General features: G+C 72.1%; 48 protein-coding genes and 1 pseudogene (2 of these 49 only partly in view). 23 read left to right on the forward strand and 26 right to left on the reverse strand.

The features are described from left to right. Window positions 1-365: the 5' end (the start) of a hypothetical protein gene (locus N5I75_RS25900; protein WP_476681106.1), read on the reverse strand. The gene continues 493 nt to the left of window position 1, outside the view; the window shows 365 of its 858 coding nt (coding positions 1-365); it begins with the start codon at window positions 363-365; its stop codon lies off the left edge, out of view. 58 nt (window positions 366-423) lie between these two features. Here N5I75_RS25900 and N5I75_RS25905 point away from each other — a divergent pair, with 58 nt between their 5' ends. The 6 genes from N5I75_RS25905 (at window position 424) to N5I75_RS25930 (ending at window position 7,998) form a co-directional block, all read left to right on the forward strand. Beyond that, window positions 424-1,773 (forward strand): 6-phospho-beta-glucosidase, encoded by a 1,350-nt coding sequence (locus N5I75_RS25905; RefSeq protein WP_476681107.1) that lies wholly within the window; start codon window positions 424-426, stop codon window positions 1,771-1,773. 208 nt (window positions 1,774-1,981) lie between these two features. Beyond that, entirely contained in the window at window positions 1,982-2,173 is a 192-nt protein-coding gene (tgmA, locus tag N5I75_RS25910) for a putative ATP-grasp-modified RiPP (RefSeq protein ID WP_361077307.1), read from the forward strand. A gap of 13 nt (window positions 2,174-2,186) precedes the next feature. Beyond that, window positions 2,187-3,215 carry an ATP-grasp ribosomal peptide maturase gene (gene tgmB / locus N5I75_RS25915; protein ID WP_476681108.1) on the forward strand — a complete coding sequence of 343 codons (1,029 nt, stop codon included), beginning with the start codon at window positions 2,187-2,189 and terminating at the stop codon, window positions 3,213-3,215. Window positions 3,216-3,431: 216 nt separating this feature from the next. Continuing rightward, on the forward strand, window positions 3,432-4,883 hold the full coding sequence (locus tag N5I75_RS25920) for a carboxylesterase/lipase family protein (RefSeq protein WP_476681110.1): 1,452 nt from the start codon (window positions 3,432-3,434) through the stop codon (window positions 4,881-4,883). Between the two features lie 157 nt (window positions 4,884-5,040). After that, complete coding sequence (locus tag N5I75_RS25925) at window positions 5,041-7,098, forward strand: phosphocholine-specific phospholipase C (RefSeq protein ID WP_476681112.1); 2,058 nt, start codon at window positions 5,041-5,043, stop codon at window positions 7,096-7,098. 63 nt (window positions 7,099-7,161) lie between these two features. After that, window positions 7,162-7,998 (forward strand): LURP-one-related family protein, encoded by an 837-nt coding sequence (locus N5I75_RS25930; RefSeq protein ID WP_476681114.1) that lies wholly within the window; start codon window positions 7,162-7,164, stop codon window positions 7,996-7,998. A 558-nt stretch (window positions 7,999-8,556) separates the two neighbouring features. Here the strand turns inward: N5I75_RS25930 and N5I75_RS25935 are convergent. Further along, window positions 8,557-9,481, reverse strand: a pseudogene (locus N5I75_RS25935) (DMT family transporter). Beyond that, window positions 9,478-10,467, reverse strand: coding sequence for a phosphatase PAP2 family protein (locus N5I75_RS25940; protein ID WP_476681116.1), 990 nt, complete (start codon window positions 10,465-10,467; stop codon window positions 9,478-9,480). The pseudogene N5I75_RS25935 and the gene N5I75_RS25940 overlap by 4 nt, the downstream one beginning before the upstream one ends. Window positions 10,468-10,719: 252 nt before the next feature. Between N5I75_RS25940 and N5I75_RS25945 the strand changes: the two genes are divergently transcribed. Further along, on the forward strand, window positions 10,720-11,355 hold the full coding sequence (locus tag N5I75_RS25945; RefSeq protein ID WP_476681118.1) for a TetR/AcrR family transcriptional regulator: 636 nt from the start codon (window positions 10,720-10,722) through the stop codon (window positions 11,353-11,355). Window positions 11,356-11,600: 245 nt separating this feature from the next. On the opposite strand, the gene N5I75_RS25950 is transcribed toward N5I75_RS25945, so the two are convergent. Then, window positions 11,601-12,689 carry a DUF2510 domain-containing protein gene (locus tag N5I75_RS25950; protein WP_476681120.1) on the reverse strand — a complete coding sequence of 363 codons (1,089 nt, stop codon included), beginning with the start codon at window positions 12,687-12,689 and terminating at the stop codon, window positions 11,601-11,603. Between the two features lie 233 nt (window positions 12,690-12,922). Between N5I75_RS25950 and N5I75_RS25955 the strand changes: the two genes are divergently transcribed. After that, window positions 12,923-15,598 carry an ATP-binding protein gene (locus N5I75_RS25955; RefSeq protein WP_476681122.1) on the forward strand — a complete coding sequence of 892 codons (2,676 nt, stop codon included), beginning with the start codon at window positions 12,923-12,925 and terminating at the stop codon, window positions 15,596-15,598. Here N5I75_RS25955 and pcaDC read toward each other — a convergent pair. From pcaDC to N5I75_RS25985, 6 genes are all read right to left on the reverse strand, one after another. Next, complete coding sequence (gene pcaDC, locus N5I75_RS25960) at window positions 15,595-16,725, reverse strand: bifunctional 3-oxoadipate enol-lactonase/4-carboxymuconolactone decarboxylase PcaDC (RefSeq protein ID WP_476681124.1); 1,131 nt, start codon at window positions 16,723-16,725, stop codon at window positions 15,595-15,597. The genes N5I75_RS25955 and pcaDC overlap by 4 nt on opposite strands. Window positions 16,726-17,202: 477 nt before the next feature. Further along, window positions 17,203-18,519 (reverse strand): 3-carboxy-cis,cis-muconate cycloisomerase, encoded by a 1,317-nt coding sequence (gene pcaB, locus N5I75_RS25965; RefSeq protein ID WP_476681126.1) that lies wholly within the window; start codon window positions 18,517-18,519, stop codon window positions 17,203-17,205. Then, entirely contained in the window at window positions 18,516-19,121 is a 606-nt protein-coding gene (pcaG, locus tag N5I75_RS25970; RefSeq protein WP_476681128.1) for a protocatechuate 3,4-dioxygenase subunit alpha, read from the reverse strand. The genes pcaB and pcaG overlap by 4 nt, the downstream gene beginning before the upstream one ends. A 6-nt stretch (window positions 19,122-19,127) precedes the next feature. After that, on the reverse strand, window positions 19,128-19,901 hold the full coding sequence (pcaH, locus tag N5I75_RS25975; protein ID WP_476681130.1) for a protocatechuate 3,4-dioxygenase subunit beta: 774 nt from the start codon (window positions 19,899-19,901) through the stop codon (window positions 19,128-19,130). 6 nt (window positions 19,902-19,907) lie between these two features. Next, window positions 19,908-20,558, reverse strand: a complete 651-nt coding sequence (locus N5I75_RS25980) for a CoA transferase subunit B (RefSeq protein ID WP_476681132.1) — start codon at window positions 20,556-20,558, stop codon at window positions 19,908-19,910. 2 nt (window positions 20,559-20,560) lie between these two features. Continuing rightward, window positions 20,561-21,316 carry a CoA transferase subunit A gene (locus N5I75_RS25985; protein WP_476681134.1) on the reverse strand — a complete coding sequence of 252 codons (756 nt, stop codon included), beginning with the start codon at window positions 21,314-21,316 and terminating at the stop codon, window positions 20,561-20,563. Window positions 21,317-21,463: 147 nt separating this feature from the next. Between N5I75_RS25985 and N5I75_RS25990 the strand changes: the two genes are divergently transcribed. After that, complete coding sequence (locus tag N5I75_RS25990; protein WP_476681136.1) at window positions 21,464-21,919, forward strand: MarR family winged helix-turn-helix transcriptional regulator; 456 nt, start codon at window positions 21,464-21,466, stop codon at window positions 21,917-21,919. Between the two features lie 3 nt (window positions 21,920-21,922). On the opposite strand, the gene N5I75_RS25995 is transcribed toward N5I75_RS25990, so the two are convergent. Together N5I75_RS25995 and N5I75_RS26000 are read right to left on the reverse strand one after the other, a co-directional pair. Then, on the reverse strand, window positions 21,923-22,852 hold the full coding sequence (locus N5I75_RS25995) for a DUF3048 domain-containing protein (protein WP_476681138.1): 930 nt from the start codon (window positions 22,850-22,852) through the stop codon (window positions 21,923-21,925). 65 nt (window positions 22,853-22,917) lie between these two features. Next, window positions 22,918-23,979: an ATP-dependent DNA ligase gene (locus N5I75_RS26000; protein WP_476681140.1), complete on the reverse strand. Its 1,062-nt coding sequence runs from the start codon at window positions 23,977-23,979 to the stop codon at window positions 22,918-22,920. Between the two features lie 74 nt (window positions 23,980-24,053). On the opposite strand from N5I75_RS26000, the gene ligD reads away from it, so the two are divergent. After that, window positions 24,054-25,085: a non-homologous end-joining DNA ligase gene (gene ligD / locus N5I75_RS26005; RefSeq protein ID WP_476681142.1), complete on the forward strand. Its 1,032-nt coding sequence runs from the start codon at window positions 24,054-24,056 to the stop codon at window positions 25,083-25,085. Window positions 25,086-25,112: 27 nt separating this feature from the next. Here ligD and N5I75_RS26010 read toward each other — a convergent pair whose 3' ends face one another. Together N5I75_RS26010 and N5I75_RS26015 are read right to left on the reverse strand one after the other, a co-directional pair. Continuing rightward, the gene (locus tag N5I75_RS26010) at window positions 25,113-27,335 is read right to left on the reverse strand and encodes an OmpL47-type beta-barrel domain-containing protein (protein WP_476681143.1); all 2,223 of its coding nucleotides are present in this window, start codon (window positions 27,333-27,335) and stop codon (window positions 25,113-25,115) included. A 5-nt stretch (window positions 27,336-27,340) separates the two neighbouring features. Then, window positions 27,341-29,854, reverse strand: coding sequence for a ThuA domain-containing protein (locus tag N5I75_RS26015; protein WP_476681144.1), 2,514 nt, complete (start codon window positions 29,852-29,854; stop codon window positions 27,341-27,343). Between the two features lie 294 nt (window positions 29,855-30,148). Between N5I75_RS26015 and N5I75_RS26020 the strand changes: the two genes are divergently transcribed. Then, the gene (locus tag N5I75_RS26020; RefSeq protein ID WP_476681298.1) at window positions 30,149-31,093 is read left to right on the forward strand and encodes a multicopper oxidase domain-containing protein; all 945 of its coding nucleotides are present in this window, start codon (window positions 30,149-30,151) and stop codon (window positions 31,091-31,093) included. Between the two features lie 97 nt (window positions 31,094-31,190). Further along, on the forward strand, window positions 31,191-32,783 hold the full coding sequence (locus N5I75_RS26025; RefSeq protein ID WP_476681146.1) for a GMC family oxidoreductase: 1,593 nt from the start codon (window positions 31,191-31,193) through the stop codon (window positions 32,781-32,783). A gap of 6 nt (window positions 32,784-32,789) precedes the next feature. Here the strand turns inward: N5I75_RS26025 and N5I75_RS26030 are convergent, their stop codons facing one another. Further along, window positions 32,790-34,010 (reverse strand): glycoside hydrolase family 64 protein, encoded by a 1,221-nt coding sequence (locus tag N5I75_RS26030; RefSeq protein WP_476681148.1) that lies wholly within the window; start codon window positions 34,008-34,010, stop codon window positions 32,790-32,792. Window positions 34,011-34,274: 264 nt separating this feature from the next. Here N5I75_RS26030 and N5I75_RS26035 point away from each other — a divergent pair, with 264 nt between their 5' ends. Both N5I75_RS26035 and N5I75_RS26040 read left to right on the forward strand, forming a co-directional pair. Continuing rightward, on the forward strand, window positions 34,275-35,066 hold the full coding sequence (locus N5I75_RS26035) for a VOC family protein (protein ID WP_476681150.1): 792 nt from the start codon (window positions 34,275-34,277) through the stop codon (window positions 35,064-35,066). Window positions 35,067-35,165: 99 nt separating this feature from the next. After that, window positions 35,166-35,420: a WhiB family transcriptional regulator gene (locus N5I75_RS26040; RefSeq protein WP_476681152.1), complete on the forward strand. Its 255-nt coding sequence runs from the start codon at window positions 35,166-35,168 to the stop codon at window positions 35,418-35,420. Window positions 35,421-35,454: 34 nt separating this feature from the next. Here N5I75_RS26040 and N5I75_RS26045 read toward each other — a convergent pair whose 3' ends face one another. Continuing rightward, a complete protein-coding gene (locus tag N5I75_RS26045) occupies window positions 35,455-37,932 on the reverse strand; it encodes a hypothetical protein (RefSeq protein ID WP_476681154.1) in 2,478 nt (825 codons plus the stop codon). Between the two features lie 131 nt (window positions 37,933-38,063). Between N5I75_RS26045 and N5I75_RS26050 the strand changes: the two genes are divergently transcribed. The 3 genes from N5I75_RS26050 to N5I75_RS26060 are packed head-to-tail and all read left to right on the forward strand — an operon-like array spanning window position 38,064 to window position 40,512. Then, complete coding sequence (locus tag N5I75_RS26050; RefSeq protein ID WP_476681156.1) at window positions 38,064-38,612, forward strand: hypothetical protein; 549 nt, start codon at window positions 38,064-38,066, stop codon at window positions 38,610-38,612. A gap of 2 nt (window positions 38,613-38,614) precedes the next feature. Next, entirely contained in the window at window positions 38,615-39,826 is a 1,212-nt protein-coding gene (locus tag N5I75_RS26055; protein ID WP_476681158.1) for a sensor histidine kinase, read from the forward strand. Between the two features lie 11 nt (window positions 39,827-39,837). Continuing rightward, the gene (locus N5I75_RS26060; RefSeq protein WP_476681160.1) at window positions 39,838-40,512 is read left to right on the forward strand and encodes a response regulator transcription factor; all 675 of its coding nucleotides are present in this window, start codon (window positions 39,838-39,840) and stop codon (window positions 40,510-40,512) included. Window positions 40,513-40,530: 18 nt separating this feature from the next. Here the strand turns inward: N5I75_RS26060 and N5I75_RS26065 are convergent, their stop codons facing one another. The 9 genes from N5I75_RS26065 to ssgD all read right to left on the reverse strand — a co-directional run bounded on the left by N5I75_RS26065 (window position 40,531) and on the right by ssgD (window position 49,686). Continuing rightward, on the reverse strand, window positions 40,531-41,157 hold the full coding sequence (locus tag N5I75_RS26065) for a TetR/AcrR family transcriptional regulator (protein WP_476681162.1): 627 nt from the start codon (window positions 41,155-41,157) through the stop codon (window positions 40,531-40,533). Between the two features lie 141 nt (window positions 41,158-41,298). Beyond that, window positions 41,299-42,276 (reverse strand): acyl-ACP desaturase, encoded by a 978-nt coding sequence (locus N5I75_RS26070; RefSeq protein ID WP_476681164.1) that lies wholly within the window; start codon window positions 42,274-42,276, stop codon window positions 41,299-41,301. A 188-nt stretch (window positions 42,277-42,464) separates the two neighbouring features. Next, entirely contained in the window at window positions 42,465-44,126 is a 1,662-nt protein-coding gene (locus N5I75_RS26075; RefSeq protein ID WP_476681166.1) for an ABC-F family ATP-binding cassette domain-containing protein, read from the reverse strand. A gap of 484 nt (window positions 44,127-44,610) precedes the next feature. Then, entirely contained in the window at window positions 44,611-45,180 is a 570-nt protein-coding gene (locus N5I75_RS26080; RefSeq protein ID WP_476681168.1) for a hypothetical protein, read from the reverse strand. After that, window positions 45,180-46,526 carry a DUF58 domain-containing protein gene (locus tag N5I75_RS26085; protein WP_476681170.1) on the reverse strand — a complete coding sequence of 449 codons (1,347 nt, stop codon included), beginning with the start codon at window positions 46,524-46,526 and terminating at the stop codon, window positions 45,180-45,182. Before N5I75_RS26085 ends, N5I75_RS26080 begins: the two co-directional genes overlap by 1 nt. After that, window positions 46,523-47,521, reverse strand: a complete 999-nt coding sequence (locus N5I75_RS26090; RefSeq protein ID WP_476681172.1) for an AAA family ATPase — start codon at window positions 47,519-47,521, stop codon at window positions 46,523-46,525. The genes N5I75_RS26085 and N5I75_RS26090 overlap by 4 nt, the downstream gene beginning before the upstream one ends. An 85-nt stretch (window positions 47,522-47,606) precedes the next feature. Beyond that, the gene (locus tag N5I75_RS26095) at window positions 47,607-48,170 is read right to left on the reverse strand and encodes a hypothetical protein (protein WP_476681174.1); all 564 of its coding nucleotides are present in this window, start codon (window positions 48,168-48,170) and stop codon (window positions 47,607-47,609) included. Beyond that, a complete protein-coding gene (locus tag N5I75_RS26100) occupies window positions 48,167-49,069 on the reverse strand; it encodes a DUF4129 domain-containing protein (protein WP_476681176.1) in 903 nt (300 codons plus the stop codon). The genes N5I75_RS26095 and N5I75_RS26100 overlap by 4 nt, the downstream gene beginning before the upstream one ends. 203 nt (window positions 49,070-49,272) lie before the next feature. Continuing rightward, the gene (ssgD, locus tag N5I75_RS26105; RefSeq protein ID WP_476681178.1) at window positions 49,273-49,686 is read right to left on the reverse strand and encodes a spore wall synthesis regulator SsgD; all 414 of its coding nucleotides are present in this window, start codon (window positions 49,684-49,686) and stop codon (window positions 49,273-49,275) included. 178 nt (window positions 49,687-49,864) lie between these two features. Between ssgD and N5I75_RS26110 the strand changes: the two genes are divergently transcribed. The 6 genes from N5I75_RS26110 (at window position 49,865) to N5I75_RS26135 (ending at window position 56,280) form a co-directional block, all read left to right on the forward strand. Further along, a complete protein-coding gene (locus N5I75_RS26110) occupies window positions 49,865-51,004 on the forward strand; it encodes a WD40/YVTN/BNR-like repeat-containing protein (RefSeq protein ID WP_476681180.1) in 1,140 nt (379 codons plus the stop codon). Between the two features lie 53 nt (window positions 51,005-51,057). Beyond that, entirely contained in the window at window positions 51,058-52,101 is a 1,044-nt protein-coding gene (locus tag N5I75_RS26115) for an ABC transporter ATP-binding protein (RefSeq protein WP_476681182.1), read from the forward strand. A gap of 40 nt (window positions 52,102-52,141) precedes the next feature. Next, the gene (locus N5I75_RS26120; protein WP_476681184.1) at window positions 52,142-53,347 is read left to right on the forward strand and encodes an ABC transporter substrate-binding protein; all 1,206 of its coding nucleotides are present in this window, start codon (window positions 52,142-52,144) and stop codon (window positions 53,345-53,347) included. Window positions 53,348-53,354: 7 nt separating this feature from the next. Continuing rightward, complete coding sequence (locus N5I75_RS26125; RefSeq protein WP_476681186.1) at window positions 53,355-54,209, forward strand: ABC transporter permease; 855 nt, start codon at window positions 53,355-53,357, stop codon at window positions 54,207-54,209. Between the two features lie 17 nt (window positions 54,210-54,226). Then, window positions 54,227-55,042, forward strand: coding sequence for an ABC transporter permease (locus N5I75_RS26130; protein ID WP_476681188.1), 816 nt, complete (start codon window positions 54,227-54,229; stop codon window positions 55,040-55,042). A 77-nt stretch (window positions 55,043-55,119) separates the two neighbouring features. After that, entirely contained in the window at window positions 55,120-56,280 is a 1,161-nt protein-coding gene (locus N5I75_RS26135; RefSeq protein WP_476677332.1) for an IS4 family transposase, read from the forward strand. A gap of 253 nt (window positions 56,281-56,533) precedes the next feature. Here N5I75_RS26135 and N5I75_RS26140 read toward each other — a convergent pair whose 3' ends face one another. Beyond that, window positions 56,534-57,417, reverse strand: partial view of an iron-siderophore ABC transporter substrate-binding protein gene (locus N5I75_RS26140; RefSeq protein ID WP_476681190.1) — the 3' portion only. Its footprint extends 133 nt past the window's final position; 884 of the gene's 1,017 nt are visible here — the last part of the coding sequence; its start codon lies beyond the right edge, outside the window; the stop codon is at window positions 56,534-56,536.

Genomic DNA, 57,417 nt, shown 5'->3' on the forward strand with positions numbered 1-57,417 from the left:
GTGCGCTTCCCGTCGGGGCCGGTCGCGGCGAACATCTTCTTCGTCGCGTCGTCACCGCCCTGGTAGGCGTCGAAGGTGTAGCCGCCCGCCACGTCCGGGTCCCCGACGTGCGACCAGCCGGCTATGCGCAGGGCGAGCGGTATCGAGGCGAGCCCGCGGGTCACGAGGGAGCCGTCGGCGCGGGTGGCGAGGCCCTGGCTGCCGGTGAGGGAGTTGACGGACGACGTGCCGGTCTCGGTCCAGGAGGGCGCGGCCACGGCGGACGCGGCGCTCGCGCCGAGGGTGAGCGCACCGGTCAGCGCGGCCAGGGCGGTGAGTCGGCGTCTCGTGCGCCGCGGCGCGGGGAGCTGCGTGGGGGGTGTCATGGGGGTCCTCCGCCGGTCGAAGATCAGGTCGGGGACAAGGCTGCCCTACGATCGCGCCATGAGGCTGACGATTCTCGGCGGTGGCGGATTCCGGGTGCCCCTCGTGTACGGCGCGCTCCTCGCCGACCACGCGCCAGGCAGGGTCACCCAGGTCACGCTGCACGACGTCGACCAGGACCGGCTGCACGCCATCACCGGAGTACTGCGAGAACAAGCCACCGGCGTGCCGGACGCGCCCGCCGTGCGCGCGAGCACCGACCTCGACGAGGCGCTGCGCGGCGCCGACTTCGTCTTCTCCGCGATCCGCGTCGGGGGCCTCGAAGGCCGCGCCGCCGACGAACGGGTGGCGCTCGCCGAGGGCGTCCTCGGGCAGGAGACGGTCGGCGCGGGCGGCATCGCGTACGGGCTGCGGACAGTGCCGGTGGCGACGCACATCGCGCGCCGCGTGAAGGAAGTGGCCCCCGACGCCTGGGTCATCAACTTCACCAACCCGGCGGGCCTGGTCACCGAGGCCATGTCCCGGATTCTGGGCGACCGCGTCATCGGCATCTGCGACTCGCCCGTCGGCCTCGCCCGCCGCGTCGCCCGCGTGCTCGGCGCCGACCCGGCCGACGCGTGGGCCGACTACGTGGGCCTCAACCACCTCGGCTGGCTGCGCGGCCTGCGCGTCGGCGGCCGGGACCAGCTGTCGCGCCTGCTCGCGGACGAGAAACTGCTCGGCTCGTTCGAGGAGGGCCGCCTCTTCGGCACGGACTGGCTCCGCTCGATCGGCGCGATCCCCAACGAGTACCTGCATTACTACTACTTCAACCGGGAGACGGTCCGCACCTACCGGGAGGCCGAGCGCACGCGCGGCGCGTTCCTCGCCGACCAGCAGTCCGCGTTCTACGCCGATCCGTCCTACGAGGCCTGGGACCGCACCCGCGCCGAGCGCGAAGCCACGTACATGGCGCACAACCGGGAGGCTTCGGGCGCGGGGGAACGGGACGCCGCGGATCTGGAGGAGTCCGGCGGATACGAGAAAGTCGCCCTTGCCCTGATGCGTGCCATCGCCCGCGACGAACGCGCCACGCTCATCCTCAACGTCCGCAACCGCCGCACCCTCGCCGCGCTCGACGCGGACGCCGTCATCGAGGTGCCCTGCCTCGTCGACGCCAACGGCGCCCACCCCGTCGCCGTCGACCCGCTGCCCGCGCACGCCGCAGGCCTGGTCACCACGGTCAAGGCCGTGGAGCGCGAAGTGCTCGCCGCGGCCGAGTCCGGGTCCCGCGCGACGGCCGTCAAGGCGTTCGCCCTGCATCCTCTTGTGGACTCAGTGACAGTGGCGAACCGCCTGGTCGACGGCTACCTCGCGGCCCACACCGGGCTCGCCTACCTCTCTGGTGGAGAACGCCGAAAGGACGTGTAAAGGCTTGTAAAGGCGGTAGTCGGAAGGGGCGGCCTAAAGGCCGCCCCTTTTGCGTGCCCGGGACCGCGCCCCCCTCCCTCTCCGGTGGAAGCAACTCCTCCGCGGGTGTGATGCGTTCTACACAGAGAATCTGAGAAATTGCTCAGGAGTGTGACGCCGGAGAGTCACCATGCGCTTGACTTGGTGCGCCCCCCAACTAGGAGTACTGATGCGACCGTTCGCCCTGAACTACGCTCGCCCCACGCGAGAGACCGAGGTCAGCGCGGTGTACACGTACGACTCCGCACTGCAGTTGAATGTGCTGCCCGACGGCGGAGTGGCCGCACGCGACTACGCAGTGTTGCGAGAATGCGCCGCCACCACCTCCACCGCGGGATCCAAAACCCATTTCGACGACTGAACGGCCGCGCGGAATGACGGTGCTCATCCTGACGAGTGAAGAGGATGTGACGGCCGACCTGGCGGTCGTCGAATTGAACGGACGGGGAATCCCGGTCCTGCGGCTCGACCCCGCCGAACTGTCCGGCGGGGCCGACGTCTCGGGGGAGTACGCGCACGGCGTGTTCCACGGCCACCTGTCCGTCGCCGGACGCGTCGTCAGCATGGGTGGCCTGCGCTCCATCTGGGTGCGCAGACCCGGCGTACCGGCCGCGCGGGCTGCCGCCGCGTCGGCCTGGCTCACCGAGGAGGCGTCCCAGGCGCTGTACGGGATGCTGCGCTGCACCGACGCGCGCTGGATGAACCATCCCGACGCCGCGAGCCAGGCCCGTCACAAGCCCTGGCAGCTGTGGCTCGCGCGGGAGTGCGGACTGCCGGTGCCGGCGACGCTGATCACGACGTTCCCGCGGGTCGCCCGGGAGTTCGCCGAGCGCTTCCCCGACCTCGTCGTGAAGCCGGTCTCCGGCGCGCACCCCGGCGACGGGGCGTTCGCCGTGCCGACGACCCGGGTGCGGCCCGACGAGGACTTCAGCGCCGTGGCGCACGGGCCGACGCTGCTGCAGCGCCGGGTGCGCAAGGTCGCGGACATCCGCCTGACGTGCGTCGGGGACCGGCTGTTCGCGGCGCGGGCGGCGGCGACCGGGGACGCCGGGAACGCCGGGGACGCCGTGGTGGACGTCAGGTTCGACCCCGGCGCCGGGCCGTGGCAGCCGGTGAGCGTGCCGCGACGCGTGGCCGAGGCGGTGCACGCGTACCTCAAGCGCGCCCAACTCGCTTACGGGGCTTTCGACTTCGCTGAGGACGCGGACGGGATCTGGTGGTTCCTGGAGTGCAACCAGTCCGGCCAGTTCGGCTTCGTGGAGATCGAGACGGGCCAGCCCATCGGCCGGGCCGTGGCGGAGTGGCTGGCGGGGGAGCCACTGGGCCGGACAGCGGCGCCGGTGACGGTGGTGGAGACCGGTGCGGGCGACCCGCCGCGGGAGGCGGGCCCGACGCTGCCGTGACCCCGGGCTGCCGGTCCGCCGGGGCGGGGGGCGGTGATCTTCACGCGGCAGGGGGTGGCAAGGTACGGAAGGAGGGCTGCCGTACCCCGCGCCACCCGTAGCCGTCCTTCTGCAATCCGTGCCACCCGTAGCCGTCCTGTTGCAATCCGTGCCACCCGTAGCCGTCCTCCTGTAATCCGTGCCACCCGTAGCCGTCCTCTGTGAGGGAGTCCGCCCATGACCGACGCGTCACCCGAGTGCACCACCCGGCAGGGCACCGTGCGCGGCCGCACCGACGACGGCGTCGCCGCCTTCCTCGGCGTGCCCTACGCCGCCGCGCCGTTCGGCCCGCGCCGCTTCGCCGCGCCCGCGCCCGCCGAGCCCTGGACCGGCGTCCGCGACGCCACCGCGTACGGCCCGACCGCGCCGAAGGCCCCGTACGCGCCGCCCTTCGACGCGCTCATCCCGGACACGTCGATGCCGGGCGAGGAGTGCCTCAACCTCAACATCTGGACCCCGGAGCCGGGCCCCGGCGCGCGGCTGCCCGTCATGGTGTGGCTGCACGGCGGCGCCTTCTCCAACGGCTCGGCGAACGCCTCCGGCTACCGGGGCCACACCTTCGCCCGGGACGGCATCGTCTTCGTGGGCGTCAACTACCGCCTGGGCACGGACGGCTTCCTGCACCTGCCGGGCGCCCCGGACAACCGCGGCCTGCTGGACCAGATCGCGGCGCTCGAGTGGGTCAGGGACAACATCGCGGGGTTCGGCGGCGACCCGGACCGCGTCACCGTCTTCGGCGAGTCGGCGGGCGGCGTGGCGATCGGCCAGCTCCTCGCGGAACCGAGGGCCCGGGGCCTGTTCCGCCGGGCGGCCCTGCAGAGCGGGGCGTGCCACCACTTCATCGGCGAGGACACGGCGCGCCGCATCGGCGAACGCATGGCGTCCCTGCTGGGCGTCCCGCACACGGCGGAGGCGTTCGCGGCGGTGCCGATGCCCGAACTGATCGACACGCAGGCGCGGTTGCGGGCGGAGTTCGCGAGCCGCCCCGACCCGGCGGTGTGGGGCGACGCGGCGCTCAACGGCATGGTCTTCGAGCCGATGGCGCCCGGCCTCCGCCTCCCGGGCCCCGATCTCGGCGTCGACCTCCTGGTCGGCTCCAACCGGGAGGAGAACCGCCTGTACATGGCACCGACAGGCCGCTTCGACACGATCTCGGAGAGCCGGGTCGAACGCTCAGCGGCTGCCTACGACGTGAACCTGGCCGCCTACCGCGAGATCCGCGCCGACGCGACCCCCGGCGAACTCCTCGACGGACTGATCACCGACTGGTTCTGGCGCATCCCGGCGATCCGCCTGGCGGAGTCCGTCCCCGGCACCCACCTCTACGAGTTCGCCTGGCGCTCCCCGCAGTACGACGGCGCCCTGGGCGCCTGCCACGCCCTGGAGCTCCCCTTCGTCTTCGACCTCCCCGACGACCCCGACTACGCGGCGCTGACCGGCGAGAAGGCCCCGCACGACCTGGCCCGCACGATGCACGCGGCATGGGTGTCCTTCGCGGCGACGGGCGACCCGGGCTGGCCCGCGTACGACCCGGAGGGCGACCGCACGACGATGATCTTCGACACGAGTTCCCACCCGGAAGAGGACCCCCGCCGGGCGGAACGGGAACTCTGGAGGAACGTCCGCTGACACGACGCGGGGGCTGCTGCTCGGCTGTCGGGGGTCTACATTTTGCGCGACCGTCACTTCGGCCCCCTTTCCCTCACCCCCGTTCATTGTGAACACTCCCCGTTGCCCCTCATCGCGAACGGACCCCACTTCCGAGGCAACGGAGACCCCCACCCCCATGACCGAACTGAATCGGCGCCGCTTCCTGCAGATCGCCGGCGGCACGGCCGCCTTCACGGCGCTGTCCGGCTCCATCGACCGGGCCGCCGCCATCCCGGCGGCGCGCCGCACCGGCACCGTCGAGGACATCGAGCACATCGTCGTGCTGATGCAGGAGAACCGCTCCTTCGACCACTACTTCGGGACGATGAAGGGCGTCCGCGGCTTCGGCGACCCGCGCCCGGTGACGCTGCCCAGCGGCAAGCCGGTGTGGCACCAGTCGAGCGCGGGCAAGGAGACGCTCCCGTACCACCCGGACGCCGACGACCTGGGCATGCAGTTCATCGCGGGCCTGGACCACGACTGGGCGGGCGGCCACAGCGCCTTCAACAACGGCAAGTACGACAACTGGATAGCGGCCAAGGGCACGGGCACGATGGCCCATCTGACCCGCCAGGACATCCCGTTCCACTACGCCCTCGCCGACAAGTTCACGGTCTGCGACGCCTACCACTGCTCGTTCATGGGCGCGACCGACCCGAACCGCTACTACATGCTCACCGGACACGTCGGCAACGACGGCACTGGCGGCGGCCCGGTCCTCGGCAACGAGGAAGCGGGCTACGGCTGGACCACGTACGCCGAACGCCTGGAGAAGGCAGGCGTCTCCTGGAAGGTGTACCAGGACATCGGCGACGGTCTGGACGCGGCGGGCGGCTGGGGCTGGATCAACGACGCCTACCGCGGCAACTACGGCGACAACTCGCTCCTGTACTTCAACACCTACCGCAACGCCAAGCCCGGCACCCCCCTGTACGAGAAGGCCCGCACCGGCACCGATGCCAAGCGGGGCGACGGCTACTTCGACATCCTCCGCGCCGACGTGAAGTCCGGCAAACTGCCGAAAATCTCCTGGATCGCGGCACCGGAGGCGTTCTCCGAACACCCGAACTGGCCGGCGAACTACGGTGCCTGGTACATCTCCCAGGTCCTGGACGCCCTGACGTCCAACCCGGCGGTGTGGAGCAAGACGGCCCTGTTCATCACGTACGACGAGAACGACGGCTACTTCGACCACGTGGTGCCGCCCTACCCGCCGGCCTCGGCGAACCAGGGCCTGTCGACCGTCGACACGACACTGGACCACTACCCGGGCGGCGGCACCCGCGCCGCGGGCCCGTACGGCCTGGGCCAGCGCGTGCCGATGCTGGTCGTCTCACCGTGGTCGACGGGCGGCTACGTCTGCTCGGAGACGTTCGACCACACGTCGATCATCCGCTTCATGGAGAGGCGCTTCGGGGTACGGGAGACGAACATCTCACCGTGGCGCCGCGCCATCTGCGGCGACCTGACGTCGGCCTTCGACTTCTCCCTCACGGTCACCGACCCGGCGGACCTGCCCGACACGTCCGCCTACGAGCCGCCGGACAGGAACCGCCACAGCAGCTACGTGCCGAAGCCACCGGCGCAGGGCGCGGTCCCCAGGCAGGAGAAGGGTTCGAGGCCGAGCCGCCCCCTCGCGTACGCGCCCTGGGTGGACGGCGCGCAGGACCTGTCGACGGGCAAGTACAAGCTGACGTTCAGCGGCGGCGGCAAGAAGGGCGCGGCGTTCCACGTCCGCTCCCAGAGCCGCGGCGACGGCCCGTGGACGTACACCACGGAGGCCGCGAAGTCGCTCTCGGACAGCTGGAACAGCCTCTACTCGGGCGGCAGGTACGACCTGACGGTGCACGGCCCGAACGGCTTCCTGCGCTCCTTCCAGGGCAACAACAAGGCGGCTGAGCCGGAGATCACAGCACGCCACGAGGACACGACCGGCAACCTCGCACTCACCCTCCGTAACCCGACGACCACCGACGCCCACCTCACGGTGACGAACGCCTACGGCGGCCAGCCGCAGACGTACACGGTGCGGGCGGGCGCGACGGTGCGCCAGACGGTCGACCTGCGAGCGACCAAGCGCTGGTACGACCTGAACATAGTGATCGAGGGCAACGCCGGTTACCTGCGGCGGATGGCCGGACACGTCGAGAACGGCCAGCCGGGCGTGAGCGACCCGCGCATCGCGACGGCCTGAGTACGGGTCTCCCTGTGCCCCTCGTCACCGCGGGGGCACAGGGGCGCGCGATAGTCTGCGCCGGTGACGACGCAATCGAACACCCCTGCAGGCTGGTACCCGGACCCGCAGGGCGCTCCCCAGTCGCTGCGCTGGTGGGACGGTTCCCAGTGGACCGAGCACACGCACGCCCAGCCCCGGACCCAGCAACCGCAGGCGCCCGTGGCGGTGCAGCCCCCGGTCCCGCCGCAGCAGCAGCCCCAGGCGGTCCAGCGCCAGGTGCAGCAGCAGGCCGGGGTGGCACCGACGGCGCAGGGCGGCGGCTCGCTGTTCACGGAGCCGGTCCTGGTCGTGAACCAGAAGGCCAAGCTCATCGAGCTGACCAACGAGTACAGCGTCATGGACCAGAACGGCAACGTCCTCGGCTCCGTCACCGAGATCGGCCAGAGCAGCCTGAAGAAGGCGCTGCGCTTCGTCTCCAGCGTCGACCAGTTCATGACGCACAAGCTGGAGATCCGGGACGCGTACGGCCAGCCGCAGCTTGTGCTGACGCGTCCGGCGAAGTTCATGAAGTCGCGCGTCGTGGTGGAGCGGCCGGACGGTTCGCCCGTGGGCGAGATCGTGCAGCAGAACATGATCGGCAAGATCAACTTCGCGATGAACGTGAACGGGCAGCAAGTCGGCGCGATCAAGGCGGAGAACTGGCGGGCCTGGAACTTCGCGATCGTCGACCACGCGGAGCAGGAGGTCGCCCGCATCACGAAGACGTGGGAGGGCCTGGCCAAGACGATGTTCACGACGGCGGACAACTATGTCCTGCAGATCCACTTCCAGCTTCCCGAGCCTCTGCTCAGCCTTGTAGTGGCGACGGCGCTGACGGTGGACACGGCGCTGAAGCAGGACTCCCGCGGTTTCGGCTGACCCGGTTTTCTTGCGCGGCCTTGCTGGCATGGTGCCCCGGCACTCGGCTGACGCCTCGGGGTTCTTGCTCGGGCCTTCACGCGCGGTGCCCCGGCGCTGGGGTGCCGCCTTGCCCACCCTGCCGCCCCAGGCGGCCGATTGCCCAAGGCGGCGCTTGCTGCGACGGGGCGGGGCGGCGGGGCGTGACCTGGGTCGGGCTGGACGGCGGGGCGCGTCCTGTGCTGGGAGGTGCTGGCAGGGCGCACCCTGCGTTCGGAGGAGCCGACGGGGCGGGGTCTTCGGCAGGAGGGGCCGACGGGTCGCTGTCTGCGTCGGGAGGGGTCGACGGGGCGGGGGGGCTGCGGCGGGAGGGGGTGCCGGGTTGTGGTTGTGGCGGATGGGGCACTGGCGGGATGGTCGCGTTGAGGCGTGAGGGGGTGTGTCGGGGTGCCCCCGCAGGACTCCGCTGGGATTCAGCGCCGGACGACCCGCCTATGGCGGTCAGCGGGGGAGGGGACCGATCCGGCCGAGGAGGCACCCCGGCGCACCCCCGCCCCCCGTCACGGGGAAAGCGCCACGTCAGGATGCCCGCAGACCAAGCGACTCCGGCTCGTGCTGAGCGGGCACACCGGGCAAGGTCACCACGGAAGCACCGCCCCCGCCAACAGAGGGCTCCCGCGCAGGAGTGCGGGTCAGCAACACAACCCCCCGAGCCGCAAGCACCGCCCCGGCCCCCGCCAGCACAAACCCCGCCACCCCACCTTGCAGCCGCTCCCCGAGCAACGAGAGCCCGATGACGGCGGCGGCCACAGGATTCGCCAGCGTCACCATGGCGAGAGGCGCACCGAGACCACCCCGGTAAGCGGTCTGCGACAGCAACAGACCCCAGCGGCAAAGGCCGCGACGAGCAGCGCGACCACGACGACCTGCGGGGCGAGCAACGGCCCGCTACGGTCCGTCGCCGCGACGGTCACGGTCTGGGTCAGCGCGGACGCCACCCCCGAGGCGACCCCGGACGCGGTGGCGTGCCGCAGCCCGGGCTTGGCACCGCGCCGCGAAAGAGCACCGATGAGCGCGGCGGTGGCCCCGGCCACGATAAGCGCCTCGGGCAGCGAGAGCGTGTCGTCGGGCGCGGGCCCGGACGCGGTGACGAGCAGCGCGCCGAGCCCGGCCAGGGTCAGCGCCGTCCCCCGCCACTCGACAGCCGTGACGTGCCGCCCGGCGATCCGCGCCCCCAACGGCACGGCCGCGACGAGCGTGAGCGCGCCGAGCGGCTGCACAAGAGTGAGCGGCCCGTACTTGAGCGCGGCGACGTGCAGCAGCGCGGCCCCGGCGTTGAGAACAACCGTCCACCACCAGGCCCCGCTACGAAGAAGCCGCCACAACCCGCCCCCGACCCCGCGGAAGCGGTACGCGCGGCGAGCCGTTCCTGGGCGACCGCCGCGGCGGCGTAGGCCACGGCGGAGACGAGGGAGAGCGCGACCGCGAGCAGGGTGGCGGTCATCGCCCGGCCCCGATGGCGACGGGCTCCGGGGCGGTGCCCGCCGAGGTCGAACCGGGCGTGGGGGAGACCTTGAGCGGTATCCGGATCGGCATGTGCGCGAGGACGTCGGAGGCGGACAGCGAGTCCGGCGGCGTACGGAAGGCGGCAGAGGCCGCCCACGGAGCGGGCTCGGAAACGCCGCCGGCCCGCACCGGAACCGGCGTCGCGGAGGCGGCGGGCGCGGGCAGCAGGTGGCGCCGGATGGCGGCGGGCCCGCCGACGGTGTGCGGCATGCGGATCACCGCGAGGGCGACGCCGAGCAGCCCGGCGGCGACGACGGCGTCGAGCCAGTAGTGATTGGCGGTGCCGACGACGACGAGCAGCGTCAGCAGCGGATGTGCCAGCCAGAGCCACCGCCACCGCGACCTGGTGGCGACGATCAGGCTGATGGCGACCATGAGCGCCCAGCCGAAGTGCAGCGAGGGCATGGCGGCGAACTGGTTGGCCAGCGTGTCGGTGGACGGCTTGGCGGCGTACACGGAGGGCCCGTAGACCTGGGCGGTGTCGACGAGGTGCGCCGCGTGCAGCATCCGCGGCGGCGCCAGCGGGAAGCCGAGATGCAGGACGAGGGCCGCGGCCGTGAGGGCGGCGAGCACCCGCCGGGTCCACACGTAGTGGCGCGGCCGACGCAGATACAGGAAGACGAGAAGGGCCACGGTGGCCGGAAAGTGCACGGTCGCGTAGTAGGTGTTGGCGACGTGCACAAGAAGATCACCGTGCAGCAGGGCACCCTGCACGGCCCCCTCGCCGGGCAGTCGCACGGCCCGCTCGAAGCTCCACACGTCACCGGCGTTGCGGAACGCCTCGGCGGTGTGACCGTTGGCCAGACCTCGGCCGAACTTGTAGACGAGGAAAAGTCCTACGACGAGTAGGAGCTCGCGGACCAGGGGCGGTCGGGCAGATCGGCTGTCCGGCTCCGGTTCGACAGGCTCGGTAAGGGATTCCATCCCCCGGCCCCTTTGCTGACGACTGCGTGGTGCGGGTGGTGCTTGTGGCTCTCTGGGTGCGCCTGTGACGTACGGGTAAACGCGAAGCGCCGCACCTCATCGATACGCCACTGTACCGATACGCCACTGTACCGAAACGACTTGGTACCGATACGCCAGTGTACCGAAACGCACGCGTACCGGTACACTGGCGTATCGATAGCAAGTGTGATCTCATCGACTTCAGTACCGCAGAGCCAGAGGTGGGGAGCCATGACGGAGCGAGACCCGGCCACCGCGACAGTGCCGACCGCCTCGCGCCGATCGAAGATCACCCCCGAGCGGGCGCAGGAGTTCTACGACGCGGTCCTCGACCAGTTGCGCAGGAACGGCTACGACGCGTTGACGATGGAGGGCGTGGCGGCCCAGGCTTGCTGCAGCAAATCGACGCTGTACCGTCAGTGGAGGACGAAGCCGCAGCTCGTGGCCGCGGCGCTGCGCGCGGGACGCTGTACGAAGTTCTCCGCGTCGGACACGGGCAGCCTCGCGGGCGATTTGGTGTCCGCGGCGCGCAACGCGGCGGCGCAGTCACTGCCGGACACGGCGCTGCTGCAGGCCCTGGGGCACGCGGTGCGCCAGGACGGCGAGCTGAAGGGCGCGCTGCGGGAGGCGCTGGTCGAGCCGGAGCTGGCCTCGATCGACGCGATGGTCGAGCGGGCCGTGGCGCGGGGCGAGATCGCGGCGGACCACCCCGCACTGCCGTACGTGGCGGCGCAGCTCTTCGGGGTCATGCGCAGCCGCCCCTTCCTGGAGGGGCGCGACGCGGACGCCGACTACCTGGTCGGCTTCGTCGAGAACGTGCTGATTCCAGGGCTCGGCCTGACCGCTCCGGCGGATCGGGCCACCTAAGACGGGAGATCGCCGGTCGCAGGGATGACCGACCGGCGGTCTGCCCGCGCCGCACCGTGGGGACGGGGGCGGCGCGCACCCCCGGGCCGGGCGGTTTCCTCCATGAGCGGAGAGGAACCCGCCCGGCCCCAGGTCACACCGGACCTCGACGGGACCGGGGTCTCGACGGGACCGGGGTCTCGACGGGACCGCGGCCCCAACGGGACCGGGGTCTCGACGTGACCGGACTGGATCCTGGGACGGACTCAGACGTCCTCCCCGTTCCCCCCGCCCACCGCGCCCCCGCCGGTGATCTCGCTCTTCTTGATGCCCTTGACGAGCTTGTCGATCGAGGTGTTGTCCGGCCCGGCGGCCTCCTCCTTCTTCGTGCGCGGCATGTCGACACCTATGCGCACGACGAGCAGCGTCCCGGAGTCGGAGGGCGAGGGGAAGACGACCGACTCCACCCAGGCGTCGATGCTCGACTTGGTGTCCACGTTCCAGCGGACCCGGTAGCCCTGCTGCCCGGCGACGGTCACCTTCTCGGAGAGCAGTTCGTCGTGCTGGACGATGCCGCCGTAGACGTCGCCGCCGTAGGACGCCTTGGAGTTCTTGAGGATGTCCTCCTTGGCCGCGGCCTCCGCCGTCGCCCCGTCGAGCTTGAGGCTCTTGGCGGACGAGACGGAGGCGCCGCCCTTCACGCAGGTCTGCTCCACGTCGTCCGGGCACTTGTAGGGGCCGGTCTGCACCCCGGCCGCGCCCGCGCCGTCGCTGCCGGTCCACCCGTCGAGGACCGGCAGCGCGACCCCGTTGAGGACGTCGGTGGCGTAGCCCTTGTCGAGCGGCGGCTGCGTGGAGCCGGGCGCCTCGGGCGACGCGTCGTCACCACCCCCGTTGCCACCACCCGGACCGTCCTCGCGGCCCTTCGGATCGCGCGGCTGCTCGGAGGCGGCGACCGAGCCGCTCTTCCCGCCGCCGTCGTCCGAGGTGAGCGCGTAGACCCCGCCGACGACGCCGGCGAGCACGACGACGGCGACACCGGCCGCGACGGCGACGCGCGCCCGGTTGCGCGGCTTCGGCGGCAACTGCTGCGGATAGCCGGGATAGTTGCCGTACGCCGGAAACGTCCCAGGGCCGGGACCGGGACCGGGAGCCGGAGCAGGACCGGAAGCGGAAGCGGGACCGGCGACGGAAGCGGGACCGGCGACGGGAGCGCCCTGGGGCAGCGGCGGCGGGGCCGTGGCGGGCCGGGTCTGGTCCGTCCAGCGGCCGCCGTCCCACCAGCGTTCGGTGCGCGGGCCGTCCGGGACCTGGCCGGGGTCGGGGTACCAGCCTGCGGGAGTCTGCGACGTCATGAACGGAACAGTATGAGGCGTGCCTGAAAAGGACATGAGAGGGTCCGCGATGCGGTCGGAACTGTTGCCGAATCTGTTACCGACCGAAATCTGTCAACCCCGCGGATGCGCCAGGTCCGGCCAAATCCCGCCGGGCTCCCCGACCCCCCACCACGGCGCGGCGTCGCGCATTACTCTCGTGACCAGCACATCGGTCGATCGACCGGCATGCACGACACCAGGAGGGTGCGGGGATGACTCAGGGACGGCACACCGGCGCCGCCTCCGCCGGCCCGCCGCTGTGGGAGCGGGAGTCCGAACTCGGCGTGGCGCTCGGGGCGTTGGACGACCTGTGCGCGGACGCCGCGTCCTCGGGCAGCCTCGTCGTCTACCGGGGCGAGGCCGGTATCGGAAAGACCGCGCTGCTCGGCCGGGTCCGCGAGATAGCGGAGGGCCGCGCGACCGTCTGGTCCGCCCGGGGCGGCGAGACGGTGACCTCCGTCCCGTTCAACGTCGTACGCCAACTCCTGCAGCCCGCGCTGCTCGCGCTCTCCGACGAGGAGACCCGCGAGTACTTCGGCGACTGGTACGACATCGCGGGCCCCGCCCTCGGCATAGCCGAACCCACCGGCCGCCAGGCCGACCCGCAGGGCGTGCGCGACGGCCTCGTCGCCGCCGTCTCCCGCCTCGCGCGGCTGCACTGGCCGCTGGTCATCCTGATCGACGACGCGCACTGGGCCGACCTGGAGACCCTGGAGTGGCTGGCCGCGTTCGCCGAGCGCCTCGACGACCTGCCGGTCCTCCTCGTCGTCGCCCAGCGCGACCCGGAGAACGACGCCGCGGCCGTCTGCCTGGACGCGGTCGCCGACGCCGCCCGCCCCGGCACCGCCCGGCTGCGCGCCCTCACCCCCGACGCCACCGCGGGCCTCACCCGCGCCACGCTCGGCGACCACGCCGACGACCCGTTCTGCCGCGAGGTGTGGGCCGTCACCGGCGGAAACCCGTACGAGACGGTCGAGTTGCTCGCCAAGGTGCAGGACAGTGATCTGAGCCCCGAGGAGGACTCGGCGGGGCAGCTGCGCGCGCTCAACAAGTCGGCGCGCGGCCGCGGCCTCGTCGCCCGCCTCGAAGGGCTCGGCAGCGAGGCGACCAGGTTCGCCTGGGCCGCCGCCATCCTCGGCACCCGTATCGACCCCGGGCTCGCCGCGCTGCTTGCCGGACTCAACCCCGAGCAGGCCGGCCGCTGCGCCGAGCGGCTGCGCGCCGCCCGCATCCTGACCGACTCGGCCTACGACACCGAGAACGTGCTCGAGTTCGTCCACCCGCTCATCGCCACCGCCGTCTACGACGCGATCCCGCCCGCCACCCGCACCGCCATGCACGGCCAGGCCGCCTGGGCCGTCACCGCGTCCGGGCACGGGCCCGCGGCGGCCTCCCGGCATCTGCTCGAAGTCCACCCGGACGACGACCCGGAGCTCGTCGAGCAGATGCGTGCCGCGGCCCGCGAACACCTCGCGGTCGGCGCGCCCGACGCCGCGCGACGCTGCCTGGAGCGCGCCCTCCTGGAGCCGCCGCTGCCCGAGATCCGCCCGCACCTCCACTACGAGCTGGGCTGCGCCACGCTGCTCACGTCGCCCGTGACCACCATCCGGCACCTGGACGCCGCGCTCGACACGACGCCGGGGCTCGTCGGCGACCAGCGCGTCGACGCGGTCTGCCGCCTCTCCCAGGCCCTGGTCCACAACGACCAGCTGGAAGAGGCGCTGCGCGTCATCGACGCCGAGGCCGACCTCCTCGAACCGGGCCCCGCGCGCCTGCGCCTGCAAGCCGTCCACTTCATGTGGGAAGGCATCCACGCGGGCGAGGAGGACTCCCCGGGCCGCTCCCGCAGCCTGGCCGCGCTCGCGGACCAGCTCCCGGGCCGGGACAACGCGGAGCGCGTCCTGCTCATCCTGCGCGCCTTCGACGCCATGACCCGCGGGGAGAACGCGGAGGAGGTCATCGAGCGCTGCGACCGCGCCCTGGTCAACCGGCGGCTCGCGCCCGGGCTCGGCTGGCTCGACTCCGAGTGGGGCTTCGAGGTCCTCACCATGCTCGGCAGCGCCTACCTCTTCGCGGACCGGCTCGACCGCGCCGAGTCCCTGTTCACCGGCGCCGTCCGCGAGTACGAGTCGGCCGGCTGGAGCGGCGGCCACCTCTCCCTCGCGCACGCCTTCGTCGGCTATGTGCACCGCAGGCGCGGCCGGCTCACCGACGCGGAGGCGTTCCTGCGCGAGTCGCTGCGCCTCGCCGACCGGGTCGGGCGCGGCCTGCCCATGCACTGGGACGCCGCGTGCATGCTCATCGAGACGCTGCTCGCCCGCGGCAAGGCGGACGAGGCGCAGGCGATCGCCGAGCGCTACTCGTTCGGGCCGCCGTACCCGTCCACGATCGTGCTGCCCGACGCGCACTCGGTCCGCGGCCGGCTCCTGCTCGCGACCGGCCGCGTCGAGGAGGGCATCAACGAGCTGGAGGCCGCCGCAAAGGCCGCCATCGCGCGCGGCGGACACAACACGATCATGGCGCCGTGGGCCTGCGACCTGGCCCGCGCCCTCGCCCCCACCGACCCGCACCGCGCCGCCGAACTCGTCAAGGAGGCCCGCGTCCAGGCCGAGCGGTTCGGCACGGACACGGCGATAGGGGAGGCGCTGCGCTGCGCGGCCGCCCTGGAGACGGGCCAGCGCCAGCTCACCCTGTACGCGAAGGCGGTCACCTACCTCGAAGCGTCGCCGTGCGCGTACGAGCACGCCCTCGCCCGGGTCGAGTACCGCATGGCGGCGCGCTCGCTGTCGGAGCTCAACCGCGGCCTGACGCTGGCGCGTTCGTGCGGGGCGGACGGGCTCGCGGCGCGGGCGAGGGAGGTACTGGAGACGGGAAGGGGCCTGCGCTAGCGGCTCGCGTTGTCGTCCTCCTCCAGTACCCGCTGGGCGACGGCGAAGGCGGCGTTGGCGGCGGGCACCCCCACGTACACGGCGCACTGCTGCAGCACGGCGCCGATCTCGTCGGGGGTGAGGCCGTTGCGGCGGGCCGCCCGTACGTGCATGGCCAGTTCGTCGAGGTGCCCGTGGGCGACGAGCGCGGTGAGGGTCACCATGCTGCGCTCGCGCCGCGACAGGGTCGGGTCGGTCCAGATCTCGCCCCACGCGTACCGGGAGATGAAGTCCTGGAACCGCGCGGTGAACGGCGACTGCTTCGCCTGGGCCCGGTCGACGTGCGCGTCCCCGAGCACCTCCCGCCGCACCTCCATCCCGCGCGTGGCGTGCTGCCCGAGGTGGGTGCGGAGCAGCCCCACCACGGCCTCCGGCCGCTCGGCGACGGCCAGGTGCGAGGCCCCGGCCAGCTCGACGAGTCCGGCGCCGGGCACGGCGTCGGCGATCTCGCGGGCGTGCGCGGGCGGGGTCGCGGGGTCCTCCCGCCCGGCGACGACCAGCGTCGGCGCGGAGATGTCCGCGAGCCGGTCCCGCAGATCGAACGCGGCGAGCGCGTCACAGCACGCGGCGTACGCGACCGGCTCGGCCTCCCGGTTGTCCCGCACGAGCCGCTCGACGCGGAACCCGGGCGTGAACCAGCGTGCCGGGGCCGACTCCGCGACCCCGCCGACCCCCTGCTCCCGCACCAGAGCGGCCCGCTCCCGCCACATCCCGGCGCCACCGAAGTGGGCGGAGGAACACAGCACGGCGAGGCTGCCGACCCGCTCCGGGTGGTGCACCGCGAGCCACATCCCGACGGCGCCGCCGAGCGACACCCCCGCGTACGCGAACCGCTCGACGCCGAGCGAATCGGCGAGCGCGAGCACGAGCCCGGCGATGTCCCCGACGGTGGCCCCGGCCCGGATCAGCCCGGGGTCGGACCCGCCGTGCCCCGGCAGATCCCACCGCACGACGCGATACGCACTCGACAGCTCGGGCGCGACTTGGTCCCAGACCGCGAGGGAGGTCCCGAGGGACGGGCCGAGGAGAAGCGGGGGAGCGGAGGGCGAGCCCTCGGCGCGATGGTGGAGGAGGGGGGAGTGGGACATGACGTGGCTCCAGGGTCGAACAGGTTCGGGGTGGGGTTGTGGTGAGCGGGGGCGTGGCGCGGGTCCGTCCGTGGGAGCGGCCGGAGCGAGAAGCGCCCGCGTTCTGCGGGTCCGGCTTCGGGCCGGGCGCGGAGCCCGGCGGGCTCCGACTGAGCGGGGGCGCGGCACGGGTCCATCGGTGGGAGCGCCCGGGGCCGCCGGGTCCGGCTGCCCGCGGGACTGGCGTCTGCCTTCGGGCCGGGCGCGGAGTCCGGCAGGTTCCGGAAGCCCGGTGCCGGTGTCCGGGCCCGGCGCGATGCCCGGCACCAGTGCCGGTGTCCGGGCCCGGCGCGGTGCCCGGCCGACTGCGGGCTCGCCGTCTGCAACCAGCCCCTCGCCGGACCGCTGCCAGACCCTCGCCGGATCCCTGCCGGCCCCTCGCCCGATCCCTGCCGGCCCCTCGCCGGACCCGGCGCCGCAGGCACCCGGCGTCGGTGTTCAGCCGCGTTTCAGCGCCCTGTCCACCAGTTCCGGTGCCGCCCCGGCATAGCGCTCCGGGTCCGTGAGCGCGGCCAGGTCCATCGTCTTCAGGGCCGGGTCCGGGTCCTCGGACAGGAGCTCCGCGAGGGGACGGTTCTCCTTCGTGGCGCGGCGCGTCGCGTCGCCCAGCAACTCCTTGGCGCGGGCCCGGCCCAGTACCGCCGCCAGCTCCGCCGACAAGCGCTCGGAGACGATCGCGCCGCCCGTCAGGGCCAGATGCTCGCGCATCACGTCGGCGCGGACCACCAGACCCGCCGTCAGTTCGGCCGCGTCCCGGGCCGCCCCGCCGACCAGCCGCACGAGGTCCCGCAGGGTCGACCACTCGGCGTGCCAGGCCCCGGCGGGGCGTTCGTCCTCCGCCGCCATCGATCCGTACAGGGTCGCCGCGAGCGCGGGCGCGCGGCGGGCCGCCGCGGTGATCAGCGTGGACCGGACCGGGTTGGCCTTGTGCGGCATGGCGGACGATCCGCCGCCCGCGCCCTCGGCCAGTTCGCCGATCTCGGTGCGGGAGAGGGTCGCGACGTCGACGGCCAGTTTGCCCAGCGCGCCCGCCGTGAACGCCAGCGCGCCCGCAAGGTCCGCCACGGGCGTGCGCAGGACGTGCCACGGCAACGCGGGGGCCGCGAGCCCGAGTTCCGTCGCGTAAGCCGGCACCAGGTCCAGCGGGGCGCTCGCGCCGTACGTCTCGAACGCCGCCAACGTGCCCGCCGCGCCGCCGAGTTGCACCGGCAGCCCCGATTCCACCGTCCGGAGCCTGTCCCGGGCGTCGAGGACCAGGGACCGCCAGCCGGCCGCCTTCAGACCGAACGTCGTCGGCACGGCGTGCTGCGTGAGGGTGCGTCCCGGCATGACGGTGTCCCGGTGCGCGGCGGCGTGGCGGGTCAGCGCGGCGGCGGCGCGGTCGAGCTCGGCCAGGATCTCGCGCAGGCTGCGCGCCGCGACCAGCATCAGCGCCGAGTCGAGGACGTCCTGGCTCGTCGCACCCCGGTGCACGTAAGGACCGTGCTCCGCAGGGACGGCCGCCGTGAGGTCGGCGACCAGCGGGATCACCGGGTTGCCGCCGGTGCGGGCCCGCCGGGCGAGGTCGCGTAGATCGAAGGAGGACGCGACCGCGGCGGCGGTCACCGCCTCGGCCGCCGCGTCCGGCGCGAGCCCGAGCGACGCCTGGGCCCGCGTCAGCCCCGCCTCCGCGTCCAGCAGGGCTTGCAGAAAGGCCGTCTCGGAGGTCGTGCGCTCGGTGGGCGCGTCCTCCGTGCCGGGGTCGAACAGGCTCACGTGAACTCCAGGAAGACCGTCTCGCCCTCGCCCTGAAGGCGGAGGTCGAAACGGTACGTGCCGCCCGGCTCCTCCCGCGCGACCAGCGTGTCGCGCCGCGCGCCGTCAAGCCGCGAGAGCAGCGGATCGGCGGCGAGCGCCGCGTCGTCGCCGGGCAGGTAGATCCGGGTGAAGAGGTGGACGAGCAGGCCGCGCGCGAACACGCAGACGCTCAGGTACGGCGCGCTCGCGCCCCGCGCGCCGGGCCGCAGCGTGTGCGCGTACCAGTGCCCGCCCGCGTCGGTCTGGACGCGGCCCCAGCCGGTGAACTCGACGCCGTTGCGCCCGAGGTGGCCGCCGCTGGCCGGGTCGCGCCGCATCGAACCGTCGGTCCGCGACACCCGCCCCGCCGGGTCCGCGCCCCACACCTCCAGGAACGCGTCCGGCACCGGTTTGCCCGCGCCGTCGTACACGTACCCCTGCACGGTGACCGTGTCCGGGTGCCCGACGGGTGCGATGTCGCCGCCGCCGGGGAACGGCAGCGCGTACCCGTAGAACGGCCCGACGGTGTGCGACGGAGTCGGCGGCACGCCGCCCGACCCGCTCGTGTCGATCTTCGTCATGCCTCGTCAGCGCCCTTCTTCGATCCAGGTGGCGGACGGCCCGTCGAGCACGATGTCCCAGTGGTAGCCCATCGAGAACTCCGGCACGGACAGGTCGTGGTCGTACGTCGCGACGAGGCGCTGCCGCGCGGAGTCGTCGGTGACGGACTGGATGATCGGGTCGTAGGGGAAGAGCGGGTCGGCGGGGAAGTACATCTGCGTCACGAGCCGCTGCGTGAACGCCGAGCCGAAGAGGGAGAAGTGGATGTGGGCCGGGCGCCAGGCGTTGACGTGCTGGCCCCATGGGTACGGGCCCGGCTGGATCGTGGTGAAGCGGTAGCGCCCCTCGGCGTCGGTCAGCGTGCGCCCGACACCGGTGAAGTTCGGGTCGAGCGGCGCGTCGTGCTGCTCGCGCTGATGGGCGTAGCGCCCGGCGGAGTTGGCCTGCCAGATCTCGACGAGCTGGCCGCGCACCGGGCGTCCGGCACGGTCGAGGAGGCGCCCCGAGACGGTGATGCGCTCACCGAGGGGTTCCCCTGTGTGCTGCCGGGTGAGGTCGTTGTCGGTCTCGGTGATGTCCCGTTCGCCGAAGGCGGGGGAGGCCAGCTCCACCAGCTCCGGGTCCTTCGACACATCGATGGCGACGAGCGGCTGCTTGGGGTGGCGCAGGACGGAGGAGCGGTACGGGGCGTAGTCGCGGCGCGGGTGGTGCTCGACGGGCGCGCCCCCGGCGATCCGCTTCTCGTAGGCGGCGTGCGCGGCGGCCATCTCCGCGTCGATGTCGTGCTGGGTGAGAGCCATCGTCCTCTACCGTTCCTGAAGGGTTTCCGGGACGCGGACCGGCGCCGCCGTCTTCGCGAGCAGCTCGGCGGTGCCGACGCCGGGCGCCGACTCGACCAGCTCCAGGCCGTCTTCGGTCACGTCGAGCACCGCGAGGTCGGTGATGATCCGGTCGACGCAGCCCTTGCCGGTCAGCGGCAGCGTGCACTCCTCGACGAGCTTCGGCGAGCCGTCCTTCGCGGTGTGGGTCATGGTGACGAGGACGGTGCGCGCGCCGTGCACGAGGTCCATCGCCCCGCCGATCCCGGTGATCATCTTGCCGGGCACCGCCCAGTTGGCGAGGTCGCCGCGGGCGGAGACCTGCATCGCGCCGAGGACGGCGACGTCGATGTGGCCGCCGCGGATCATCCCGAAGGAGAGCGCCGAGTCGAAGAACGAGGCGCCCGGCAGGACGGTGACCGTCTCCTTGCCCGCGTTGATCAGGTCCGGGTCGACGGCGTCCTCGGCCGGGTAGGGGCCTGTGCCCAGGATGCCGTTCTCCGACTCCAGGACCACCTCGACGTCGCCGGGAAGGTAGTTGGGGATGAGGGTGGGCAGGCCGATGCCCAGGTTCACGTACTGTCCGTCGCGCAGCTCACGCGCCGCGCGCGCGGCCATCTGCTCCCGTGTCCATGGCATGTTCAGGCACTCACCGTTCGCTTCTCGATGCCCTTGTCCGCCGCCTGCTCGGGCGTGAGCGCGACGACCCGCTGCACGAAGATCCCCGGAAGGTGCACCGCGTCCGGCGCGATCTCGCCGGGCTCCACCAGCTCCTCCACCTCCGCGATGGTGACCTTTCCGGCCATCGCCGCGAGGGGGTTGAAGTTCCGGGACGACTTGTTGAAGACGAGGTTCCCGTGCCGGTCGCCCTTGGCGGCCCGGACGAGGGCGAAGTCGGTGCGGATGGCGCGCTCCAGGACGTAGTCGGTGCCGTCGAACTCCCGCACCTCCTTGGGCGGCGACGCCTTCGCGACCCCGCCCGCGCCGTCGTAGCGCCAGGGCAGTCCGCCGTCCGCGACCTGGGTGCCGACCCCGGCCGGGGTGTAGAAGGCGGGGATCCCGGCGCCGCCCGCGCGCAGCCGCTCCGCGAGGGTGCCCTGCGGGATCATCTCGACCTCGATCTCACCGCCCAGGTACTGCCGGGCGAACTCCTTGTTCCCCCCGATGTACGAGCCGGTGACCCGGGCGATGCGGCCGGCCGAGAGCAGGACGGCGAGACCCGACTCCATGGCGCCGCAGTTGTTCGACACGACGGACAGGTCGGTGGTGCCCCGCTCGTGCAGCGCGGAGATCAGTACGTTCGGCACGCCGCTGAGCCCGAAGCCGCCGACGGCCAGGGACGCGCCGTCCCCGACGTCGGCGACCGCCCGCGCGGCGTCGGCCATCACCTTGTCCATACGGGGGTCCGTCTCTCGTCTCTCGAAGAGGTCTCGAAATGCTCAGCGCACTGAGTATTTCGTTGAACGGCCCACACGTTGCCACCGCCGATCTGGCCCGTCAAGGGTCTAAGATCGCTCAGTACACCTACGTACTCGGAGGCTCAGATGGCCGCGGTGGACCTGACCACCCACCCCGGGCACCTCGCCCGGCGACTCCAGCAGGCGCACTATCTGCTGTGGAACACGATGGTCTCGGAGGAGATCACCTCGCCGCAGTTCGCGGTCCTCAACACCCTCGTCGCCGAGCCGGGACTCGACCAGCGCACGGTCGGCGAACGCGTCGGCCTCGACCGGTCCACCATCGCCGAGGTGATCAGCCGCCTCACCCGGCGCGACCTCCTGGAGAAGGAGCGCGACCCGGGCGACGGACGCCGCTGGCTGCTGCGGCTCACCCCGGAGGGCGTGCGCACGCACAAGAGGCTGACCGTGCGCACGGCGCGGATGAACCAGGTGTTCCTCGCCCCGCTCAGCGGCGCCGAACAGGCGATGTTCTTCGATCTGATCCAGCGCGTCTCGGACGCGGCCGAGGGCTTGCGCCATCCGGCCGAGACCCACGCCTAGGCTTCACCTCTTCGCGAACACCACCCACACCGGCCCCGGCGCGAACGCCAGCGGCTGCCCGTCGACGGTGAACGCCGTGCCGTCCGTCGCCGTCGGCCGCTGCCAGCGCGCCTCGTACGCCCGCCCGTCGCGCAGCACGACGGCGCGCCCCGAGCCGACGGTGCGCGACAGCGGGGACGTGGCGCCGAACTTGTCGTGGAAGCGGGAGTCCTGGACGTCGACGTACTGCACGACGGCCGTCGCCGCCGCGAGCCGCGTCCCGCCCGCCGTCACCGCCGCCCGCCCGTCCATGCTCACGAGCCAGCGCCGCTGCGACGCCGACCAGGTGAAGGTGAACCTGGCCGACGGGAAGCGCACCGTCCGCACCGTCTCCGGCCGCCCTCCCCCGGGCACCCGCGCCGCGAACCGGAAGCCCGCCGCGTCCCCCGCGTTCGTCCCCGTCGCGAGCCGGCCGAGCTTCGCCGGGCGCAGGTAGAGATTGTGCGGGGCGGGCTTCCCGCTGCTCCGGAAGTACGCGCCGCCACTCGCGCCCGCCGGCCTCGCCCGCAGCGGTGCCGCGTCGATCAGTGGCTGGAGCCTGCCCTGCGCACCCGAGTAGGCGAGCGTCGGATCGCCGAACTGGCGAAGCAGCTCCAGATCGGTCTCGCGGGCGCTGCGCACTGGCCCGACCACGGCCGGGAGGGTGGAGCCGAACACCGCCATCAGCCGGCTCAGGCCGCCCTCGACCTGCTCGGCGTAGACGATGTCGGCGTCTTCGACGCCCGTCTGCGGGCGGGCCGCGCCCACGTTGTCGATCTTCACCGCGAGCAGCGGGGAGTCGCGCGCCGCGGAGGGTCCGTTCCCGTCGGGCGGCGTCGCGGGCTTGCACGCCGCCACGACCGCCCCGAGCGCACCTGCGACGAAGCCGCGCCTCGCCAGTCTGTTCGCGTCCACGGCCCCTGCATACCCGCCCGGGGGCCGCCGCAAGTCCCCGATCCGGCCAAGGCCGGCGGCCGGGGTCAGCGCAGCACGTCCGCCAGGTCGAACTTCACCGGCTCCTCCAGCTGCGCGTACGTACAGCTCCCGGCGGTCCGGTCCGGGCGCCAGCGCTTGAAGCGGGCGGTGTGCCGGAACCGCGCCCCGTTCTCCATGTGGTCGTACGCCACCTCGGCGACCCGCTCCGGGCGCAGCGCCACCCACGACATGTCCTTCTTGCCGGTCCAGCGGCTCGGCGCGCCCGGCATCCGGGACGCCTCGTGCGCGGCGTCGTCCGTCCACGCGGCCCAGGGGTGGTCCGCGGCGGAGTCCAGGCGCAGCGGCTCCAGCTCGGCGATCAGCTCGGTCCTGCGCTTCATCGTGAACGCCGCGCAGACCCCGACGTGCTGCAGTGTGCCCGCGTCGTCGTACAGGCCGAGGAGCAGGGAGCCGACGACCGGGCCGCTCTTGTGGAAGCGGTACCCGGCGACGACGCAGTCCGCCGTCCGCTCGTGCTTGACCTTGATCATGGCGCGTTCGTCCGGCCGGTAGCGCAGGTCGAGGGGTTTGGCGACGATGCCGTCGAGGCCCGCGCCCTCGAACTGGTCGAACCAGCGCCCCGCAAGCTCGGCGTCGGTCGTCGCGGGCGCGATGTGCAGCGGGGCCGACGCGTCCGCGAGGGCCTCCTCCAGGCGCCGCCTGCGCTCGCTCAGCGGGGCGTCGAGCAGGGACTCCTCGCCGAGGGCGAGGACGTCGAAGGCCACGAAGGACGCCGGGGTGCGCTCCGAGAGGGTCCGCACGCGGGACGCCGCCGGGTGGATCCGCTCGCTGAGCGCGTCGAAGTCGAGCCGCCCGTCCCGCGCGACGACGATCTCCCCGTCGAGCACGCAACGCTCGGGGAGCCGCTCGGCGAGCGCCGCCACCAGCTCGGGAAAGTACCTGGTCAGCGACTTGGTGGAGCGGCTGCCCAGCTCGATCTCCGGGCCGTCGCGGAAGACGATCGCCCGGAACCCGTCCCACTTCGCCTCGTAGTGCATCCCGGCGGGCAGCTTGGCGGCGGACTTGGCGAGCATCGGGCGGACCGGCGGCATGACGGGAAGATCCATGCCGCCGATTCTGTCTTGTACGCACCGGATGCGCCCGGTATGCGGTGTACGTCCCTTCCGCCTAGCGTGGGTCCATGGGCAGCAAGGGCGCGGCAGTGGAGCTGGAAGTGGGCGGGCGGACGGTACGGCTGTCCAGCCCCGACAAGGTGTACTTCCCCGAGGGCGGCTCGTCGGGGTACACGAAGCTGGACGTCGCCCGGTACTTCCTGTCGGTCGGCGACGGCATCCTGCGCGCCCTGCGCGACCGGCCGACCACCCTGGAGCGCTACCCGGAGGGTGTCACCGGCGAGTTCTTCTACCAGAAGCGGGCGCCGAAGAACATGCCCGACTGGACTCCGACCGCCACCATCGCCTTCCCGTCCGGGCGCACCGCCGCCGAGATGTGCCCCACCGAGGTCGGCGCCGTGCTCTGGGCCGCCCAGTACGGCACCCTCACCTTCCATCCCTGGCCGGTGCGGCGCGGCGACCTCGACCACCCGGACGAACTCCGCATCGACCTCGATCCGCAGCCCGGCACCGACTACGGCGACGCCGTCACCGCCGCCCGCGAACTGCGCGCCGTACTCGACGAGTTCGGGGGGCTGCGCGGCTGGCCCAAGACCTCGGGCGGGCGTGGCCTGCACGTCTTCGTGCCGATCGAACCGCGCTGGACCTTCACCCAGGTGCGCCGCGCAGCCATCGCGGTCGGCCGGGAGCTGGAGCGCCGGATGCCGGACGCCGTCACCACCGCCTGGTGGAAGGAGGAGCGGGGCGAGAAGATCTTCGTCGACTACAACCAGACGGCCCGCGACCGCACCATCGCCTCCGCCTACTCGGTCCGCGCCCGCCCGCACGCGCCCGTCTCCGCCCCGCTGACCTGGGACGAACTAGGTGACGCCGAGCCGCGCGACTTCGACATCGTGACCATGCCGAAGCGGTTCGCCGAGGTCGGCGACCTGCACGCGGGCATGGACCACGAGCACCACTCCCTCGAAGCGCTGCTCGAACTCGCCCACCAGGACGAGCGCGACCGCGGCCACGGCGACCTGCCGTACCCGCCCGAGTACCCGAAGATGCCGGGCGAGCCGAAGCGCGTACAGCCGAGCCGGGCCAGACACGAGGACTGACCCGGCTCGACCGAACTCACTTGTCCGTTACGGCAGTTCCTTCACGCGGACGTCCCGGTACGAGACGACGTCCGTCGTGCTGTGCACCTGGAGCCCGATGTAGCCGGAGGAGTAGCGCCGGCCGTCGGTGCCCGGGTCGTCCGAGCGCGGCGGCTCGAAGACCTGGCCGCCGTTGTTGTCGAACTCGTTGATCAGCACACCGTTGCGGTAGATCGAGTAGTGCTGGTCGACCACCTTGACCTCGTAATCGTTCCACGTGCCCTTCTGGGTGACGCCCGCGCCCGCGAGGCCGACCCGGTCGAAGCCGTAGACCGAACCGGTCTTGTACATGTCGCCGTCGGGCCGGTCGAGGACCTGGATCTCATGCCCGTACTTGATGGCGACCCACTCGGGCCGCGACTCCTCCGGGTGGTCGTGGACCCACGGGAAGCGGACGAAGACGCCGCCGTTGGCGTTGCCCGTGCCCGGTGCGTCGTCGCGCCACTGGAGCTTCAGCGAGTAGTTCGCGTACTTGCGCTGCGGGAACCAGAGCATGCCCATGCCGTCCACCGTGGTGCTGCTGGTGATCGACCCGTCGGCGTTGAGGGCGAACTTGCCGCCGCCGACCTGCTCCCACTTGGCGAACTGCTCCTGCGAGCCGTCCAGGATCTTGGTGTAGCCGTCGGTCTGGCCCGGCGTACCGATCGGGGACTGCTTCGCCGCCTTGTTGATCTTGTTGTACTCGCGTTGGTCGATCGCGCCGTCCTTGAGGAGCTTGTCGGTGACCGTCTTCACGTGCTTGACGAACAGCGCGTGCGACGACCAGTCCTTCTCGTCCTCGATCAGCTCACCGATCCGGCACCGGTTGTTCGTGACGCGGTTCGGGATGCCCGTGTCCGTCGTGCCCACGAACACCGTCGTCCGCTCGTCGTACTCCGGGCAGTTGGGCGCGGGGACGCCGCCGCCCGAGGCGACCGCGAAGACGAACAGCTGCGCCTGCGAGACGTTCCCGGCCTTGTCGCTCGCCCGGTAGGAGACGGAGTGCGCGCCGACCCGGTCCACCACCACGGGGGCGGTGTAGGCGAGGTAGGGCCCGCCGTCGAGCGAGTACTCGATCTTCTCCACGCCCGAGTCGTCATCGGTCGCGGTCACGGTCAGCTTGGCGTTGTTGACGTACGCGCCGTCGGAGTTCTTGTCCCCGGCGACCGACAGCGACACCGTCGGCGCCGTCGTGTCCTGGGCGGGCGGCGCCACGACCGTGAAGTCGACGGACTTCTCGGGCGCCTGGTTGCCCGCCTTGTCCGTGGCCCGGTAGCGCACCTTGTAGGTGCCCGGGTCGTGGACCATGACCGGCGCGGTGTACGGCTGCCAGGCGCCGTCGGCGCCGAGCGCGTACTCAACCGTGTTGACCCCGGAGCCGGTGTCCGAGGCGGAGACCGTCACCGTGGCCATGCCGACGTAGGCGCCGGAGGCGTCCTTGTCACCGGTCACGGTCGCCGAGGTCTCCGGCGCGGTCGTGTCGTCGGTGTCCGGGGCGACCACGGTGAAGTCGAGGGACTTCTCCTCGGCGGCGTTGCCCGCCTTGTCGGTCGCCTTGTACGTCAACTTGTGCGCGCCGACCTGGTCGACGACGACGGGCGCCGTGTAGGGCGTGTAGGCGCCGCCGTCGAGCGCGTACTCGATGCGGTCGACGCCCGAGCCCGCGTCGCTCGCGGTCACGGTGACCGAGGCGGATCCGACGAAGGCGCCGTCCGCGTTGGTCTGCCCCTCGGCCTTCGCCGAGGTCTCGGGCGCGGTCGTGTCGTCACCGCCGCCGCCGTCCGTCACCACGAGGACCCCCTGCATGGAGAGGTGGCCCGGGATCGTGCAGTGGTAGCGGTACTTGCCGGGGGAGAGGGTGACCTCGGCGGTGTGCTTGCCGCCCTGGTCGTCGTTGGGGTTGGCGAGGATGTTGAGCGGTACGTCGTTGTTGTACTCGGGGTCCGACACGTCGAAGGTCAGCGTGTGCGGCATGCCCATCGTGTTGCCGGTCGCCGTGCTGTTCTCGAAGACGATCGTCGCCTTGCCGGCGACCGCGGTCTGCGGCGCCGAGGCGTACTTCGTGATGTCGTCCCCGGCGGTCCAGGTCAGCACCTGGTCGGCGGCGGCCTCGGACGCCGGGGCCGCGGTGGCGGCGGGCAGCGCGCCGAGCCCGAGACACATGAGGACGGCGGCGAGCAGAGCGGTCAGCAACCGATGTCTGTGCAGCAGTTGCGGTCGATTTCGCGTCATGAGGATCAGCCCTTCCCGACCAGCTGGCCGGCCGCCGGAGTCGCCTCGCCGCCGGTGTACGTGACCTTCCACAGCGCCGACTTGGAGTCGGAGGTGAAGAAGCCGCGCCCGTAGTCGAGGACGTACAGAGCACCGTCGGGACCGAACTTCCAGTCCATGAGGTTCTTGATGCCGTCGTTGCCGACCGGAATGATCTTCTTCAAGGACTCGGAGTGGATTGGGATCGATCCGTCCCCGTGCGTCCTCGGGTCGGTGAGGACCGCGTTGCGCGGCTGGTCGGCGTCGTAGAAGTCACCGACGAACCACTTGCCGTCCCAGTAGCTCGGCCACTTGTCCGCGTTCGGGATCGACGCGTCGTAGCGGTAGACCGGGCCGTCCATGGCCGCCTGGCCGCCGCCCTTGAGCCACGGCAGCAGGTACTTCGCCTCGGACTGCTTGTACGACGGGACGCCGTTCGCGTCCCGCGGGAAGTCCGGGGCGCCGCCCTGCGGCGAGTACCAGATGTTGTTGCCGGTGACCGGCGGCAGGTTGACGAGGCCGTCGTTGTTCGGCGACTCGTTCTTCGGGTGGTCGCAGTCGTACCAGCCGAGCGGCTTCGTCGGGTCCGGCAGGTTGCGGTCGCGGTAGGGCTGCTTGTTGCCCATGCAGTACGGCCAGCCGCGGTTGGACGCCTTGGTGATGACGGCGAACTGGTCGTACTTGGCCGGACCCCAGGTCGTCGACGGCGCACCGGCGTCCGGCCCGACCCAGCCCGCGTACAGCGTGTCGGTCATCTTGTCGACGGAGATGCGCGCCGGGTTGCGGACACCCATCACATAGATCTCGCCGCGCGTCTTGCCGCCGCCCTCGGCGGTCTCCTTGCCGGTGAAGAGGTTCCCCTCCGGCAGGGTGTACGTACCGTCGGCCGCGGGGTGGATGCGCAGGATCTTGCCGTTGAGGTTGTTGGTGTTGCCGGCGGTGCGGCGCGCGTCGGCGAAGGACACGCCCTTGTAGTTCGGCTGCGGATTGTTGCCCGAGTACCCGTCGCTGAACTGCGAGGAGTTGTTGTCACCGGTCGCGATGTACAGGTTGCCCCTGGAGTCCCAGGCCATCCCGCCGCCCGCGTGGCAGCAACTGTGCACCTGGACCGGCCACTTCAGCAGCACCTTCTCGCTGCCCAGGTCGAGCTTGTTGGTGGCGAGGTCGAGGGTGAACCGCGAGACGCGCCGCTCGGCCATCTGCTTGTCGCGGTCGAGCTGCGAGTGCGGGGTGTAGTGCAGGTACACCCACCCGTTCTGCTCGAACTTAGGATCCAGCTCGATGCCGAGGAGCCCCTCCTCGACCTTGACGAGCTCGTCGCCGCCGCCCTTGTTGCCGAAGACGGTGAGGGCACCCGCGAGGGTCACCTTCTTGGTCTTGGGGTCGTAGACATGAACCTGTCCGATCCCCTTGCCGACATCGGGGTTGTTCCAGTCGGTGATCACCGGCTGGGAGGAGTCGGCGCCGCCGCGGCCGATGTAGAAGATCCGCCCGTCGGGCGCGGTGACAAGACCGTGCGGCTCGCCGATCTGGTCGTTCTGCCCGGCCTGGTTGGGCTGGGTCAGCCGCTCGGCCTTGTAGTTGGCGTCGATCGCGGCCTTGCAGTCGGCCCGCACGATCCGCGACGTCCACAGGAGCGCGCCGCGCAGGTGGTCGCGGAAGTCCGTCTCGTCGTACGAGGCGACGGTGCCGCCCATCCCGGTGTAGAAGGAGCGCCCGCCGTCGTAGTCACGGCACCACGAGACGGGGTGGTCGGCGCCGTTCGCGCTGTCGCCCGGCTTGTACGTGGACTCGTTGACCCGGGCGACCGTGTGCACGTCCCCGGACGGGTTCTCGACCCAGTTCAGCCACTGGTCGGGGCGCTTCCACTGCGTCGGAAGGCTCTTCGTCGCCGGGTTCTGCCGGTCGCCGACCTCGACGGTCGCGCGCTGCACGGCGGTCGGCGAGGAGGCGGCGGGCCGCGCCCCGATCAGGCCGGTGAACCAGTCCGAGTACGGTTCGGCTCGGGCCGCGTCGTGGATGCCGACGAACCCGCCGCCGGCCTCCATGTAGGCCTCGAGGCCGGCTTCCTGATCGGGATCGAGGACATCGCCCCCACCCGTCAGAAAGACGATCGAATTGAACCGCCCCAGCTTCTTCTCGTTCGTGAACACGGAGGCGTCGTCGCTCGCCGTGATCGTGAACTGCTGGCCCGCGGGCCCGGACTGGCCGATCTTCTCGATCGCCTCGATGCCGGCGTTGACCGTGGGCGACTCGTCGCCACCGGCCGCGGACCCGTAGAAGACGAGGACGCGCGGGGTCACGGCGCCGGGCGGCGACTTGATGGACATCGTTGTCACGGACGGGCTCGGGTCCTGGTACGCGCTGGCGGCGGGGCCGCTCAGCAGCCCGGCGCCCAGCGTGCCCGCCGCGATCCCGACCGCCCACAGGCGGCCGCGTCTGCTCCTGCTCGCTCTGAACTCCCGTACGGGCAACGGCTTCTGATGCGGTAACCGCCGCATGTGCTCACCCACTCCTCATAGGACACGGACAGCGCGGTGAAAGCTAGACCTCTTTGCGCGGTTCGCCAATAGGTATGACCGGGATTCCACAAACTTTGTCCTGAGTGTGGATAAACGAAGATCACCTGGCTACGGTGCTCAGCGCGACGCTCACTGCGACAGAAAAGCCCGTACGAGGGTGGGGAGTTGGCTGTGACGATGGACCGCGACGAACTGAACGGCACGAGCGAGCCGGGCCGGGCGGACGAACCGTCCCGGGCGAGCGACCAGGACCGGCGCGCTTTGAGCCGCCGGATGCTGATCGGTGGTGCGGTGGCGGCGACGGCGGGCGTGACATCGTTGTCCATAGCGGCCTCGGCCCCACCGGCGGCGGGCGCGGACACGCCACCCCGCACGGCCCCCGCGGGCGGCGAGGTCCGTCGTCTGACCCTCTACGCGGAGAAGCTCGCGGACGGCCAGCTCGGCTACGGCTTCGAGAAGGGCAAGGCGTCGATCCCCGGCCCGCTGATCGAACTCAACGAGGGCGACACCGCGCACATCGAGTTCCACAACCTCACCGACGTCGACGCGAGCCTGCACGTGCACGGCATGGACTACGAGATCTCCAGCGACGGTACGCGGATGAACCGCAGCCACGTCGAACCCGGCGGCACCCGCACCTACACCTGGCGGACGCACGCGCCGGGCCGCCGCAAGGACGGGACGTGGCGGGCCGGTTCGGCGGGCTACTGGCACTACCACGACCACGTCGTCGGCACGGACCACGGAACGGGCGGCATCCGCAAGGGCCTGTACGGCCCGGTGATCGTGCGCCGCAAGGGCGACATCCTGCCCGACCCGGGCAAGACGTTCACCATCGTCTTCAACGACATGACGATCAACAACAAGGGGATGCACGAGGCCCCCACCTTCGAGGCCACGGTCGGCGACCGCGTCGAGATCGTCATGATCACGCACGGCGAGTACTACCACACGTTCCACATGCACGGTCACCGCTGGGCGGACAACCGCACCGGCATGCTGACGGGCCCCGACGACCCGACCCAGGTCCTCGACAACAAGATCTGCGGCCCGGCGGACTCCTTCGGCTTCCAGATCATCGCGGGCGAGGGCGTCGGCGCGGGCGCCTGGATGTACCACTGCCATGTGCAGAGCCACTCGGACATGGGGATGGCGGGGTTGTTCCTGGTGAAGAAGGCGGACGGGTCGATTCCGGCGTATGACGATCCGCATCACTGATCCTCCGGGCGGCGACGCACCGGTGCGGCAGGGGCGGGTGTGGGTGTAGACCCTCCGTAGCAGCTGTACGGGTCGTTGCGTCGCTGAGGGAGTCGGGTTGAGCAAGGATCGTACGTATGACTATGTCGTCGTCGGGGCCGGGTCCGCGGGGTGTGTGGTGGCCGGGCGGCTGAGTGAGGATCCGGGGGTGCGGGTCGCGCTCGTGGAGGCCGGGCCGCGCGACCGGAAGACGGAGATCAGGATTCCGGCCGCGTTCCCGAAGCTGTTCAGGACGGTGTGCGACTGGGACTACCGGACCAGCAAACAACCCGGCCTGGCAGGGCGGGAGTTGTACTGGCCGCGCGGGCGCATGCTCGGCGGGTCCTCGTCGCTCAACGCCATGATGTGGGTGCGCGGGCACCATGCCGACTACGACGCCTGGGGCGAGGCCGCCGGGCCCGGGTGGGCGTACGACGCGTTCGAGCCGTACTTCCGGCGCGCCGAGCGGTGGAGCGGGCCTCGGGGCGGTGACTCCGTGTACGGCGTCGACGGGCCCCTGCACATCTCGCCTCTGCGGCATCCCCACCCCACCACCGGCGCCTTTCTCGCCGCCTGCCGGGCTCAAGGGCTCAACGAGCTGGGCGAGTTGAACCGTGCGGACAATGCCGGGTTCGCCGCCACGCCCGTCAATCAGCACCGTGGGCGCCGCTGGAGCGCCGCCGACGGGTATCTGAAGCCCGCCGCCCGGCGCCGCAACCTCGACGTCTATACGGATGCCCGGGTCACACGTATCGACTTCGACGGCACGCGGGCCGCCGGGGTCGTCGCCGAGGGTGTCGCCGCGGGGACGTTGCGCGCCACCCGTGAGGTGATCCTCGCCGCCGGGGCCATCGGGTCGCCGCAGTTGCTGCAGCAGGCCGGGATCGGTGATCCGGACGAGCTCGCCGCCGCCGGGATCGACACCCGGGTCGCCTCGCCCGACGTCGGGCGGCACCTCCAGGACCACCTGTCGTACGCGGTCACCGTCCGCTGCCCGCGCCCCGTCTCCCTGACCGGCGCGGACACCCCCGCCAACATCGCCCGTTTCCTGCTCGGCGGGCGCGGACCCCTCACCTCGAACGTCGGGGAGGCCGTCGCCTTCATCAAGACCAGGGAGGAACTCGACGCTCCCGATGTGGAGTTGGTGTACGCGCCCGTCCCGTTCGTGAACCACGGGCTCACGCCGCCGACCGAGCACGGGCTCACCCTCGGCGTCGTCCTGCTCCAGCCGCGCAGCAGCGGCCGCATCACCCCGGCCGGCCGCACCGAGCGGCCCCGCATCGACCCCGGCTACCTCTCCGACGCGGAGGGCGAGGATCTGCGGACGCTCGTCGCGGGCGTACGCGCGGCCGAGGAACTGCTCGCCGACGGCGCGTTGCGGGGCCTCCACTCCGGTCCCATGGCCGCGTACCCGGGCGTCGTCGACGACGAGGCGCTGGCCCGCGCCGTCCGCGGCGGCGCCGAGACCCTCTACCACCCCGTCGGCACCTGCCGGATGGGCGCCGACGCCGGCTCCGTCACCGATCCCCGGCTGCGGGTCCGGGGGACGGAGGCGCTGCGCGTCGTCGACGCCTCCGTCATGCCGCGCATCACGCGCGGGCACACGCACGCGCCGACGGTCGCCCTCGCGGAGAAGGCCGTCGACCTGATCCGCGAGGACGCCAGGAGGTGACCGGGGTCAGGAGCCGACGCTCACCGTGAAGCGGCGCGGGTTCCCGTCGTTCGCCGCGCCCGAGACGTCCGGCTGGCCGTCGGGGCGGACGTCGTCGTACGGGAACGCGTAGCCGATCGGGGAGTTGGCGTGCACGACCCGCGACCAGTGGTTGGTCGTGGCGTCCTGGTAGTAGTCGCCGGAGCCCGCGCCGTTCGGCTGGGTCGGGTGCGTGAGCATGATGCTGCGGTTGAACCCGGCGGCGATCCGCGCGAGCAGCGCCTTCTTGTCGTCGGAGTCGGCCGGGTTGTTGGTGAACGGGCCGTGGTTGCAGGTGAAGATGTCCTTCGAGGACGGCTTGGAGAAGGTGTGGCCGCCGTTGAAGGTGAGGGTGTCGCCGCTGACCCGGCCGGTGAAGACACCGCGGCCGCCCTGGAGGTCGATCTTGAGGTCGGTGGAGCGGTACTTGTCCCAGACCCGGTCGATGTAGCCGTTCCACACGTCGCGGAACGGCATCTGGTCGGGCCGGTCGAAGTAGGGCGCCATCAGGTTCTGCGGCGAGATGACGCGCAGGACCTTGCCGTCGCCGCCCCGGATGACGAGCTTGTCCCAGGGCTGCCCGTCCTTGGCGGCCTGCGCGGTGAGGTCGGCCGCGATCTTGTCCACGGCGCCGTTCGGCAGCGGCGCGACGGTGTGCGTGGCGTCGCCCTCCAGGGTCAGCCCGATGGGCAGGGCCGTCACGAGGTCGACGTAGCTGATGTTGGCGTACAGCTGCTGCGTGTTGAAGGTGAACTCGCAGAACGACCAGGTCTTGTTGTAGTTCTTGTCGGTCGGTGTCGCGAACGCCGGTTCGACGAGGCCCGGGCCCGGGTTCAGGAAGAAGTCCAGCGTGGTGTCGCGGACGAAGTAGATCCGCGCGCCGAACATCTGAGGCAGCGTCAGCACCTTGGGCGCGCCGCCCGCCCCGTTCAGCGGGATGGCGCAGTCCACGGGCAGCGGGGTCTGCGGGGCGCTCGGCGACGCGGGGCGGTAGACGCTGCCGTCGGCGCGCAGCAGCACCCAGTTGCCGGTGGACTGCTCATGGCCGGTGACGTAGGCGCGCACCGTGCCGGGCAACGACTTGTTCACCAGCGCCAGTTCACAGGTGGCGGGCGCGGCGCCCGCGGTCCAGGCGGGGACGGTGAGGGAGGCGGCGGCCGTGGCCACGGTCGCTCCGGCGCCGGCGAGGAACATCCTGCGCGATATCACGATCGCACTCCTGAGATGTGGGGGTCGAATGTGGGGGAGACCCACTGTGGGGGAGGCCCACTGTGGCGAGAGGGGCCGCGGCCGTCAAGACTTATGACAGGGAGCGCTCCCGTCGCATGATCCCGTTCAAGGGTTGAACATGAGGGGGTACCGAAGGCATTGGTCCGTACCTTGCCTGGTCAGCGGCGTGCGCGGAGGATTGTCAGTGGGCGGTGCAAGACTCGGCAGTCCACGAAGAAATCCCTCGACGAGGAGGGCACCACCATGATCACGACGGATTCCGTGAACGGCGCGCCGAACTGGCTGGACCTCGCCACCCCTGATCTGGACGCCTCGGTCGCCTTCTACGGCGGCGTCCTCGGCTGGCGGTTCCGGTCGGGCGGGCCCGAGACCGGCGGGTACGGCATGTTCACGCTCGACGGGAAGGCGGTGGCGGGTGCCATGACCGTCACCGCCGACCAGGGCGCCCCGGGCTGGACGGTCTACTTCCGCGCCGCGGACGTCGACGCGGTGGTCAAGGCCGCCGAGCAGGCGGGCGCGACCGTGTACCTGCAGCCGATGGACGTCCTGGACCAGGGCCGCATGGCGATCCTGGCCGACCCGGCGGGCGGGGCGTTCGGCGTCTGGCAGCCCCGGCAGCACAAGGGCTTCGAGCACGCGACCGAGGACGGTGGGCTGAACTGGGTGGAGCTGCACACCAGCGACGTCCCCGCCGCGAAGGAGTTCTACGGGACGGTCCTCGGCTGGGGCACGTTCGACGTGGAGTTCCCGGGCGGCTCGTACACCACGGTCAACCCGGCCGGCACGGACGAGAACGGGATGTTCGGAGGTATCGCCCCGCTGGACACCGAGCCGGGCGAGGCGGCGCTCGACACGCACTGGACGCCGTACATCCACGTGCCGGACGTCGACGCGGCCGCGGCGGCGGCCCAGAAGCTCGGCGGCGCGGTCCGCTCCGCGCCGGAGAGCGTGGCCGGGGTGGGCCGGATCGCCACGCTCACCGATCCGCACGGGGCCGTGTTCGCGGTGATCAAGGGCGATCCGAACCAGACATAGTCGAACCAGACATAGTCGGGGCGGGCGCCCGGCCGCCCGGCGAGCCGCGTTGATCGTTCGTTGATCCCGCGTTTTTCGCCGGGCGGCACTCTCGTCACCATGCACGCGAACACGACCCTCACCCCCACGGCGCCCGCCTGGCAGGAGCAGGCGCTGTGCGCCCAGACCGGCGGAGACTTCTTCTTCCCCGAGCCGGGCAGCTCCGTCCGCGAGGCCAAGCTGATCTGCCGGATGTGCGAGATCCGCCCCGCCTGTCTGGAGTACGCCCTCAGCCACGACGAGCGCTTCGGCGTCTGGGGCGGCCTCTCCGAGAAGGAGCGCCACCACCTCCGGCGCACGCCGCCGCAGGCGTAGCTCAACTCCGCCTGCGGCAGAGGTCACCTCCGCCTCACGCGTAGGTCACCGTGAACTCCCGGGTGCCCGCGGGTACGTGCACGTCGTCGCCGAAACCGCTGACGTCCAGGTCCCGGCCGTCCGCGACCGCCGTGCGGACCGGGCCGAAGCGGCACGGGTAGACGAACCGCACCCCGGGCGGCGCCGACCCGATCCGCACCCGGACCCGCTTCGCCGCCGCCTCGTGCGTGAGCCGGTAGCCGAAGGGCCGGCCGAACAGGGTGGGCGCGTCCTCGACCGCGACCGGCTGCGCGTCCCGCAGCCAGTGCGGGCGCACACCGGGCGCGATGTAGAGATGCGGGTCGCGGTCCTCGTCCGCCTCGAAGAACAGGATGTCGCGGATCAGCAGCAGGTACTCGGCGGCGGCCCAGCCGTGCGGGATGTCGCCCATGTACCAGTGCCGCCCCGGCACCTCGCGGAAGTCCGAGGCGATCGGGAAGGCGTGCTGCTCGTTCCACGCACCGAGCGCCACGGCACGGTCCTGGATGTGCGGGAACGCCGCGTCGACGACCCAGCCGAGCAGCTCGTCGGCGCGCCCCGGGTTCCCGGCCAGCAGATAGGCGTGCGCGAGCTGCATGGTCAGATACGGCCCGTACGCGTTCCACGCCGCCTCGTGCCGGAAGCCGCCCCGCACGAAGTGCGCGTACATCGTGTCCAGGGTGTGCCGCGCGGCCTGGTCGATGTCGTCGCCGAGCTTGTTGCCCATGTGCAGGCGCAGCGGGTGGAAGTAGGCCGCCGCGCCGATCATCGTCGAGTCCAGCCGGCCCACGTCGCCGGGGCCCGTCGGCAGGTACGTCTCCCAGGCGCCGCGCCGCCGCTGCTCGGCGAGGACCCAGCGCATCGACGCGGCCGTCGCCGCCTTCAGATCGTCGAAGGCGCCCCACAGCTCGGGCACCTCGGGCGCGCCGATCCGCTCCGCGAGCCGCGCCGCCTCGTACAGTCCCGCGCAACCCCACAGATCGTCCCAGTAGTGCGGCTTGTCGCGTTCGCCGAGGTGCTCCGCGCTCCAGCCGCTGTGCAGCAGCCCGTAGCCGTCCCGGTTGTCCCGCAGCCAGCGCGCGCCGTCGAGGACGTACGGGGTGTAGAGCCTGGCGCCGAACGCGGCGGCCCGGCCGGAGGTCCGGTCGAAGCGGCCGAGCGCCCACAGCGCCTGCCCGTTGCTGTCCCACTCGCGGTCGTCCTTCTCGTGCGGGCCGCCGTAGAAGCCGTACTCGGCGCACGGGCCGATCCGCCCGCCGCCCCGGTTGAACCTCAGCGGGTAGTGCGTGCCCAGCTGATGTCCGGCGAGCGCGGAGTCGCCGACGAGCGAGCACGCCGTCGCCTCCACCGACGAGTCCCGGATCCAGAACGAGTCGTACACGGTCGGGCCCGGATGGATCTCGCCGAGGTCGGAGAGGATGAGCAGCTCGGAGCGTGCCTGCCGGAAGAGGTCCGTCAAGTGGGCCACCGGGCGCGGGAGTTCGGGCTGCACGCCCTGGCGCAGGAGTTTCTCCGTCCAGAAGTCCCGGTTGCCGCCCTCCAGTTCGTCGGCCGGGGTCGCGCGCAGCTCGGCCAGGTCGTCGGAGCCGCTGTACAGGTCGACGGGGAGCCGGACGTCCACCTCCATCAGCTCGTCCTCGACCACCCGGTACGGCCAGCTGAACACCGCGCTGCACAACCCGGCCACCTGGTCCTGCGCCTCCACCGCCCCGTTCAGCTTCCCGGCCGTCACCAGGTCGTGGAACGGGCTGTGCCGCACGTACACGTCCGGGTCCGTGCTGAACTCCGGATTCCCGTACACCCCGTAGCCGTCGGGCGCCGTGTCGAAGACCGGGCCCCAGCCGCTGTTCGTCTCCACCCGCCGCTCGCCGGGCAGGTAGCGCAGGAACGTGAGGCGCCGGTCGGTGATGGTCCGCCCGTTGCGGTCGTGGCGCTGGAAGCCGCTCGGCCCGGCCGGCATCACCGCCGCGCACAGCAGGCCCTCGCGCGCCCGTCCCGTCGGTGAGCCCACGGTCAGGCGGGTCACCACCGCGTCCCGCTGCCGCGCCCCGACCGGCACCGCGAACGTGCGCTGCACGAACTCGACCGCGTCCGCCGTACGGAACCGCGTCAGGACGACCGGCAGATGCGGGGCCTCCATGCGCTGCTCCACCGTCCCGCCGTCCGTGAGCTGCGGCAGGTGCAGCGCGCCCGTCGCCGGGTCGAACAGGAAGAACGACAGGCAGTACTTGTCGTAGACCGGTTCGATCTCCCCGGCCTGCCCGATCAGCGACTCCTGCCGGTGGTCCTTCACCCCGACCATGCCCCAGTACCGGTACAGCGCGTTCGAGGCGAACGCCGCCTCCTTGGAGTCGTACGTCCCCGCGTCGAAGTCGTCGCTCCACCGCCGCATCGCTTGCTGTGCCCACCACGGCACCGGGTACGGCACCTGGGCGCGCCCGGCCCAGCTGCGCCACATGACCTCGTAGAACATCCACTCGTGCGTCTGCGCCATGGAGTCCACCTCCTGCCCGCACCGTGGCACCGTCGAGGCAGGGCGGCTAGGGCCTTTCCCGGGCCATCTCCACCCGGGGTTCCACCCCTGGGTCCAGGCGTCGGAGGCCTTGCCGCAGCAGGCTTGAGCACATGACAACGACCGAGTGGATCACCGACATCGCGCTCCTCCTCATCGTCTTCCGCCAGCTCCGCGAGGGCCGCCTCGACCTCAGGTCCTTCCTGCTCCCGCTGGGCATCGTCGCCTTCGTGGCCTGGTCCTACCTCGACACGATCCCGACCGGGGGCAACGACCTCGTCCTGATCGGCGCCCTGGTGGCGGTCGGCGCGGTCCTCGGCATCGCGGGCGGCATCTACACCCGCGTACGGGCCTCGGGCGAGCACCTGCTGATCAAGGCCGGGGCCGTCTCGGCGACCCTGTGGGTGGTCGGCATGGGCGCCCGGATGGCGTTCCAGCTGTGGGTCGAGCACGGCGGCGCCGACGACGTCGGCCGGTTCAGCGTCACCCACCACATCACCAGCGACCAGGCGTGGGTCGCGGCGTTCGTCCTGATGGCGCTCACCGAGGTGGTCACGCGCCTCGCCACGATCTTCCTGCGGAGCCGGGCCGTACGGGGCCGGACCGTGCGGGCCGCCGGAGCGGTCGCGACGCCCGCGCCGGTCCTCGACCACACCCGCTGACCATGCGTTATGGTGCGGCCGTGCCCGCAACCGAGACCGATCCGCCGCCCGGGGCGACCCCGTCCCGGGCGGCGGGCCCGTGGCAGCTCCCCGGCCAGGACCTCCGTACGCAGTGGGTCGCGACCCTCGGCGTCGTCGTCGCCGGGGCCCTCACCATCCGGCCCATGGGGTTCACCGGCCGCGGCCTCGCCGTCACCGCCCTCTTCGCCGTCAACTGCCTGGCCCTGCTCGCCCGCCGCCTGCCCGAGACCAGGGTGTCCCCGCGGCTCGCCCTCATCTGGCTGTCGCTCGGCGTCGTCGCGGCGGCCGCGCTGATCGCCGTCAGCTCCACCGGCACCGCCTATCTCTTCGCCTTCTTCCTCGCGGGGCACGCCGGATACCGCCTGGAGACGCGCCCGGCCCTGCTCCTCGCACTCGGGTGCAGCCTGCTCTGCGGCGGCGTCCTGTTCTTCCGGCTCGGCCCCGGGTACCACGAACTGCCGTACGTCGTCGGGCTCGTGACCGGCGTCCCCGTCGTGATCGGCGTCGTCAACCGCAGCCGCCACCGGGCGATCCGGGCGGCGATCGAGGCGGCGGAGTCCGCCGAACGCGCGGCGCGCGCCGAGGCCCGTACCGCCGTGCTCACCGAGCGCGGCCGGATCGCCCGCGACGTGCACGACGTCCTCGCGCACTCGCTCGCCGGGATCAACATGCAGCTCGAACTCGCCGACGCCCTCCTCGACACCGGCGACCTCGACCGGGTCCGCGAGGCCAACGGCAAGGCGCACAGCATGGTCAAGGAGAGCCTGAAACAGGCCCAGTGGACGGTGCACGCGCTGCGCGAGGACGCCCTGCCGCTCGTCGGGAGCCTGACCGCGATGGCCGAGTCGTCCGGCCACCGTGGCGCGCTCACCGTCACCGGGACCGTCCGCGAGGTGCCCGCGCGCGTGACGCAGAACCTGCTGCGGATCGCCCAGGAGGCGCTGACCAACGCGGCCCGGTACGCGCCGGGCGGCGAGGTCCGGGTGGAGCTGGCGTTCGCCGCCGCGTCGACGACGCTGCGGGTCGTGAACCGCCCCGCGACCCGCGAGGGCGTGGCCGGGGGCGGCAGCGGCATGGGGCTGATCGGTATGCGCGAGCGCGTCGCCCTGTTGGGTGGCACCATCACGGCGGGGCCCGTCGTCGAGGGGCCGGACCAGGGCGGGTGGCAGGTGGAGGCGGTGATCCCGGAATGAGTGGAACCGGCATGGGGGAACAGGCGGCGCGGAGTGAGCGGTTGAGGGTGGTCGTCGCCGACGACCAGGCCGCCGTGCGGGAGCCGCTCGCCGCGGTGCTCGGCCTGACCGACGGCATCGAGGTGGTCGCCGCCGCGGCCGACGGCACCGAGGTGCTCGCCGCGGTCGCCGGCGCGGGGCCGGTGGACGTCGTCCTCATGGATCTGCGGATGCCGGTCATGGACGGCACCGAGGCGACCCGGCGGCTGAGCGAGGAGCACCCGGAGGTCGCGGTGGTGGTGCTGACCACCTTCGCCGACGACGACTCGATCCTGGCCGCGCTGAGCGCGGGCGCCCGCGGCTACCTCACGAAGAACGCCGGACGGCAGGACATCGTCCGGGCGATCCGGGCGGCGGCCGCGGGGCAGTCCGTGCTCGACCGCGAGGTCCAGGACCGGCTCCTCGCCACGGTCAGGACGGGCCGCCCGCCCGCGCCGGACCCCGGAGCGCTGCCCGCCGATCTCACACCCCGCGAGCGCGAGGTCCTCGGTCTGATCGGCCAGGGCCTGCCGAACCGGGCCATCGCCGAGAAGCTGTTCATCAGCGAGGCGACGGTGAAGACGCACATCAACAACCTGTTCGCCAAGGCGGACATCCGGGACCGGGCGGACGCCGTGCGCCGGGCGATCGCGGCGGGGCTCGCCTGAGCCCCTTCCGGACAGGCGTCAGAGCAGGCTGTCCAGCTCGGCCTCGAAGAGCTGCCCGGGGTCGAACCCCATGCCCGTGAAGTGCCCCGCGGCCTCCAGGGACAGGACACCGTGCAGCCGCGTCCACACGGACAGCGCCCGGTGCAGGGCCGCGGGCGGGGCGGAATGGCCCTTCGCCCATGGCCGGTGGGCGTCGATGTGGCGGTCGAACGGCGCCGCCCCGTTCTCGTGGGTCAGCGCCGCGCAGGCGTCGAGCAGCGGGGCCATGATCTCGGACGCGATGACGGTGATGTCGTCGGGCGCGTGATACCCCGGTACGGGGGTGCCGTAGACCAGGAAGTAGCGGTGCGGGTCGGCGAGGGCCCAGCCGCGCAGCGCCCGCGCGAGGGCGGCGACATCCGTCTCGGTCGCCCGGAAGGTGTCGGCGAGGCTCCGGTACGCGTCCCTGATCAGCTCGGTGATCAGCTCGTCGCGGCCCGCGAAGTAGCGGTAGAGCGCGGGGCCGCTCATGCCCATCCGCTTGGCGATGGCGTTGAGCGAGAGCGCGGAGGCACCTGCCGTGGCGATCTGCTCCCAGGCGTGCTGCTTGATCTCCGCGCGCACTTGGGCGCGGTACCGCTCGCGCGGGGTCTTCGTCTCCGCCATGAGTGAGAAGCTATCACTGAAGTTAATGCTGCCCATAGGGATGCAGGCAGTGACGCCCGCAGGGACGCCCACAAGGACGCCCGCAAGGCCGCCGCGGACGGATCCGCGGCGGCCGGTGTTCCAGGGTCAGGGGTTCAGGGGTCAGGCCTTGGCGGCCCGGGCCGCGAGGCGGGCCTTGCGCGCCGCCAGCTTCTCGTCGAACTTGGCGGCCTCGCTGTCGAGCCCGTTCATGAAGAGGCCCAGCTCCTCCTGGGCCTGGAGGCCCTCGGGGCCGAGCCCGTCGATCTCCATGACCTTGAGGAAGCGGAGCACGGGCTGGATGACGTCGTCGTGGTGGATGCGCAGGTTGTAGACCTCGCCGATCGCCATCTGCGCCGCCGCCCGCTCGAAGCCGGGGATGCCGTGCCCCGGCATACGGAAGTTCACGACGACGTCGCGCACGGCGCGCATCGTCAGGTCGGGGGCGATCTCGAACGCGGCCTTCAGCAGGTTCCGGTAGAAGACCATGTGCAGGTTCTCGTCCGTCGCGATGCGCGCCAGCATGCGGTCGCAGACCGGGTCGCCGGACTGGTGCCCGGTGTTGCGGTGCGAGATGCGGGTCGCCAGCTCCTGGAACGCGACGTAGGCGACCGAGTGCAGCATCGAGTGCCGGTTGTCCGACTCGAACCCCTCGCTCATGTGCGCCATGCGGAAGTTCTCGAGCTTGTCCGGGTCGACGGCGCGCGACGCGAGCAGGTAGTCGCGCATGACGATGCCGTGCCGGCCCTCCTCCGCCGTCCAGCGGTGCACCCAGGTGCCCCAGGCGCCGTCGCGGCCGAACAGCGAGGCGATCTCGTGGTGGTAGCTGGGCAGGTTGTCCTCGGTCAGCAGGTTCACGATCAGTGCGGTCCGGCCGATCTCCGTGACCTGCGACTGCTCCTTCTCCCAGGCCTGGCCGTCCTCGAAGAAGCCGGGGAAGTTACGGGCGTCGGACCAGGGCACGTACTCGTGCGGCATCCAGTCCTTGGCGACCTTCAGATGCCGGTTCAGCTCCTGTTCGACCACTTCCTCCAGCGCGTGCAGAAGGCGTGCGTCGGTCCATGAGGTCGACGAGCCGAGGCGGGGAGAGATGACGGTCACGAGGGCTCCTGGGGGACGGAGGTACAGCGAGCGGTATTACTTACGGTGTCGTAGGTTACGTTGCCGTAGGTTAAGCGCTCGATAAAGGGTCGATGTCACATCCGGTGCCCCGTAAACCGGAGTGAGAGACACGTCACACGGCGCGCCGCGCGCTGTTTCCCTCCGTGCCCCCGTTCCCCGCGCCCCCCTTACGGGGCCTCGGTGTCCTGGAGTGTTCCGTCGAGCAGGAGCCAGCGGGTCACCCCGATCGAATGGAGGAAGGGCAGGTCGTGGCTGGCCACGATGAGCGCGCCCTCGTACGACTCCAGGGCCGAGGTGAGCTGGCGGACGCTCGCCATGTCCAGGTTGTTGGTCGGTTCGTCGAGCATGAGGAGCTGGGGCGCCGGTTCGGAGAGCATCAGCGCGGCCAGGGTCGCGCGGAACCGTTCGCCGCCGGACAGGGTCGCGGCGAGCTGGTCGGCCCGCGCGCCCTTGAACAGGAAGCGGGCGAGACGGGCCCGGATCCGGTTGTTGGTGGCGTCCGGCGCGAACCGTGCCACGTTCTCCGCGACGCTCAGCCCGTCGTCGAGCACGTCGAGCCGCTGCGGCAGGAGACGGAGCGGCACATGGGCCGTCGCCTCGCCCTCCACCGCCGCCAGCTCACCGGCGATGGTGCGCAGCAGTGTCGACTTGCCCGCGCCGTTGCGCCCGACGAGGGCGATCCGCTCGGGCCCGCGCAGCTCGAACCCGCCCCGCACCCGCGCCCCGTGAGCCAGCCGCAGATCGCTCAGGGTGAGCACGGAACGGCCGGGCGGGACGGCGGTGAAGGGCATGTCGACACGGATCTCGTCATCGTCGCGCACCGCCTCGAGCGCCTCGTCGAGACGGTCCTTCGCCTCGCTCAGCTTCTCTTCGTGCAGGATGCGGTGCTTGCCGGCGGAGACCTGGGCGGCCCGCTTGCGCGCGCCCATGATGATCTTCGGCTCGCGCTTGCTGTCCCACATCTTCTGCCCGTACCGCTTGCGCCGGGCCAGTTTCATGTGGGCGTCGGACAGTTCCCGCTTCTGCTTCTTCAGATCGGACTCGGCGGCCCGCACCATGCGCTCGGCCGCGTCCTGCTCGACGGCGAGCGCCTCCTCGTAGGCGGAGAAGTTCCCGCCGTACCAGGTGACTTCGCCGCCGCGCAGATCGGCGATCTGGTCGACGCGGTCCAGGAGTTCACGGTCATGGCTGACGAGGATGAGCACCCCGGGCCACCGTTCGACGGCGGCGTGGAGCCGTCGCCGCGCGAACAGGTCCAGGTTGTTGGTCGGCTCGTCGAGAAGCAGGACATCGGGCCGGCGCAGGAGCAGCGCGGCGAGCCGCAGCAGCACCGACTCGCCGCCGGACACCTCGCCGATGGTGCGGTCCAGACCGATGTGGCCGAGCCCGAGTTCGCCGAGCGTGGCGAGCGCGCGCTCCTCGACGTCCCAGTCGTCGCCGACGACGGTGAAGTGCTCCTCGCGGACGTCACCGGCCTCGATGGCGTGCAACGCGGCCCGGGTCGCCGCGATGCCGAGCGCCTCGTCGACCCGGACCGTGGTGTCCAGGGCGACGTTCTGCGGCAGGTGACCGATCTCGCCGGACACGCGCACGGTCCCGTCGAGCGGGGTGAGTTCACCGGCGATGAGCTTCAACAGAGTCGACTTCCCCGACCCGTTGACGCCGATGAGCCCGGTGCGGCCCGGCCCGAAGGAAGCCTGCAGCCCGTCGAAGACACCGGTGCCGTCGGGCCAGGCGTACGAGAGCCCGGTGACGGCGACGGACGTGGGGCCGTGCGGGTGGGTGTGGCCGGGGGAGGACGATGAGGACGATGAGGACGATGAGGACATGGACATACGGACCTCGCGGTTGCTCGGTGCGAACGATGACGGGTGCAACGCGTTCGAGACACCGCGGGCGGCCATGCCCATGAAAAAGGGCCTGCGGCGGCGCGGGGAGGACGGCTCGGGCCCGGAAGGCCGAGGTCTCGCACGACGACATGAACGCGGCGGCGGCACGTCGGAACAACGACGTGCGCGGCGTGACATGCGCGGTGTCTCAGACCTCAGACGAGCAACGTCCTACTCCGATCGACGACAACAGAACCGCTGTAAACGATAAGAACCGCCTCGACCCCGGTCAACCGATTAACGGTCCGTAGCTGAAACGCAGGGAGCGACCGCCCCGCCAGGGGCGCGGGGAACTGCGCGCCCGGCCACAGCCCACCCGCACCCGCCAACGGCGACCGCCCCGCCAGGGGCGCGGGGAACTGCGCGCCCAGCCACAAACCACCCGCACCCGCCGACGGCGATCTCCCGGCACCTCGAGCCGCGCTCACCGCCCCCGCCGCGCCCCGGCCACCATCCACCAGCCTCCACCCAGCACCACAACGAGCCCCACCACCAAAACCCCCACCGCGCCAACCCGCCCATCCCCCACCCGCCCGGCGGAAACGGTCGCCGCCCAGAACACGAGCCCGGCCCCCAAGACAGCCGCACCCGCCTCGCCCCAGACCCGCCACAACCCTCGCCGAGCCGTACCCCCGACGGACCACGAGTCGCTCAGCACCAGATACCCGACCAGAAGCACCGCCGCGCACACCCCCTGCCACCCGGACACCCCGCCCCCGACCGAGGCGAGCGCCACGCCACCCCCCGCGAGGACCGTCGTCCGATGCCGCACGACCTGGTCGAGCCACCGCGGGGACGCCGCGGTCGGCCGCCGGTCCACCCCGGGCGCCGCCCACACCGCGAACAGCACCGCACCGGCGAACAGCACGGCCCGCACCAGCCCGTGCACCGTCTCCCAGGGCCGCCCCGCGACCACCACGAGGCCGGCACCGAGCACCCGTACAGGCAACGTCCGCACCCCGTACGCGACCAGGGGCCGCCAGGACATCGCCATCACCGCCCTCCCACTCGCCCCGCGAGCAACGGCGCCAGCGCCAGATCCAGCGGCTCCCCGGCGACGTGCCGCAGCACAGGAATCCCGCTGTCCCGCAGAGCGAACCGCATCGCGTCCCGTTCCGCCCGCCAGAGCCGCACCCCCAGCTCGGCCGCCACCTCACCGTCCCGTACCGGAGGATCCCCGCACGGGATCTCGACGACGACAGGCCGCCGCCCCCGGGCCTCCAGATCCCGCAACACCTTGAGCACCCGGGCATCGCTCAGCGGCGTGAACACGTACACGAGCGCGCCTTCGGGCAGCGCCGGGGGCGGTACGCGTTCCAGTCCCGGCGCGTCGAACCGCCGGTCCTTGCGCACGTCGAGGACGCTCTCGACGATGCGGTAGAACGCCGCGTCCCCGGTCGCGGGCCGCAGCCACCGCGTCGTACCGCCGGTCGAGACGACGCCGACGCGGTCGTGGGTGCGCAGATAGGCGCGGGCGAGACCCGCGGCGGCCCTGACCGTCTCGTCGAGGGACGAGACGCCGGTCACCGGGTCGACGACGTCGCCGAACGCGTCGAGGAGCAGCACGGTGTCGGCGGCCCGTTCCGCCGCGAACCGGTGCAGGTGGACGGCGCCCCGCCGGGTCGTGGACGGCCAGTGGATGCGCCGCTGCCGCTCACCCGGCTCCCAGGCGCGTACGCCGATGACCTCGACGCCCTCCCCGGTCTGCGCCGACGTGTGCTCGCCGAGCCGCTGCGGAAGCCGCACCGGGATCGGCGTGAACCGGGACTGCCCGGCGTGCGGGAACACCGAGACCTCCGGCACGTCGACCCGCACGCTGCGGCGCACGGTGCCCCCGGCGTCGTACACGTCGAGGTCGACGGGGCCGAGCGACCAGCGGCCCCAGCGCACGGCCGCGTACCGCAGGACGACGGCGGATCGGCCGCTCGCCACCTCGTCGAGCCGCAGGCCGGGGCCGAGCGTGACGCCGGGGTCGAGGCGGACGGCGCCGCCGTCGTGGGCGACCGCGATCCGGACGGTGACGGTGTCGCCCTCGAAACAGCGCCGGGGCTCGACCGTCACCGCCGTCTCGATCCGGCGCGCGTACGCCGTCGGCAGTGACAGCGCGAGGAGCACCAGCGGCGCGGCGGCGAACGCGAGCAGCACCGGCTTCCCGGTGAGCAGCGCCGCGCCCAGTGCGACGACGGCGACGGTGAGCAGGCGCAGCGCCCGCTCGCCGAGGCGCGGCCCCGGGGACGGCGGCGCGGGCGGCTGCGCCGCCCCGGTGCGCCCGTCGAGGGCGCGCAGCACGGAGGCGGTGGGCCGGGGCGCGGCCGGGGGTGGAGTCGGCGCCGATGTCATGACGGGACGGCGGCCGTGCGCCGGGTGGAGGGCGTCCCGACGGTGTCGACGATCTCGCGCAGCACCTCGTCCGTGGACACCTCGCGCACCCACAGCTCGGGCCGCAACGACACCCGGTGCGCGAGCGCGGGCACCGCCAGCGCCTTCACGTCCTCCGGGACGACGAAGTCCCGCCCCTCAAGGACGGCCCGCGCCCGCGCGAGCTGGATGAGCGCGAGCCCGCCACGAGGCGACGCGCCGATGCTGATCTGCGGGTGCTCGCGGGTGGCACCGACGAGCGCGACGGCGTACGCGAGAAGGTCGTCGTCGATCTCGACGCGCTCCACGACGGACCGCCACGCCACGACGTCGGCGGGGGAGGCGAGGCGGTCCAGGACGGCCTCGGGCGCCGCCCGGTCGACCCGCGCCCGCAGCATGGACAGTTCGTCGTGCGCAGTCAAGTACCCCATGCGCACGCGGAGTTGGAAGCGGTCGAGCTGCGCCTCGGGCAGCGAGTACGTCCCCTCGTACTCCACGGGGTTGGCGGTGGCGATGACCAGGAAGGGGTCGGCCAGCGGGCGCGTCGCCCCGTCCACCGTCACCTGGGTCTCGGCCATCGCCTCCAGGAGGGCTGCCTGTGTCTTGGGCGGCGTCCGGTTGATCTCGTCGGCGAGCAGGAGGTGGGTGAAGACGGGTCCTGGGTGGAAGACCATCTCGCCGGTCCGCTGGTCGTACAGGGAGGCTCCGGTGACGTCCGACGGCAGCAGGTCGGGCGTGAACTGGATCCGCCGGAAGTCCAGGCCGAGCGTGGTCGCGAACGAGCGGGCGAGCAGTGTCTTGCCGAGCCCCGGCAGGTCCTCGACGAGCACGTGGCCACCCGCGAGGACGCCGAGCATCACGAGTTCGAGGGCGTCCGCCTTGCCGACGACGGCGCGGCCGACCTCGCGCAGCACGGCGGCCGCCTGCTCACCGGCCTGCCGGGACGTCAGGGAGGGGGGTGTCGAAGGTGGTGTCACGTCGTTCTTCCGTTCTTCCTCAGGCGACGATCAGGAGGCGATCAGCCGGCGATCGGGCGGCGCTCACGAGACGGTCGGGCGGCTGTCAGGCGGTGGGGCGAGGGCGGGGGGTGTTCAGCGCTTCGAGGCGGTCCACCAGGCGGCGCAGCACCTCGACCGGCACGTCGCCGTCGGGCCCGGTCGCGGGCGTCGCCGCCCCGAGCCACGGCCACAGCTCCGCGCCGATCAGTTCGGCGGCGCGCCCCGGCTGGTGGTCGAGCGAGACGTGGTGGTGCTCGGCGAGCGCGGCGGCGAACAGGCGGCGCAGTTCGGGCCGGAGCACGGCGCGGTAGTAGAGGGCGCCGTCGGGGCCGGTGGCCGTGCGGACGTTGCTCCGCCACTCGCCCATGCCGGGCTCCCGCGCCTGGAGCAGCCGTACGTCGTGGCGGTGCCCGGAGTCGAGGGAGTCCGCCCCGGCGACGTACCGGGCGACGGCGAGCCCGGCGACGACGAGCACGGTCACGACGGCACCGGCCGCGACCGGCCCGTCGACGAGCCACACCAGGAGCACGGCGGAGGCGGCCACGACCCCGAGCAGCGCGAGCAGCCGCCCCATGGACAGAGGGGAGCGCGGGGTCAGGGGGGTCAGGTGGGGCGGGGGCGCGGTCATCCCGTCACCTCCCGGTCGCGGAGCTGCCCGGCGATCTCCTCCAGGGCGTTGGCGGCGGCCGTGCGCTGGGTGTCGTCCATGGGGTGCGAGGAGAAGCGAGCCTCGCGGAACAGGGCGGTGAGCCGCGGCGCCGCCGAGCCCGTCGCACGTCCCGCATGGATGGCGCGGGCGAGTAGATCGGCGGGGCTGTCGGAGGCGTGCCGGGCGACACCGGAGGCGGCGAGCGCCTCCTCCATCGCGGCGTAGCAGGCGATGACGGCGGCCCGCGCGTCCTCGCCCCCGGCCAGCGCCCGGTGCCCGGACCGCACGGCGGAGAGGAGCGCCTGCCGGTCCTGGTCGGCGTCGTCGACCTCGTCGAGTGCGGCGTCGGGCCGCGTCAGGGTCGGGTGCCAGCCGCGCAGCCGCCGTACGAGGACGATCACAAGCACCGTCAGCACGGCGAGGGCGGCCAGGCCGAGCAGGACGTACAGCGGCCAGGAAGGGTCGGAGTTCCGGCCGCTCTCCGGGGGCCGGCCCATGATGCCGGTCGAGACCGGCGGGGCGGTCGGCACGGGAGCCGGAGGTGCGTCGGACGCGCTGTCGCGGGTGAAGCGGTGCAGTACCAGGGCGAGGATCCCGAGCGCCAGTGGCCCCGCGAGCAGGAGCGGGAGCGCCGCCTGGCGGAGCCGTTCCGCGGCCGGGTGGGTCGCCCTGTCGTCCGTGCGGATCCGGCCGCGCAGCCGCTTCGTCCAGGAGGTGATTCCGAGCGCCCAGACGGCGACGAGGCCGACCACGAGGACGCCCCGGCCGCCGAGCGGTCCGGTCCCGGGGGCGAGGAGGCGGTCCTCCGGCCGCAGCAGCAGCGCGGTGACGGCAAGCAGCAGGACGGTTCCGGCCGCGATCAGCGCACCGGGTGGCACAGTCCGTGCCCCGCGCCCGTCCTGCCCCCCGCGCACCATGCAGCCCCCGCCGAACGCCCGCGCGTCCCCCCGGACGCCTGTTTCACCGCATCCTTACATCCGCCGCCGCGCCTGTCACCACATCTGCCTGCACGATGCACGCGGTTCACCCGGGGTTCTGCCGGGCGTCCGCGCTGTGTTCCGTGCTGTGTTCCGCGCTGTGTTCACGCCTGGCGCAGCAGCTCCGCCAGGTCGCTGTCCACGTCCACGTGGAGGGACTCCTCGCCGACCGGGACCAGCGCCTTCGTGCTGGCGAGGAAGCGCTCAAGCTCGCCGGTGCGGATGTGCACGATCGCCGTGCCCTCCATGGCGTGGAACTCCAGGACCGTGCGGTCGTACCCGTACGGCCGCACCCGGACGTCGCCGAGGCCCGCGGGCTCGCGGACGCCGGTCGCGAGCAGTTCACGGGCGAACGTCCAGCAGACGTCGACGCCTTCGAGGGTGGCGGCGGCCGGGAACGACATGCGCACGGCGAACGGGTCGCGCGCGTCGTAGCCGAGGGTCGCGGGGATGCTGGCCATGCGGGGTGCGGCGGCGACGATTCGGGCCTCTACGGCCTGCTCGATGAGGGTGGACAACGCCTGCTCCTAGGGACGACTGCACGGACTACGACGGACGGACGGCCTCACTTGAAGAGACGGCGGAACGGGTAACTCCGTGCACCTGAAGCCGGACGAAAGACGAGTGACCTCTGTCACCGATTTCAATCAGAGTGATCTGGACGCCACCCGGATGGTGGACTACGCTCCCCGCGCCATGACGGATCTGAGGCGTACGGGCATACGGAGAGTCACGGGAATCACGGGGCTCGTGGGGCGTTTGGGGAGGTCGACGGCTGTCGCGGGGGTGGCCGCGACCCTCGCGCTCGGCGCCGCTCCGGGCCCCGCCGCGGCCCACGCGCCCAAGGCGGGCTGGCAGCTGACGGACACGCACACCGACGCCCGCTTCCGCGGCCTCGCCGCCGTCGACCGGCGCACCGCATGGGTCGCCGGATCGAAGGGCACGGTGCTGCGGACCGCGGACGGCGGAGCGCACTGGAAGCAGGTGGCACCGCCCGGCGCGGCCGCGGAGGCCCTGGAGTTCCGCGACATCGAGGCGTTCGACGCCCGCCGCGCCGTGGTCCTCGCCATCGGCGAGGGCGAGGCGTCCCGCATCTACCGGACCGACGACGGCGGCGCAAGCTGGACGGAGTCGTTCCGCAACCCCGACCCGAAGGCGTTCTACGACTGCGTCACCTTCTTCGACTCCCGCAACGGGCTTGCGATGAGCGACCCGGTGGACGGCAAGTTCCGCATCCTGTCGACGCGCGACGGCGGCCGGAACTGGCGCGTCCTGCCCAGCGCCGGGATGGTGTCCGCGCAGGCCGGTGAGGCCGGGTTCGCCGCGTCCGGCCAGTGCCTCGTGGCGTCGGGCCCGAAGGACGTCTGGCTCGCCACCGGAGGCGGCGCGAGCGCCCGGGTCCTGCACTCCCGCGATCGTGGCCTGAACTGGACGGCGACCGACACTCCGATCCCGGCGGGCGACCCGGCCCGCGGCGTCTTCGGCCTCGCCTTCCGCGACCGCGACCGCGCCCACGGCATCGCGGTCGGCGGCGACTACACCGCGGGCAACCCCTCGCCGCAAGCCGCCGCGGTCACCGGCGACGCGGGCCGCACCTGGACCCCGTCGGACCGGCCGCCGCCCGCCTACCGCTCCGGCGTCGCCTGGCTCCCGCACAGCCGCACCGCCGCGCTCGCCGTCGGCCCGACCGGCACCGACCTCACCACGGACGCGGGCCGCACCTGGCGCACCGTGGACCCCGGCTCGTACGACACCGTCGACTGCGTGCGCGACGGCGCCTGCTGGGCGGCGGGGGAGAAGGGGCGCGTGGCACGCCTGGGGCACCGGCGTTCGTAACAGGGCCGTCGGCGGTCTTGTGGGCGTCATTGAAGTGTGCATGATCTACGCGTATGGCCCTGCCCGCGATCGCGCTGCGCGATGTGCACAAGTCCTTCGGTGACGTGCGCGCCGTCGCCGGTGTCGGGCTCGACGTGGCCGAGGGCGAGTTCTTCTCGCTGCTCGGCCCGTCGGGATCCGGCAAGACGACCGTGCTGCGCCTGATCGCCGGGTTCGAGACACCGACGCGCGGCACCGTCGCCCTCGACGGCGCCGACGTCACCCGGCGCGCCCCCTTCGAGCGCGACGTCACGACCGTCTTCCAGGACTACGCCCTCTTCCCGCACATGAGCGTCGAGCGGAACGTGGCGTACGGGCTGAAGGTGCGCGGCGCCGGCCGCCGGGAGCAGGCCGAACGGGCCCGCGCCGCGCTCGCCTCCGTCCGCCTCGAAGGGTTCGGCGGGCGCAGCCCCGCGCAGCTCTCCGGCGGTCAGCGCCAACGCGTCGCGCTCGCCCGCGCCCTGGTCGTCCGCCCCCGCGTCCTGCTCCTGGACGAACCGCTCGGCGCCCTCGACCTGAAGCTGCGCGAGCAGATGCAGGGCGAGCTGAAGGAGTTGCAGCGCGAGGTCGGGATCACTTTCGTGCTCGTCACCCACGACCAGTCCGAGGCGCTCGCGCTCAGCGACCGGATCGCCGTCATGAACGCCGGACGTGTCGAACAGGTCGGCACGCCGGGCGAGCTGTACGAGGCGCCCGCCTCCGCGTTCGTCGCGTCCTTCGTCGGCACCTCCAACACCCTCACCGGCGCCGCCGCCGAACTGATCGCGGGCGAGCCCGGCACGTTCGGCGTACGGCCCGAGAAGATCCGGCTCCTGCCCGACGACGCCGGGGAGGGCGTCGCGGAGACCGGCCACAGCCAGGTGCGCGGCACCGTCGTCGACGCCGTCTACCTCGGCGACACCACCCGTGTCGTCGTCGACACCGACGCCGACACCCGCTTCGTCGTCGTACGGCAGAACCTCGACACGACCGCCTCCGACGCCCTCGCCCTGCCCGGCAGCCGCGTCCTGCTGCGCTGGCACCGACGGCACAACGTCCCACTGCACCACAGGACTTGAGACCGAGCGACCCACGCGATCCGACCGACAGGGAGACCTCGTGCGCGCACACCGAACCCTCATGGCCGCCGCCGCACTCGGCGGACTGCTGCTCGCCACCGCCTGCGGGTCCTCCGGGGACGACGGCAAGGGCGAGCCGGGGGAGCAGGGCTTCACCCCGCCGAAACTGTCCGCGCCCACCTCCCTCGGCACGTCCGAGGGCACGGTCAACCTCATCGCCTGGGCCGGGTACGCCGAGGACGGCTCGAACGACCCGGAGGCCGACTGGGTCACCCCGTTCGAGAAGGAGACGGGCTGCCAGGTCAGCACCAAGGTCGCCGGAACCTCCGACGAGATGGTCAACCTGATGAAGACCGGCCAGTACGACGCCGTCTCCGCGTCCGGCGACGCCTCCCTGCGCCTCATCGCCTCCGGTGACGCGGCCCCGGTCAACACCGACCTCGTACCGCACTACAAGGACGTCTTCCCGGGCCTGAAGATGCAGCCCTGGAACTCCGTCGAGAAGGTGGCCTACGGCATCCCGCACGGCCGGGGCGCCAACCTCCTCATGTACCGCACCGACAAGGTCACCCCGGCCCCCGACTCATGGAGGGCGGTCTTCGACGACGCGCCCGCGCACAAGGGCAGGGTCACCGCCTACGACTCGCCGATCTACCTCGCCGACGCCGCGCTCTACCTGATGAAGACCGAGCCCGGCCTCGGCATCAAGGACCCGTACGCGCTCGACCAGAAGCAGTTCGACGCCGCCGTGAGCCTGCTGAAGAAACAGAACGACAGCATCGGCGAGTACTGGAGCGACTACCTCAAGGAGATCTCCGCCTTCAAGAGCGGCGACTCCGTCATCGGCACGAGCTGGCAGGTCATCGTCAACACCGCGCAGGCGGAGAAAGCCCCGGTCAAGGCCGTTCTGCCGAAGGAGGGCGCCACCGGCTGGTCCGACACCTGGATGGTCTCCGCGAAGGCGAAACACCCCAACTGCGCTTACAAGTGGCTCGACTGGATCGTCTCGCCGAAGGTCAACGCCCAGGTCGCCGAGTACTTCGGCGAGGCTCCGTCGAACAGGAAGGCGTGCGACGAGACCGCCGACGAGCGGCACTGCGCCACCTACCACGCCGACGACGCCGCCTACTGGAAGCAGGTCCACTTCTGGACCACACCCATCCCGCAGTGCCTCGACGGCCGCACCGACGTCAGGTGCGTGCCCTACGCGAAATGGGTGCAGGCGTGGACCGAGATCAAGGGCTGAGGCGGGCGTGAGGAAAATCGGCGGGGCGCTGCACCGCAGCCCGCGGCTGCGGCTCGCCCTGCTCCTCGCCGCGCCCCTGACCTGGCTCGTCGTCGCCTACCTCGGCTCGCTCGCGGTGCTGTTCCTGTCCGGCCTGTGGACCACCGACCCGTTCACCTCCGACATCGTGCGGACCTGGAACCTCGACAACTTCCGCACCCTGTTCACGACGGACGTGTACCGGCAGGTCGTGCTCCGCAGCGTCGGCGTCGCGCTCGCCGTCACCGCGCTGTGCGTCGTGCTCGCGTTCCCGATCGCCTTCTGCACCGCGCGCGTCGCCCGCCCCCGGTGGCGCCCGCTGCTCGTCGTCGCGATCCTCACCCCGCTGTGGGCGAGCTACCTGGTCAAGGCGTACGCGTGGCGCGTCATGCTCGCCGAAGGGGGCTTCCTGGACTGGCTGCTGTCCCCGCTCGGCCTCGACGGGCCCGGCTACGGACTGACCGCCGCCGTCCTCGTCCTGACCTACCTCTGGCTGCCGTACATGATCCTGCCGATCCACGCGGGGCTCGAACGCGTCCCCGACGCCCTGCTCGACGCCTCCGCCGACCTCGGCGCCCGCACCTGGCGGACCTTCCGCACCGTGCTGCTCCCGCTCGCCCTGCCGTCCGTCGCGGCCGGCTCCGTCTTCACGTTCTCGCTCAGCCTCGGCGACTACATCGCCGTACAGATCGTCGGCGGCAAGACCCAGTTCATCGGCAACGTCGTCTACGCCAACATCACGCTCGACCTGCCGCTGGCCGCCGCGCTCGGGACCGTGCCGGTCGTCGTGATCGTCCTGTATCTGCTCGCCGTGCGCCGCACCGGCGCGCTCGGCAGCCTCTGATCCGTCGGGAGTCCGTGGTGCACCTGTCCCGCCGCGCGCGCATCGCACTCCGCGCCGCCGCCTGCGCCGGTTTCGCCGTCCTCTACGTGCCGCTGTTCCTGGTAGTCGTCAACTCCCTAAACCGGGACCGGAGTTCGGGCTGGCCGCCGGACGGGCTCACGCTGCGCTGGTGGCGCGCCGCCTGGCACAGCGCGGGCGCCAGGGACGCGCTGTGGACCTCGGTCAAGGCGGGTCTCGGCGCCACGCTGATCGCGCTCGTCCTCGGCACGCTCATCGCCTTCGCGGTCGCCCGGTACCGGTTCTTCGGCCGGGAGGCGGTCTCGTTCGCCGTCGTCCTGCCGATCGCGCTGCCGGGCATCATCACGGGCGTCGCGCTGAACACCGCGTTCCGTACGGTCCTGGAGCCGATCGGGGTCGGGCTCGGCCTGTTCACGGTCGTCGTCGGACACGCCACGTTCTGCGTGGTCATCGTCTTCAACAACATGGCCGCCCGGCTGCGGCGGCTGCGGAGCTCGTACGAGGAAGCGGCGATGGACCTGGGCGCGGGGCCCTTCCGGACGTTCCGCGACATCACGTTCCCGCTGACCCGCTCGGCGCTCGCGGCCGGCGGCCTGCTCGCGTTCGCGCTGTCCTTCGACGAGATCGTGGTGACGACGTTCACGGCAGGGCCCGGAGTCCGGACCCTGCCGCTGTGGATCTTCTCCAACATGGCGCGACCGCAGCAGGCCCCCGTGGTCAACGTCGTCGCCGTCGTCCTCGTCCTGCTGTCGGTCGTGCCCGTGTACGTGGCCCAGCGGCTGTCCTCCGACACGGCGGCGGGCAGCCGGATCTAGGGCCAATGCCGTTGTTTTAACTGTTCGGCGTAGGCTGCTGCGTACTGCTCCCGGGGGTGGTGCCAGTGTCTGTGAGTGTGTCTGATTTATCGGGTCTGGGGCTGTTGACCTGGGTGTATCCGCCGGGTCTGGTGGATCGTGTGGTGGCTGCCTGCGGGCGGGTGGAGCAACGCAGACGGCTGCTGCCGGCCCGGCTGGTGGTGTACTTCGTGCTCGGCCTGGCGCTCTTCTCGCCCGCTCCCTATCTGGAGGTTATGCGGCACCTGGTCGAGGGCCTGCGGGGTCTGGGACTGCTGGGTGACTGGCGCATTCCGGCGAAGTCCTCGCTGTTTCGGGCCCGGCAGCGGCTGGGGAGTGAGCCGCTGCGGGTGCTGTTCACCGCGACGGCGAAACCGCTGGGCACCGAGAGCACGCCGGGGGTGTTCTGGCGGGGCCTGCGGCTGCTGGCGGTGGACGGCACCTGCTGGGACGTCGCCGACACGGTGGCCAATGAGGCCGCCTTCGGCCGCCCGGGCAACGCCCGCGGCCCGGAGAAGAGTTCTTTCCCGCAGGTGCGGATGGCCTGCCTGGTGGAGACTGGCACGCATCTGGTGCTGGACGCGGAGCTGGCCGGCTGCCGCACCGGTGAGGTCACCCTGGTCCGGCGCCTGCCCCGCTCCTGCGGGCCGGGCCAGCTGGTGCTGGCCGACCGCGAGTTCCTCGGCATGTCGTTGTGGCGGGCCTTCACCGACAGCGGCGCCGATCTGTTGTGGCGGGTGCCCGCCAATCGCGTCCTGCCAGTCGAGCGGGTGCTGCGGGACGGCTCCTGGATCTCCCGCATCCACGCCAGCACCGACTCCGCGAAGCGGGATCCGGTCACCGTGAGGGTCCTGGCCTACCGGCTCGACCACGCCGGCCCGGCGGCCGGCGACTACCGGCTGGTGACCAGCCTGCTCGATGCCCGCCGCTTCCCGGCGCGTCAACTGGCCGCGCTCTACCAAGAGCGCTGGGAAGTCGAGTCGGTCCTGGCCGAGCTCAAGACCCGCCAGCGCGGCGCGCACACCGTGCTGAGCAGCAAGACCCCGGACGGGGTGCTGCAGCAGATCTGGGCCCACCTGCTGGTCCACCGGGCCCTGCGTGAGCTGATGTTTCGCACCGCCGCCTCCGGCGGCCTGGATCCGGACCGGATCTCCTTCACCGAGACCCTGCGCTCGGCCCGGCGCAGCGTGACCGTCACGCCGGGCCGTTTTTCCCCCTGACCTCCTGGTCCAGGCGCTGGTCCTGCTCGAGCACGACCTGTTGGAGCGGCTCCTGCCGGTCAGACGCCTGCGCAGCCAGCCCCGTGTAGTCAAACGCAAGATGTCCAACTACAGGCTCAAACGGACCGAACACCGGACCTGCCCCCAGCCCGCCCGCGGCGGTGTCCAGGCCGTCCGCATCCAACGACCCCAACCCGCGAATCCGTAAAGCAACGGCATTGGATCTAGGGCGCGTTCCGAGTGAGTGCGGGCGCTACTTCTTGATGGCGTCCGCGAACAGCGGTACCACGTTCTTGAGCGCGTACCGGACCGAGAGCACCGAGTCGGTGGCAAACGCCGAGCTGATGTTCTTGTCGTCGAAGACCACCGCGTGGCCCTTCTCCGCGGCCGGGATCGACGCGAACAGCGGGTCCGAGGTGATCTTCTTCGCGGTCGTGCCGATCGGCGCCATCACCATCAGGTCGGCGTCGAGCATCTGGAGGTTCTCCTCCGACACCGGCACGGAGAACGCCGCGCCCGCCTTCTTCTCCACGGCCGGGTTGTTGGTGAAGCCGAGCCGTTCGACGAAGTCGAGCCGCCCGGTGCCGTGCACGTACGCGCCCCAGGTCGACGCCGTACGGGAGCCGACGGTGATGGTCTTCCCCTTGAACTCGGGGTGCGCGGCGGCGGCCTCGGCGAACTGCTTCTCCGTGTCCGCGATCAGCTTCTCGCCCTTCTCGGGCACGCCGAGCGCCTGCGCGACCATCGTGGTCTGCTTCTCCCAGGAGATCTTGTACTGGTCGCCGCCCTTCGGTACCCCGACGGTCGGCGCGATCTTGCTGAGCGTGTCGTAGCGGGTCTGGTCGCCGCTCGCCTTGGTGTCGAGGATGAGGTCGGGCTTGAGCGCCGCGATCTTCTCGTACTCGGGCTCCAGAGTGCCGATCTTCTGCGGCGCCTTGTCGTACGTCCCCTTCGCCCAGGGGCCGACGCCCTCGCCGCCGAACGCCAGCCAGTCGCTCGCGGCGACGGGCTGCACGCCGAGGGCGAGAGCGGTCTCGGCGTCGCCCCAGCCGAGCGCGACGACCCGCTTCGGCTGCTCGTTCACCGTGACGGTGCCGAACTTGGTGGACACCTTCGCGGGGAACGCGCCGGACGCCT

It is taken from the genome of Streptomyces sp. R818 (assembly GCF_056172735.1).

What these genes read in the sequence shown, in the direction of transcription:
- N5I75_RS25905 (WP_476681107.1), top strand. Translation starts at nt 424, where the DNA reads ATGAGGCTGACGATTCTCGGCGGTGGCGGATTCCGGGTGCCCCTCGTG.
- tgmA (WP_361077307.1), top strand. Translation starts at nt 1,982, where the DNA reads ATGCGACCGTTCGCCCTGAACTACGCTCGCCCCACGCGAGAGACCGAG.
- tgmB (WP_476681108.1), top strand. Translation starts at nt 2,187, where the DNA reads ATGACGGTGCTCATCCTGACGAGTGAAGAGGATGTGACGGCCGACCTG.
- N5I75_RS25920 (WP_476681110.1), top strand. Translation starts at nt 3,432, where the DNA reads ATGACCGACGCGTCACCCGAGTGCACCACCCGGCAGGGCACCGTGCGC.
- N5I75_RS25925 (WP_476681112.1), top strand. Translation starts at nt 5,041, where the DNA reads ATGACCGAACTGAATCGGCGCCGCTTCCTGCAGATCGCCGGCGGCACG.
- N5I75_RS25940 (WP_476681116.1), bottom strand. Translation starts at nt 10,467, where the DNA reads ATGGAATCCCTTACCGAGCCTGTCGAACCGGAGCCGGACAGCCGATCT.
- N5I75_RS25945 (WP_476681118.1), top strand. Translation starts at nt 10,720, where the DNA reads ATGACGGAGCGAGACCCGGCCACCGCGACAGTGCCGACCGCCTCGCGC.
- N5I75_RS25950 (WP_476681120.1), bottom strand. Translation starts at nt 12,689, where the DNA reads ATGACGTCGCAGACTCCCGCAGGCTGGTACCCCGACCCCGGCCAGGTC.
- N5I75_RS25955 (WP_476681122.1), top strand. Translation starts at nt 12,923, where the DNA reads ATGACTCAGGGACGGCACACCGGCGCCGCCTCCGCCGGCCCGCCGCTG.
- pcaDC (WP_476681124.1), bottom strand. Translation starts at nt 16,725, where the DNA reads ATGTCCCACTCCCCCCTCCTCCACCATCGCGCCGAGGGCTCGCCCTCC.
- pcaG (WP_476681128.1), bottom strand. Translation starts at nt 19,121, where the DNA reads ATGACGAAGATCGACACGAGCGGGTCGGGCGGCGTGCCGCCGACTCCG.
- pcaH (WP_476681130.1), bottom strand. Translation starts at nt 19,901, where the DNA reads ATGGCTCTCACCCAGCACGACATCGACGCGGAGATGGCCGCCGCGCAC.
- N5I75_RS25980 (WP_476681132.1), bottom strand. Translation starts at nt 20,558, where the DNA reads ATGCCATGGACACGGGAGCAGATGGCCGCGCGCGCGGCGCGTGAGCTG.
- N5I75_RS25985 (WP_476681134.1), bottom strand. Translation starts at nt 21,316, where the DNA reads ATGGACAAGGTGATGGCCGACGCCGCGCGGGCGGTCGCCGACGTCGGG.
- N5I75_RS25990 (WP_476681136.1), top strand. Translation starts at nt 21,464, where the DNA reads ATGGCCGCGGTGGACCTGACCACCCACCCCGGGCACCTCGCCCGGCGA.
- N5I75_RS26000 (WP_476681140.1), bottom strand. Translation starts at nt 23,979, where the DNA reads ATGGATCTTCCCGTCATGCCGCCGGTCCGCCCGATGCTCGCCAAGTCC.
- ligD (WP_476681142.1), top strand. Translation starts at nt 24,054, where the DNA reads ATGGGCAGCAAGGGCGCGGCAGTGGAGCTGGAAGTGGGCGGGCGGACG.
- N5I75_RS26010 (WP_476681143.1), bottom strand. Translation starts at nt 27,335, where the DNA reads ATGACGCGAAATCGACCGCAACTGCTGCACAGACATCGGTTGCTGACC.
- N5I75_RS26015 (WP_476681144.1), bottom strand. Translation starts at nt 29,854, where the DNA reads ATGCGGCGGTTACCGCATCAGAAGCCGTTGCCCGTACGGGAGTTCAGA.
- N5I75_RS26020 (WP_476681298.1), top strand. Translation starts at nt 30,149, where the DNA reads ATGCTGATCGGTGGTGCGGTGGCGGCGACGGCGGGCGTGACATCGTTG.
- N5I75_RS26035 (WP_476681150.1), top strand. Translation starts at nt 34,275, where the DNA reads ATGATCACGACGGATTCCGTGAACGGCGCGCCGAACTGGCTGGACCTC.
- N5I75_RS26040 (WP_476681152.1), top strand. Translation starts at nt 35,166, where the DNA reads ATGCACGCGAACACGACCCTCACCCCCACGGCGCCCGCCTGGCAGGAG.
- N5I75_RS26045 (WP_476681154.1), bottom strand. Translation starts at nt 37,932, where the DNA reads ATGGCGCAGACGCACGAGTGGATGTTCTACGAGGTCATGTGGCGCAGC.
- N5I75_RS26050 (WP_476681156.1), top strand. Translation starts at nt 38,064, where the DNA reads ATGACAACGACCGAGTGGATCACCGACATCGCGCTCCTCCTCATCGTC.
- N5I75_RS26055 (WP_476681158.1), top strand. Translation starts at nt 38,615, where the DNA reads ATGCGTTATGGTGCGGCCGTGCCCGCAACCGAGACCGATCCGCCGCCC.
- N5I75_RS26060 (WP_476681160.1), top strand. Translation starts at nt 39,838, where the DNA reads ATGGGGGAACAGGCGGCGCGGAGTGAGCGGTTGAGGGTGGTCGTCGCC.
- N5I75_RS26065 (WP_476681162.1), bottom strand. Translation starts at nt 41,157, where the DNA reads ATGGCGGAGACGAAGACCCCGCGCGAGCGGTACCGCGCCCAAGTGCGC.
- N5I75_RS26075 (WP_476681166.1), bottom strand. Translation starts at nt 44,126, where the DNA reads ATGTCCTCATCGTCCTCATCGTCCTCATCGTCCTCCCCCGGCCACACC.
- N5I75_RS26080 (WP_476681168.1), bottom strand. Translation starts at nt 45,180, where the DNA reads ATGGCGATGTCCTGGCGGCCCCTGGTCGCGTACGGGGTGCGGACGTTG.
- N5I75_RS26085 (WP_476681170.1), bottom strand. Translation starts at nt 46,526, where the DNA reads ATGACATCGGCGCCGACTCCACCCCCGGCCGCGCCCCGGCCCACCGCC.
- N5I75_RS26095 (WP_476681174.1), bottom strand. Translation starts at nt 48,170, where the DNA reads ATGACCGCGCCCCCGCCCCACCTGACCCCCCTGACCCCGCGCTCCCCT.
- N5I75_RS26110 (WP_476681180.1), top strand. Translation starts at nt 49,865, where the DNA reads ATGACGGATCTGAGGCGTACGGGCATACGGAGAGTCACGGGAATCACG.
- N5I75_RS26115 (WP_476681182.1), top strand. Translation starts at nt 51,058, where the DNA reads ATGGCCCTGCCCGCGATCGCGCTGCGCGATGTGCACAAGTCCTTCGGT.